Origin of the sequence: Spongiactinospora rosea, from assembly GCF_003315795.1 — a bacterium.
GTDB lineage: Bacteria > Actinomycetota > Actinomycetes > Streptosporangiales > Streptosporangiaceae > Spongiactinospora > Spongiactinospora rosea.
Window position 1 is genome coordinate 1 of the sequence record NZ_QMEY01000028.1, and the last position, 57,253, is coordinate 57,253.

At 71.4% G+C, this 57,253-nt stretch carries 54 protein-coding genes (1 of these 54 cut by a window edge); 42 read left to right on the top strand and 12 right to left on the bottom strand.

Translation table 11 applies throughout. The annotated features are described in order from the left end of the window. Window positions 1-216, top strand: a 216-nt coding sequence (locus DP939_RS46495; protein ID WP_199565154.1) for a hypothetical protein, incomplete at its 5' end; no start/stop codon positions are given. Between the two features lie 26 nt (window positions 217-242). Here DP939_RS46495 and treS read toward each other — a convergent pair. Together treS and DP939_RS38200 are read right to left on the bottom strand one after the other, a co-directional pair. Beyond that, window positions 243-1,928 (bottom strand): maltose alpha-D-glucosyltransferase, encoded by a 1,686-nt coding sequence (gene treS, locus DP939_RS38195; RefSeq protein WP_113985725.1) that lies wholly within the window; start codon window positions 1,926-1,928, stop codon window positions 243-245. Window positions 1,929-2,213: 285 nt separating this feature from the next. Beyond that, complete coding sequence (locus DP939_RS38200) at window positions 2,214-3,881, bottom strand: asparagine synthetase B family protein (protein ID WP_113985726.1); 1,668 nt, start codon at window positions 3,879-3,881, stop codon at window positions 2,214-2,216. Between the two features lie 100 nt (window positions 3,882-3,981). On the opposite strand from DP939_RS38200, the gene DP939_RS38205 reads away from it, so the two are divergent. From DP939_RS38205 to DP939_RS38240, 8 genes are all read left to right on the top strand, one after another. Next, the gene (locus DP939_RS38205) at window positions 3,982-5,859 is read left to right on the top strand and encodes a hypothetical protein (protein ID WP_225878737.1); all 1,878 of its coding nucleotides are present in this window, start codon (window positions 3,982-3,984) and stop codon (window positions 5,857-5,859) included. 23 nt (window positions 5,860-5,882) lie between these two features. Next, complete coding sequence (locus tag DP939_RS38210; RefSeq protein WP_113985727.1) at window positions 5,883-6,527, top strand: anticodon-binding protein; 645 nt, start codon at window positions 5,883-5,885, stop codon at window positions 6,525-6,527. A 33-nt stretch (window positions 6,528-6,560) separates the two neighbouring features. Then, window positions 6,561-7,334 carry a neutral zinc metallopeptidase gene (locus DP939_RS38215; protein ID WP_158578929.1) on the top strand — a complete coding sequence of 258 codons (774 nt, stop codon included), beginning with the start codon at window positions 6,561-6,563 and terminating at the stop codon, window positions 7,332-7,334. A 121-nt stretch (window positions 7,335-7,455) separates the two neighbouring features. Further along, window positions 7,456-8,853 (top strand): diaminopimelate decarboxylase, encoded by a 1,398-nt coding sequence (lysA, locus tag DP939_RS38220; RefSeq protein WP_404828623.1) that lies wholly within the window; start codon window positions 7,456-7,458, stop codon window positions 8,851-8,853. Beyond that, the gene (locus DP939_RS38225; RefSeq protein WP_263972373.1) at window positions 8,850-10,145 is read left to right on the top strand and encodes a homoserine dehydrogenase; all 1,296 of its coding nucleotides are present in this window, start codon (window positions 8,850-8,852) and stop codon (window positions 10,143-10,145) included. The genes lysA and DP939_RS38225 overlap by 4 nt, the downstream gene beginning before the upstream one ends. Before the next feature lie 421 nt (window positions 10,146-10,566). Continuing rightward, window positions 10,567-11,796, top strand: a complete 1,230-nt coding sequence (locus DP939_RS38230; RefSeq protein ID WP_113985730.1) for a glycosyltransferase — start codon at window positions 10,567-10,569, stop codon at window positions 11,794-11,796. Continuing rightward, window positions 11,793-13,454 (top strand): glycosyltransferase family 2 protein, encoded by a 1,662-nt coding sequence (locus DP939_RS38235; RefSeq protein WP_113985731.1) that lies wholly within the window; start codon window positions 11,793-11,795, stop codon window positions 13,452-13,454. Before DP939_RS38230 ends, DP939_RS38235 begins: the two co-directional genes overlap by 4 nt. Window positions 13,455-13,458: 4 nt before the next feature. Further along, a complete protein-coding gene (locus tag DP939_RS38240; protein WP_113985732.1) occupies window positions 13,459-14,436 on the top strand; it encodes a phosphotransferase family protein in 978 nt (325 codons plus the stop codon). Window positions 14,437-14,446: 10 nt separating this feature from the next. On the opposite strand, the gene DP939_RS38245 is transcribed toward DP939_RS38240, so the two are convergent. Further along, entirely contained in the window at window positions 14,447-16,024 is a 1,578-nt protein-coding gene (locus DP939_RS38245; RefSeq protein ID WP_113985733.1) for a glycosyltransferase, read from the bottom strand. A 118-nt stretch (window positions 16,025-16,142) separates the two neighbouring features. Here DP939_RS38245 and thrC point away from each other — a divergent pair, with 118 nt between their 5' ends. The 21 genes from thrC (at window position 16,143) to DP939_RS38350 (ending at window position 37,099) form a co-directional block, all read left to right on the top strand. Beyond that, window positions 16,143-17,201, top strand: coding sequence for a threonine synthase (thrC, locus tag DP939_RS38250; RefSeq protein WP_113985734.1), 1,059 nt, complete (start codon window positions 16,143-16,145; stop codon window positions 17,199-17,201). A 65-nt stretch (window positions 17,202-17,266) separates the two neighbouring features. Next, entirely contained in the window at window positions 17,267-18,193 is a 927-nt protein-coding gene (thrB, locus tag DP939_RS38255; RefSeq protein WP_113985735.1) for a homoserine kinase, read from the top strand. Window positions 18,194-18,659: 466 nt separating this feature from the next. Then, window positions 18,660-20,666 (top strand): transcription termination factor Rho, encoded by a 2,007-nt coding sequence (gene rho / locus DP939_RS38260; RefSeq protein WP_113985736.1) that lies wholly within the window; start codon window positions 18,660-18,662, stop codon window positions 20,664-20,666. Window positions 20,667-20,991: 325 nt separating this feature from the next. Continuing rightward, on the top strand, window positions 20,992-21,210 hold the full coding sequence (gene rpmE / locus DP939_RS38265; RefSeq protein WP_113985737.1) for a 50S ribosomal protein L31: 219 nt from the start codon (window positions 20,992-20,994) through the stop codon (window positions 21,208-21,210). A gap of 107 nt (window positions 21,211-21,317) precedes the next feature. Continuing rightward, window positions 21,318-22,379 carry a peptide chain release factor 1 gene (gene prfA, locus DP939_RS38270; RefSeq protein ID WP_113985738.1) on the top strand — a complete coding sequence of 354 codons (1,062 nt, stop codon included), beginning with the start codon at window positions 21,318-21,320 and terminating at the stop codon, window positions 22,377-22,379. A gap of 37 nt (window positions 22,380-22,416) precedes the next feature. After that, complete coding sequence (prmC, locus tag DP939_RS38275; protein WP_111168147.1) at window positions 22,417-23,271, top strand: peptide chain release factor N(5)-glutamine methyltransferase; 855 nt, start codon at window positions 22,417-22,419, stop codon at window positions 23,269-23,271. Window positions 23,272-23,294: 23 nt separating this feature from the next. After that, a complete protein-coding gene (locus tag DP939_RS38280; protein WP_113985739.1) occupies window positions 23,295-24,044 on the top strand; it encodes an L-threonylcarbamoyladenylate synthase in 750 nt (249 codons plus the stop codon). Between the two features lie 92 nt (window positions 24,045-24,136). Further along, entirely contained in the window at window positions 24,137-25,468 is a 1,332-nt protein-coding gene (locus tag DP939_RS38285; protein ID WP_113985740.1) for a hypothetical protein, read from the top strand. Window positions 25,469-25,507: 39 nt separating this feature from the next. Next, a complete protein-coding gene (locus DP939_RS38290; protein ID WP_113985741.1) occupies window positions 25,508-25,888 on the top strand; it encodes a hypothetical protein in 381 nt (126 codons plus the stop codon). A 187-nt stretch (window positions 25,889-26,075) separates the two neighbouring features. After that, entirely contained in the window at window positions 26,076-27,305 is a 1,230-nt protein-coding gene (locus tag DP939_RS38295; protein ID WP_199565693.1) for a serine hydroxymethyltransferase, read from the top strand. Window positions 27,306-27,362: 57 nt separating this feature from the next. Then, a complete protein-coding gene (locus DP939_RS38300) occupies window positions 27,363-28,793 on the top strand; it encodes a glycosyltransferase family 4 protein (RefSeq protein ID WP_113985743.1) in 1,431 nt (476 codons plus the stop codon). Between the two features lie 131 nt (window positions 28,794-28,924). After that, window positions 28,925-29,350, top strand: a complete 426-nt coding sequence (locus tag DP939_RS38305; RefSeq protein WP_113985744.1) for a hypothetical protein — start codon at window positions 28,925-28,927, stop codon at window positions 29,348-29,350. A gap of 274 nt (window positions 29,351-29,624) precedes the next feature. Continuing rightward, window positions 29,625-30,410 (top strand): F0F1 ATP synthase subunit A, encoded by a 786-nt coding sequence (gene atpB, locus DP939_RS38310; RefSeq protein ID WP_113985745.1) that lies wholly within the window; start codon window positions 29,625-29,627, stop codon window positions 30,408-30,410. Window positions 30,411-30,468: 58 nt separating this feature from the next. Then, on the top strand, window positions 30,469-30,696 hold the full coding sequence (gene atpE / locus DP939_RS38315; RefSeq protein WP_113985746.1) for an ATP synthase F0 subunit C: 228 nt from the start codon (window positions 30,469-30,471) through the stop codon (window positions 30,694-30,696). Between the two features lie 32 nt (window positions 30,697-30,728). Next, on the top strand, window positions 30,729-31,268 hold the full coding sequence (locus tag DP939_RS38320; RefSeq protein ID WP_113985747.1) for a F0F1 ATP synthase subunit B: 540 nt from the start codon (window positions 30,729-30,731) through the stop codon (window positions 31,266-31,268). Window positions 31,269-31,359: 91 nt separating this feature from the next. Then, entirely contained in the window at window positions 31,360-32,175 is an 816-nt protein-coding gene (locus tag DP939_RS38325) for a F0F1 ATP synthase subunit delta (RefSeq protein ID WP_318656341.1), read from the top strand. 39 nt (window positions 32,176-32,214) lie between these two features. Beyond that, window positions 32,215-33,864 carry a F0F1 ATP synthase subunit alpha gene (gene atpA / locus DP939_RS38330; RefSeq protein WP_113985749.1) on the top strand — a complete coding sequence of 550 codons (1,650 nt, stop codon included), beginning with the start codon at window positions 32,215-32,217 and terminating at the stop codon, window positions 33,862-33,864. 6 nt (window positions 33,865-33,870) lie between these two features. Continuing rightward, on the top strand, window positions 33,871-34,773 hold the full coding sequence (locus DP939_RS38335) for a F0F1 ATP synthase subunit gamma (RefSeq protein WP_113985750.1): 903 nt from the start codon (window positions 33,871-33,873) through the stop codon (window positions 34,771-34,773). Between the two features lies 1 nt (window position 34,774). Beyond that, window positions 34,775-36,202 (top strand): F0F1 ATP synthase subunit beta, encoded by a 1,428-nt coding sequence (gene atpD, locus DP939_RS38340; protein ID WP_113985751.1) that lies wholly within the window; start codon window positions 34,775-34,777, stop codon window positions 36,200-36,202. Window positions 36,203-36,264: 62 nt separating this feature from the next. Then, on the top strand, window positions 36,265-36,669 hold the full coding sequence (locus tag DP939_RS38345) for a F0F1 ATP synthase subunit epsilon (RefSeq protein ID WP_113985752.1): 405 nt from the start codon (window positions 36,265-36,267) through the stop codon (window positions 36,667-36,669). A gap of 58 nt (window positions 36,670-36,727) precedes the next feature. Then, window positions 36,728-37,099, top strand: a complete 372-nt coding sequence (locus DP939_RS38350; RefSeq protein ID WP_113985753.1) for a DUF2550 domain-containing protein — start codon at window positions 36,728-36,730, stop codon at window positions 37,097-37,099. A gap of 4 nt (window positions 37,100-37,103) precedes the next feature. On the opposite strand, the gene DP939_RS38355 is transcribed toward DP939_RS38350, so the two are convergent. Continuing rightward, window positions 37,104-37,697, bottom strand: a complete 594-nt coding sequence (locus tag DP939_RS38355) for a cob(I)yrinic acid a,c-diamide adenosyltransferase (RefSeq protein WP_113985754.1) — start codon at window positions 37,695-37,697, stop codon at window positions 37,104-37,106. 13 nt (window positions 37,698-37,710) lie between these two features. Between DP939_RS38355 and DP939_RS38360 the strand changes: the two genes are divergently transcribed. The 5 genes from DP939_RS38360 to DP939_RS38380 all read left to right on the top strand — a co-directional run bounded on the left by DP939_RS38360 (window position 37,711) and on the right by DP939_RS38380 (window position 41,808). Then, window positions 37,711-38,784: an ABC transporter ATP-binding protein gene (locus tag DP939_RS38360; RefSeq protein WP_318656342.1), complete on the top strand. Its 1,074-nt coding sequence runs from the start codon at window positions 37,711-37,713 to the stop codon at window positions 38,782-38,784. Next, window positions 38,781-39,581: an ABC transporter permease gene (locus DP939_RS38365; protein WP_113985755.1), complete on the top strand. Its 801-nt coding sequence runs from the start codon at window positions 38,781-38,783 to the stop codon at window positions 39,579-39,581. The genes DP939_RS38360 and DP939_RS38365 overlap by 4 nt, the downstream gene beginning before the upstream one ends. Window positions 39,582-39,594: 13 nt before the next feature. Then, window positions 39,595-40,770: a sensor histidine kinase gene (locus tag DP939_RS38370; protein WP_113985756.1), complete on the top strand. Its 1,176-nt coding sequence runs from the start codon at window positions 39,595-39,597 to the stop codon at window positions 40,768-40,770. Beyond that, window positions 40,767-41,360: a response regulator transcription factor gene (locus tag DP939_RS38375; RefSeq protein WP_113985757.1), complete on the top strand. Its 594-nt coding sequence runs from the start codon at window positions 40,767-40,769 to the stop codon at window positions 41,358-41,360. Before DP939_RS38370 ends, DP939_RS38375 begins: the two co-directional genes overlap by 4 nt. 124 nt (window positions 41,361-41,484) lie before the next feature. Further along, a complete protein-coding gene (locus DP939_RS38380) occupies window positions 41,485-41,808 on the top strand; it encodes an STAS domain-containing protein (protein WP_111168392.1) in 324 nt (107 codons plus the stop codon). A gap of 10 nt (window positions 41,809-41,818) precedes the next feature. Here DP939_RS38380 and DP939_RS38385 read toward each other — a convergent pair whose 3' ends face one another. The 3 genes from DP939_RS38385 to nucS form a co-directional block, all read right to left on the bottom strand. Continuing rightward, complete coding sequence (locus tag DP939_RS38385; RefSeq protein ID WP_225878738.1) at window positions 41,819-42,433, bottom strand: TetR/AcrR family transcriptional regulator; 615 nt, start codon at window positions 42,431-42,433, stop codon at window positions 41,819-41,821. A gap of 85 nt (window positions 42,434-42,518) precedes the next feature. Next, window positions 42,519-44,003, bottom strand: coding sequence for an aldehyde dehydrogenase family protein (locus DP939_RS38390; protein WP_113985758.1), 1,485 nt, complete (start codon window positions 44,001-44,003; stop codon window positions 42,519-42,521). An 83-nt stretch (window positions 44,004-44,086) separates the two neighbouring features. Next, the gene (gene nucS / locus DP939_RS38395; RefSeq protein WP_113985759.1) at window positions 44,087-44,749 is read right to left on the bottom strand and encodes an endonuclease NucS; all 663 of its coding nucleotides are present in this window, start codon (window positions 44,747-44,749) and stop codon (window positions 44,087-44,089) included. Window positions 44,750-44,768: 19 nt separating this feature from the next. Between nucS and DP939_RS38400 the strand changes: the two genes are divergently transcribed. From DP939_RS38400 to DP939_RS38410, 3 genes are all read left to right on the top strand, one after another. Further along, complete coding sequence (locus DP939_RS38400) at window positions 44,769-45,104, top strand: ATP/GTP-binding protein (RefSeq protein ID WP_199565688.1); 336 nt, start codon at window positions 44,769-44,771, stop codon at window positions 45,102-45,104. Between the two features lie 13 nt (window positions 45,105-45,117). After that, window positions 45,118-45,825 (top strand): alpha/beta hydrolase, encoded by a 708-nt coding sequence (locus DP939_RS38405; RefSeq protein WP_113985761.1) that lies wholly within the window; start codon window positions 45,118-45,120, stop codon window positions 45,823-45,825. A gap of 114 nt (window positions 45,826-45,939) precedes the next feature. Next, window positions 45,940-46,716 carry an alpha/beta fold hydrolase gene (locus DP939_RS38410; RefSeq protein WP_113985821.1) on the top strand — a complete coding sequence of 259 codons (777 nt, stop codon included), beginning with the start codon at window positions 45,940-45,942 and terminating at the stop codon, window positions 46,714-46,716. 3 nt (window positions 46,717-46,719) lie between these two features. Here DP939_RS38410 and DP939_RS38415 read toward each other — a convergent pair whose 3' ends face one another. From DP939_RS38415 to mce, 3 genes are all read right to left on the bottom strand, one after another. Then, on the bottom strand, window positions 46,720-47,892 hold the full coding sequence (locus DP939_RS38415; RefSeq protein ID WP_225878739.1) for an AI-2E family transporter: 1,173 nt from the start codon (window positions 47,890-47,892) through the stop codon (window positions 46,720-46,722). Window positions 47,893-48,010: 118 nt separating this feature from the next. Then, window positions 48,011-49,321 (bottom strand): DivIVA domain-containing protein, encoded by a 1,311-nt coding sequence (locus DP939_RS38420; RefSeq protein ID WP_113985763.1) that lies wholly within the window; start codon window positions 49,319-49,321, stop codon window positions 48,011-48,013. A gap of 224 nt (window positions 49,322-49,545) precedes the next feature. Next, entirely contained in the window at window positions 49,546-49,974 is a 429-nt protein-coding gene (mce, locus tag DP939_RS38425) for a methylmalonyl-CoA epimerase (RefSeq protein WP_113985764.1), read from the bottom strand. Between the two features lie 81 nt (window positions 49,975-50,055). Between mce and DP939_RS38430 the strand changes: the two genes are divergently transcribed. Beyond that, complete coding sequence (locus DP939_RS38430; RefSeq protein WP_113985765.1) at window positions 50,056-51,243, top strand: acetyl-CoA C-acetyltransferase; 1,188 nt, start codon at window positions 50,056-50,058, stop codon at window positions 51,241-51,243. An 8-nt stretch (window positions 51,244-51,251) separates the two neighbouring features. Beyond that, a complete protein-coding gene (gene meaB, locus DP939_RS38435) occupies window positions 51,252-52,229 on the top strand; it encodes a methylmalonyl Co-A mutase-associated GTPase MeaB (protein WP_225878740.1) in 978 nt (325 codons plus the stop codon). A gap of 21 nt (window positions 52,230-52,250) precedes the next feature. Here the strand turns inward: meaB and DP939_RS38440 are convergent, their stop codons facing one another. Together DP939_RS38440 and DP939_RS38445 are read right to left on the bottom strand one after the other, a co-directional pair. Continuing rightward, window positions 52,251-52,943, bottom strand: coding sequence for a DUF4230 domain-containing protein (locus DP939_RS38440; RefSeq protein ID WP_113985766.1), 693 nt, complete (start codon window positions 52,941-52,943; stop codon window positions 52,251-52,253). Window positions 52,944-52,973: 30 nt separating this feature from the next. Continuing rightward, window positions 52,974-54,689: a hypothetical protein gene (locus DP939_RS38445; protein ID WP_147268304.1), complete on the bottom strand. Its 1,716-nt coding sequence runs from the start codon at window positions 54,687-54,689 to the stop codon at window positions 52,974-52,976. 521 nt (window positions 54,690-55,210) lie between these two features. Between DP939_RS38445 and DP939_RS38450 the strand changes: the two genes are divergently transcribed. Together DP939_RS38450 and DP939_RS38455 are read left to right on the top strand one after the other, a co-directional pair. Further along, the gene (locus tag DP939_RS38450; RefSeq protein ID WP_225878741.1) at window positions 55,211-55,729 is read left to right on the top strand and encodes a MarR family winged helix-turn-helix transcriptional regulator; all 519 of its coding nucleotides are present in this window, start codon (window positions 55,211-55,213) and stop codon (window positions 55,727-55,729) included. A 90-nt stretch (window positions 55,730-55,819) separates the two neighbouring features. Continuing rightward, window positions 55,820-57,253, top strand: the 5' portion of a protein-coding gene (locus tag DP939_RS38455) for an acyl-CoA mutase large subunit family protein (protein ID WP_113985769.1). 240 nt of this gene lie beyond the right edge of the window; the window shows 1,434 of its 1,674 coding nt (coding positions 1-1,434); its start codon is at window positions 55,820-55,822; its stop codon lies off the right edge, out of view.

Sequence of the window (57,253 nt, forward strand, 5' to 3'; positions counted from 1 at the left end):
GTCCGCCACGCCCTGGCGGCTCGCGGCCAGGCCAAGATGGACGGCTTGTACGCCGGACGGCCCGCCGTGCCCACCGGCAAGCTCATCCTCGACGCGCTGGCCGGTATCCGGCTGATCCCGGGCACCGGCCAATCACCCCCGATCATCCCGCACCCCACCGATCTCCAACTCGATCTCCTGGACCTCCTCGACATCGATCCACGAGACCTCCGCTGAAGATCACTCACGTGCGGAAAACGGGGCTAGCGGATGGCGAACCAGTAGAAGCCGTGGCCTGGCAGCGTCAGCAGGTACGGCATCTCGCCGATGACCGGGAAGGGCACCTCGCCCCGGCACTCGACCGGTGTCGAGCCGGCGAAGCGGCGCAGGTCCAGTTCCACCGGCTGGGGGTACTTCGACAGGTTGTTGACGCACATCATCCGGTCGTCGCCGTCTTCGCGGATGAAGGTCAGCACGGACGGGTTGGAGGACCACAGCTCGCTGTAGACGCCGGTGCCGAACACCGGGTGCTGCCGCCTGATCTCCAGCATCCTCCTGGTGAAGTGCAGCAGCGAGGCCGGGTTCTTCTGCTGGGCCTCGACGTTGACCGCCTGGTACCCGTAGATCGGATCCATCACCGCGGGCAGGTAGAGCCGGCCGGGGTCGGCGGCGGAGAAGCCCGCGTTGCGGTCCGGGCTCCACTGCATCGGCGTGCGTACGGCGTCGCGGTCGTCGAGCCAGATGTTGTCGCCCATGCCGATCTCGTCGCCGTAGTACATCACCGGCGACCCCGGCAGGGACAGCAGGAGCGCGGTGAACAGCTCGATCTGGTCTCTGTCGTTGTCCAGCAGCGGCGCGAGGCGGCGGCGGATGCCGAGGTAGGCCCGCATCCGCGGGTCCTTGGCGTACTCGGCGTGCATGTAGTCGCGCTCTTCGTCCGTGACGGTTTCGAGAGTCAGCTCGTCATGGTTGCGGAGGAAGATGCCCCACTGCGCCTTTTCCGGGATCTTGGGGGTGCGCGACATGATCTCGGAGATCGGCTCGCGGCTGCCCCGCCGAACCGCCATGAAGATCCGCGGCATCAGCGGGAAATGGAAGGCCATGTGGCATTCGTCACCGCCGGTGGTGGGGTCCCCGAAGTACTCCACGACGTCCTCGGGCCAGCCGTTGGCCTCGGCGAGCAGCACCCGGTCGGGGTAGAGGCGATCGACCTCGGCGCGGACCTTCTTCAGGTAGGCGTGGGTCTCCGGAAGGCCGCTGCACAGCGTGCCCTCCCGCTCGAACAGGTACGGCACGGCGTCCAGCCGGAACCCGTCGATGCCGAGGTCCAGCCAGAAGCGCAGGACCTCCAGCATGGCCTCCTGGACCGCCGGGTTGTCGTAGTTGAGGTCGGGCTGGTGGTGGAAGAACCGGTGCCAGTAGTACTGCTTGCGCACGGGGTCGTAGGTCCAGTTGGACTCCTCCGCGCCGACGAAGATGATCGGCGCGTCGGGGAAGCCCTCCGGATGGTCGGACCACACGTAGAAGTCGCCGAACGGCCCCTCCGGGTCGTGCCGGGACGCCTGGAACCACGGGTGCCGGTCGCTGGTGTGGTTCATCACCAGGTCGGTGACGATGCGGATGCCGCGCCGGTGGGCCTCCTCCACCAGCTTCACGAAGTCCCCCAGATCCCCGAAATCAGAAAGGATCTTCATATAGTCCGCGATGTCATAGCCGCCATCGCGCAACGGGGACTCGTACAACGGCAGCAGCCACAGGCAGTCGACGCCGAGCCACTCCAGGTAGTCCAGTTCGTCGATCAGCCCGCGTAGATCGCCGGTGCCGTCGGCGTTGGAGTCCTTGTATCCGCGAACGAGGACTTCGTAGAAGACCGCTCGCTTGTACCACTGCGGATCGGCCGAGACGAAGTCCTCGGAAACCGGTTCCGGGCAGGGGGATGCATCAATCATTCTCGCTCACAATGCAGGAAAGGCGAAACCGGCTCACCGGTCGCCCGGCTGTGGTTGTGGGTGAGCGCGCGCCGCCTGGAGCCCTACGTCATCCCCATGCGCTCCCAGACCGAATCGTTGATTCGGTCTGTCCATCAGCGCGCTTTCCAGGCCACACATTAGCAGCGGCCCGCCCCTGCTGAAGCGGGATATCAAGGGCGCGGTAGGGAATCTTCGGCGACTCCGTGGCAAAGGCCCGTAATTGCGTCGTTACCGGGAGTCGGCGCGACCGAAACCACAAGGTCATCACGCCCAGGGCGGCGTCAGATCCCGTAGTTTTCCCTCGTTGTCGGTGATCCAGGAACCGAACAGCACGAGGCCGCGAACCCAGAACCGGTCGTTCCACCCGTTGAACCTCGCCAGGGCGTCCGGCCCCTGTCCGATCATGTCGTGCAGCTCCGGCGAGAGCAGGCCGGGCACGCGCGCGGCCAGGGCGGTCAGCATCCGGTGCCCGTGGGCGCGGGCGGGCGCGGCGGCCGAGCGCAGCGGCACCCGGGTGAGCGGCTGCTTGACCACGTTGGTGGACGGCAGCGCCGCCACCCTGGGGTTGGCCGCGTGCAGCAGCTCGCGGTAGAAGCGCCCCTTGTCCTTGCGGGCCACGCCGACCGACAGCGCGGCGTCGAAGAAGGCCGGGTGGATGAACGGCGCGGCGAACGACGCCTCGGGCCCCACCAGGTTGACCGGCGAGCGGGCGATGCCCCTGACCGTGCGCGTGTGCAGCACCGACAGGGGGAGTTCGGCGCGATGGCCGTGCAGCATGGACGTGGACCGCGTGAACGACTCCTGGACGGTCGCCTCGATCCACTCGGCCGCCGGGCCGGACAGGAAGGGCATCGAGGGCGCGCCCAGGGCCAGGGACCTGAGCACCGCGGCCTGGCGTTCGGCGGCCGTGCCCGCGTGCATCGCCTCGCCGCTGACCATGAAGTTCTTCAGCAGGGGGCCGCCGGCCAGGCCGTCCACGAGGGTGCGCCCTGAGCGGTGGACCTCCTTGGCGAAGGGGGCGTACCAGGCGTGGTGCGGAGTCAGGTACTCCAGCCTGCGGGCCACCTCCAGTGTGTCGGCGGGGTAGCGGGCGGGGTCCTGTTCGACCACGCGGTGCCGTACACCGAGTTCGCGGGTGATCGCGCGGGCGAAGGCGATGTCGGTGTCGGTGCCGTCGTCCGGGCTCGTCGTCCAGGACTCCACGTCCGCGCCCCTGGCCACCGCCACCGAGCACAGCAGCCGGGAGTCGTAGCCGCCGCTGACCGGCACGAGCAGCGGACGGTTCTCGAACTCCTTGTACACGTCGTGCAGGATCGACAGCAGCTCGCCCGCGCCGCGCCACGCCTCGTAGGGCTCCTCGCGCACCCAGCGGGGCAGCCGCCGGTCGACGCTCACCCGCCGCGTCGCGCGGTCGTAGACCAGCGCGCTCGCGCCGGACAGGCGCTTGACGGCCTCGTACGGCGTGCCGTCGCCCAGCGGGAAGGTGACCCGCAGGATGGACGCCCAGGCCGCCCAGTCCATCTCGCGCCGTTCGCCCGTCAGCGCGAGCAGCGGTTCGAGCAGCGAGGAGAAGTAGACCGCCCCGGGGGTGCGCAGGTAGTAGACGTCCACCAGCCCGAGCCCGCCCGCGTGCAGCGTGACCTGGTGTCCGTCGTCGATGAGCCCGGGGGTCTCGTACGTCTCGGCGATCGACATCCAGCGGTCGGCGACCAGCGGCCGGCGCTCCCCCCAGGCGAACGCGTATCCGCGCTCGTCGCGGTGGTAGGGGGCCAGCGGCGCGCTGCTGAACAGCGCCGCGCCGTCGGTCTGCAGGGCCGCGCGCGTCTTGGGCCCGGCGGCGCACAGGTCCGCCAGGACCGCCGGGTCCACGCCGCCGATCGCCCCGCACACGTACGGCCGGACGTTGAACGCAGGCCAGGCCCCCTCACGCACGGGCTCATCCCTTCCCGGTCTTGAATCGCTTTCGGTTCGCCACTGTCGCGATTAGCGGCAAGAGTATCCTTTTGCACCGCTCAGGGATTCGGAGGACGACGTGGCTGGCGAGCGACTGGACGGCACCCGGCGGGCACTGCGGGACGCCATGGCGCAGGCGGAACGGGCCGCCGAGCTGGCGCGGCTCCTGGACGCCGCGCAGGCCAAGCTCGCCGAGGCCGAACGCGCAACACAGGAGTTGCGCGAGGTCAACACACGGCTGGACGAGGTCGAACGGGAACTCGCCGACACACGGGCGAGCGAGGACAAACTGCGCCGCGAACTGGCCGAGCAGCGCTACCAGACCGAGGTCGCCCGCTGGAAGCTCTCCTCCATGCAGGTCGCCCGCTGGTCCAGGCTCGGCGACGCGATCAAGTCCGGCAAGCGCAACCCGGTGCGGCTGGCCCGCGGCCTGCGCCGCGCCGCCAAACCGGTCAAGCGCCCCGCCGCCCCCAAGCGCAGACCGGCCCCCGCCGTCCCCCAGGCGGCCGAAGAGAAGCCGGGAGCGGCCTTCCAGGCCAAGGAGTCCGTGCGCGTCATCGAGGGCGCCTCCTTCAAGCTCAAGCCCTTCCGGGTGCCCACCGGCCCGAACACCCGCCCGCACCTGACCGCGGCGGTGATCGCCGGACCGCACGCCGAGGCGCTGCTGCGCTACGAGTGGCGTCAGACGGTCGGGTTCACCCCGCGCGACTTCGCCCGGGTGCTCGCCCAGGAGGTACCGCACCTGCTGGTGGTCGAGTCGGTCACCGGCGGGCCGTGGGCGGGGGAGGTCCGCGAGCCGGGCGAGGACCTGCGGGCGCTGCTGGCCTGGTGCGAGGAGCGCGGCATCCGCACGGTCTTCTGGCACACCGGCGGCGACGTGGCCGAGTTCCGGGCGGCGGCGTCGTTGTTCGAGTACGTCTTCACGGCGCTGCCCGATACGCTGCCCGCCTGGCGTGCGGCCCACCCGCGGGCGGGCGTGCTGCGGTACGCGATCCAGCCCCGGGTGCACAACCCGCTGCCGCTGGCCGGCGGGCGCTTCGACCGCGTGCTCACCCTGGCCGAGCTGCTGCCCGACCACCTGACCTACCCCGACCTGGTCACCTCCTACCGCTGGCCCAAGGGCGTGTCGGTCCCGCCGGGCACCGAGCCCTGGCGGCTGGCCGAGATCGCCGCCTGCGGCACCCCGATCGGCAGCCTGCCCGACGACCGCCGCGCCCACGCGGCGATGCGCCAGGCGTACGCCGAGGGCACGATGACCGAGCGGGTGGACGACTTCCTGGAGGCCATCGGCCTGCCCGCCGCCCGCGCCACCCTGCACGTCTCGGTGATCGTGCCGCCGACCGGCGACCTGGAGCGCGCGCTCGCCCAGCTCGCGGGCCAGGCCGGGGTCCGTCAGGCGGTACTTCTCGCACCCGACGCCGACGTGGCCGCCAAGCGGGCGGGGGAACTGCTGCCCGGGTCCGTGGACGTGGTGGCCAGGACCGCCGACCCCCGGCTGAGCACCGGCGGCGCGCTGAACCGCGCGGTCGACCTGTGCGAGGGCGACCTGGTCGCGGTGATGGACCCGCGCGACCTGTACGGCGAGCACTATCTCGCCGACCTGAGCCGGGCCTTCCTCTACACCACGGCCGACGTGGTGGGGAAGGCGTCCTACTACGCCTATCTGGAGGACGCGGGGGCGACGCTGTTGCGGCAGCCCGGCGCGGAGCACGCCTACCTGCCGGAGATCACCGGGGGGACGCTGCTGGCCCGCCGTACGGTGCTGCGCGGGCTGGGCATCGCCGACGTGGCGGAGGGCTGGGACGAGGTGCTGATGCGTCAGTGCCGCGCCGACAACATCCGGGTGTTCTCCTCCGACAGGTTCGGATACGTCCGGGTCCGCCGCGAGGACCCTGCTCTGCTGGGGTCGGCCCGGCTGGTGGAGTACGGCCCGGCGATCCCGCACGCGATGGCCTGAGCAGGGCGACTATCGTTTCCGGGGTGAGGATCGCCCTGCTGGCGCGGCTGCTCGGCGGCACACCGAGGCCGTCGGGGAGCTGGGAGCGCGAGGCGGTCTACCTGGCCCCCGCGCCCGGCCCGGGGGCGGCCGAGCGGTTGCGCGAGGTGCCCGGGATCGCCGCCGTGCGTCCCGGCCCGGGCCGGTTGCTGGAGATCGTGGTGACGACACCCGGCGAGATCGTCACCGAGTTCCGGCCGGAGGCACTGGGGTTCACCCCCTTTCAGGCGCGATGGCCGGATTTCCCGAGGACGTGGGACAACCCCGGCTTCGTCGTCCGTTACGCGCACGCGCGGGCGGTGGCCGCCGGACGCTGGGCGCGCGACCTCGGCGTGCCCCTCGGCGACTTCCGCTCCGAGACCCTGTGCGGCGCGCTGGACCGGGCCGTGCTGCGGGTGCTGGCCGAGCTGCCCAGCAGGCGTGAGCGCGCCGAGCCGGGGTGGGCGGGCTACCTGGAACGGCTGGCCCTGGCCTACCACGACGCGCACGAGGGTGCGCCCGCCGTACCGGTGGGGGACGGGGCCGCCGAGCCCGTCCACACGGCCCGCGTACGGCTGGCCGGGGCGGTCCGTCTCGTACTGGCCGGAGGGCTGGCCGCCAATGGACGAACAGCGCCCGACAGACTGTGATAAACCCTCCCGAGACGGAAAAAGGGAGTGGTGGTGGACGGAAAACGCGGGGTGATCAGGCGGTCACTACCGGCCGCCGCGGTGTTCGCGCTCGTGCTCGGCGCCCTCGCGTTCTTCTACCCCGACCTCAGAGACGCCCTCGGCACCTCGCCCGGCTCCCCGAGATCCGGAGCGGCCACCCACGCCCTGTACTCCACCGCCCCCGTGCCCAGCCGCTGCGAGTTACCCGGCGACCGCGACGAGGACATCAAGCGGACCCTGCACGCGCTGTCCCGCTGCCTGGACCGGATGTGGACGGACACCCTGCGGACCGCCGGCCACGACTACGAGCCGCCCCGCGAAATCAACCTGGTCGAGACCCCCGGCGACGCCTCCTGCGGCCAGGGCGACGACGGCTGGGCCGGCATCTACTGCCCCGAGTCCCGGTCGATCAACGTGCTGCTCGACGCGAGCTGGGCGTTCTCCGACATGTTCACCCTGGCCCACGAGTACGCCCACCACGTACAGGAGATCAGCGGGATCGCCGACCAGCGCGGTTCGGAGATCTTCGACGAGGCGTGGTCGCGGCGGCTGGAGTTACAGGCCGACTGCATGGCCGCGGCGGCCATGCGGGACGTCGACGCCGAGGCGCTGGCGATGGTCCGCGCGGCGGCGGGCTCCGCGGGGGCGGAGGACGGGGAATGGGCCGCGCACCGCAAGACCCACGGCTCGGCGAGGAACAGCGCGGCGTGGATCGGCCGGGGCGAGCGGCTGGGCACGATCGGCGCGTGCAACACGTGGGCCGCTGCGGAGGATCAGGTGTCATAGTCGGTGGTGGACGTGATTTATCCGTAGGTTCCGCCGATTTGGAGGATAAATTGCAGAGCGTGTGTCTCGGAGAATGGACAGGCGTGCCGATGGGATCAGCCGGTCCGATAGCCTCGATCGGGTGAGTCCCTTCGTCCACCCCGCAGGCGACCGGCATGCCGGGGCCCCGCCGCACGACCGCCCCGCCCACCTGCCCGGCGACCCGGGTGAGCTGATGCGCGGCCGCCTCGACCCGGCCATCTGGCCCCGCACCGCGGGGCGCGCCGACGGCGTGGTCACCGTCGGCGGCATCGACGTCCGCGACCTCGCCGCCCAGTACGGCACGCCGCTCTACGTGCTCGACGAAGACGACGTGCGCTCCCGCTGCCGCGAGTTCGCCGCCGCGTTCGGCGACGCCGACGTCCACTACGCGGGCAAGGCGTTCCTGTGCAGGGAGGTCGCCCGCTGGATCGACCAGGAGGGCCTGGGCCTCGACGTCTGCACCGGCGGCGAGCTGGCCGTCGCGCTCAGCGTCGGCTTCCCGCCCGAGCGCATCACCCTGCACGGCAACAACAAGACCGCCGCCGAGCTGGAGCGGGCGATCGAGGCAGGGGTCGGCCACATCGTCCTCGACTCCTTCGAGGAGATCGCCCGGCTGGGCCACCTGGCCGAGCGGCACGGGGTGCGGCCCACCGTCCTCATCCGGGTCACCACCGGCGTGGAGGCGCACACCCACGAGTTCATCGCCACCGCCCACGACGACCAGAAGTTCGGCTTCTCGCTGAACAGCGGGGCGGCGGCCGAGGCGGTCCGCAGGGTGCTCGCGCTGCCGCAGCTCAGGCTGGCCGGCCTGCACTCCCACATCGGCTCGCAGATCCTCGACGCCGCGGGCTTCGAGGTGGCCGCCCAGCGGCTGGCCGGGCTGCTGGTGCAGATCAAGCAGGAGCACGACGTGGTGCTGCCCGAGCTCGACCTCGGCGGCGGCTACGGCATCGCCTACACCGAGGCCGAGGAGGCCCCCGGCGTCAAGGTCATCGCCGACGCGCTGCGCGAGATCGTCGAGCGGGTCTGCACCGCCGCCGGGCTGCCGGTGCCCCGGCTGACCGTCGAGCCCGGCCGGGCGATCATCGGCCCCGCCGGCGTGACCCTCTACAACGTCGGCACCGTCAAGGACGTCGAGGGCCTGCGCACCTACGTCAGCGTGGACGGCGGGATGAGCGACAACATCCGCACCGCGCTGTACGGCGCCGAGTACACCTGCGTGCTGGCCTCCCGCACCAGCGACGCCGCGCCGATGCTCTCCCGGGTGGTCGGCAAGCACTGCGAGAGCGGCGACATCGTGGTGCGCGACACCTACCTGCCCGCCGACCTCGCACCCGGCGACCTCGTCGCGGTGGCCGCCACCGGCGCCTACTGCCGCTCGCTCGCCAGTAACTACAACTACCAGCCGAGGCCCGCCGTCGTCGCGGTGAAGGACGGCGCGTCACGAGTGATCGTGCGCGGGGAGACGGAAGACGACCTGCTGAGGGGGCAACCGTGAAACCGCTGAAAGTGGCCCTGCTGGGCTGCGGCGTCGTCGGATCGCAGGTCGTACGGCTGATGCGGGAGCAGTCCGGCGACCTCGCCGCCCGGATCGGCGCCCCGCTGGAGCTGGCCGGGGTGGCCGTGCGCCGGCTGGGCCGCAAGCGCGACGCCGACGTCGAGCAGGGGCTGCTCACCACCGACGCCGAGGCCCTGGTCTCCCGCGACGACGTGGACATCGTGATCGAGGTGATCGGCGGCATCGAGCCCGCCAGGTCGCTCATCACGACCGCGCTGCGCGGTGGCAAGTCGGTGGTGACCGCCAACAAGGCGCTGCTCGCCGAAGACGGCTCGGCCCTGTACGCCGCGGCCAGGCAGGGCGGCGGCGACCTCTACTTCGAGGCCAGCGTGGCGGGGGCGATCCCGCTGCTGCGCCCGCTGCGCGAGTCGCTGAGCGGCGACCACGTCCACCGCGTGCTCGGCATCGTCAACGGCACCACCAACTACATCCTCGACAAGATGGACTCCACGGGCGCGTCCTTCACCGACGCGCTGGAGGAGGCCCAGGCGCTGGGCTACGCCGAGGCCGACCCCACGGCCGACGTCGAGGGCTTCGACGCCGCGGCCAAGGCCGCGATCCTGGCCGGGCTGGCGTTCCACAGCCGGGTCACCGCGGCCGACGTCCACCGCGAGGGCATCACCGAGATCACCGCCGCCGACGTGGCCAGCGCCAAGGCCATGGGCTATGTGATCAAGCTGCTGGCCATCTGCGCCCGCGCCGACGACGGCCGCACGGTCGGGGTGCGCGTGCACCCGGCGATGATCCCGAGGTCGCACCCGCTCGCCGGGGTCCGCGACGCCTACAACGCGGTCTTCGTCGAGGCGCGGTCGGCCGGGGAGCTGATGTTCTACGGCAAGGGCGCGGGCGGCGCCCCGACCGCCTCGGCCGTGCTCGGCGACCTGGTCGCGGTCGCCCGCAACCGGCTGACCGGGGCGCGTGGCCCCGAGGAGTCCACCTACGCCGACCTCGCCGTCCACCCGATGGGCGACACCGTGACCCGCTACCACGTCGCCCTCGACGTCGCCGACAAGCCGGGCGTCCTCGCGCGGGTGGCCGAGATCTTCGCCAAGCACGACGTTTCCATCCAGACGGTCCGCCAGGAGGGGCACGGCGACGACGCGCAGCTCGTCCTGGTCTCCCACCGGGCGGCCGACGCGGCGCTGTCGGCCACCGTGAGCAGCCTGCGCGAGCTGGACATCGTGCGCGCGGTGGCGAGCGTGATGCGGGTGGAGGGCGACGAGTCGTCCTGAGCCCCCGTCCGGGCGGGTGTGGCGCCATCTGGCCAGAAGCCCCGTGGGCGGCGGCGAAAGGGCACTACCCTACGGGATACGCGCACGTTGGTGTCGGGTGGCTCGTGCGCGGCACACCGATCGCGCACACAGGGAGAGACCCGTGGCCAAGCCCGCTCCGGACTGCGGATGCTGCAACGGGACCGGCCAGCTCACCTACGAGAGGCCGAAACGGCAGCCGGACGGCTCCGTCATCTGGGTGAATTCACTGGAGAACTGCCACGTGTGCCGGGGCAGCGGAAAGTGTAAATGACGGGCGCGCGGCCCGCCCGGGCGCACTCCCGATGCTGACCCGTTGTCAGGGGCCCGTGCCGGGGAGCGCCCGCAATCGGTACGCTCGTTGGCGACCGCCCCGCGAATTACGGATGTGAACGAGTCCTGTATGAGTGTCGCGCCGGAATCTTCCGCCGATCCCACCACGCCGCGAGCGCCAGAGGAACGGGCCGGTCCGCGAGGATTCGTCCGCACCCCCAGTGAGGGCGACGGAGTGCTGCGCTGGGCCGGTGAGCGCTGGGTGGCCGGTGACCGTCCGCTGGGCCCGGTCGCGACCGCGCAGGACGCCGAGGCGCTGCGCCCGCTGCGCGGCCTGCGGGTCGAGTGGCCGGGGGAGTCGCCGGTCCCGCTCGCGCCCGTCCCCGACCTCGCGGCGGCCGGGGTGCCGCTGTTCGCGGCCGGGACGCCCGCCTGGGCCCGGGAAGCGGACCCGGGGCTCGCCGCCCTGCTCGCCGAATGGGACGGCCCGCGGTCCGCGGAGGGCCCTTCCGGCATCCGCTCGGTGACCGACCTGCGCCGCGAGGAGCACAGCATCCGGCTGCGGCGGCACGGGCTGCGCGCCCGTCGTACACCCGGCGCGTCCCCCGCCGAGCCGCCGACGGTCAGCGTCGTGATGTCGTGCATGCGCCCGCACCACCTGCCCGGCGCGCTCGCCCAGATCGCCCGCCAGCGGCACGTCCGCGCCGAGGTCGTGCTGGGCCTGCACGGCGTGCCCGGCGGCCGGGACCACCCCGACGTACGCCGGGCCGCCGAAGGCTTCGCGCTCCCGCTCACCGTCCTGGAGGCGGGCGAGGACCGGCCGTTCGGCGAGCTGCTGCACCAGGCGGCGGGCCGCGCCTCCGGGCAGTACATCACCAAGTGGGACGACGACGACTGGTACGGCCCCGAGCACCTGGCCGACCTGCTGCTCGCCAAGGAGCACTCGGGGGCCGACCTGGTCGGCGTGGCCCCGGAGTTCTTCTACCTGGAGCCGCTGCGCGCCACGACCCGCAGGACCGACTACACCAGCGAAGTGTGGAGCGATTACATCGCGGGCGCGACCATCCTGATGGAGCGCGCGAAATATCAAGAATCCGGGGGTTTCGCCCCGCTGACCGCCGGTGTGGACGCCGACCTTCTGAAACGAATCCACGCCGCGGGCGGCCGGATATATCGCACCCATGGCCTTGGATTCATGATTCGCCGCTCACTGGCGGCCGACCACACATGGCAGCTTCCGCTGACCCATTTCCTGCGGGTCGCGGCAAACCAGTGGCGCGGATTCCGGCCCAGTATGATCATGGAGCCCGGCTCCGGCACCGGGCAGGGAGCGCTTGTGAGCGAAGTGAGCCGTACGTGACCGTGAGGATCAGGGGCAACGACTACACCGTGCTGCGCCCGCCCGCGATCGGGTCCTGGACCCCCGCGCTGACCGTCAGCGTCGTGGTGCCGGCCTACAACGGGCAGGACAAGCTCGACCTCGTGCTCGCGGGCCTGGCCGCCCAGACCTACCCGCAGGAGCTGCTGGAGGTCGTGGTGGTCGACAACGGCAGCGCGCCCGCCCTGCGGCTCGGCGACGTCCGTCCCGAGCTGACCCGCCTGGTCGCCTGCGAGACCCCCGGCAGGGCCGCCGCCCGCAACGCGGGCCTGGCCGCCGCGACCGGCGACGTCGTGCACTGGCTCGACTCCGACATCGTGCTCGCCCCCGACGAGGTGGAGGCGCACCTGCGCTGGCACCACCTCGCCCCCTACCTCGTGATCACCAGTCACCTGCGCTTCACCACCGCGCCGCTGCCCTCGCCGCGCGCGGTGGCGGACGGCGCCGCGGGCCTGGCGGCGCTGTTCGAGCCGGCCGAGCCGCACAAGTGGCTGGTGGACCTCGTGGAGCGCACCGGCGGCCTGGTGGGCGACCCGCGGCGGGCGTTCAGCCTGCACATCGGCGGCGCGACATCGGTCGGGGCGGCGCTGCTCAAGGCCGCGGGCCCGATGGACACCGAGCTGATCCTCGGCCAGGACACCGAGCTGGGCTACCGGCTCGCCCAGGCGGGCGCGGTGTTCGTGCCCGACCCGGAGGCGCGCGGCTACCACCTCGGCCCCTCCATGCGGATGCGCGACCAGGACGCGATCGACCGGGTCAGCCACGCCTACATCGCCGACCGCATCCCCTCCTACCGCTGGCTGCGCTCCCACCCGGCCAGGCAGTGGAAGGTCCCGTACGTGCGGGCCACCGTCGAGCCCGGCGGCTACGACGACGTGCGCGCGACGGTCGACGCCCTGCTCGCGGGCACGGTCCCCGACCTCGTGGTGGACCTTCCCGGACCATGGTCACGCCTCGCCCCCGAACGCCGGGCCCCGCTCACCGACCCCGACCTCGACCTGGTGCTGATCAAGGGCCACTACCTCCACGAGCCCCGGGTGCGCCTGACCGGCGAGGAGCCCGAGCCGGACACCCCCGAGCCGTACCGCCTCCGGCTGCCCGCCGGGTGGGTGCCCGGCGAAGAGAGCCTGGCGCGGCTGCTCGACGTGGCCGCCGAGCAGGGGTACGGCCTGGTCAACGTGCTGCTGGAGGAGACCGCCGACGGCGTCGTGGCGGCCCGGCTGGAGCGCTCCGCGGCGTTCGCCAGGGCCGCGATCGTGGCCGAGCCCGGCGAGGACGTCGACGACGCGGTGGACGACACCTTCGGCGTGCTGTGGGTGGACGCCGAGACCTACGGGTTCACCCCCGCCGAGGGGGCCGCGACGCCCACCGGCAGACGCACCGCCTACCGGGCCCGCGTGGCGGCGGAGGACGAGGTCGCCAGGCTCAAGAAGGAGGCCGAACGGCTGCGCGGCCAGATCGCCAGGTGGCGTGAGGAGGCGGGCCGCTGGCGCAAGGGCGCGGTCGAGTACCGCAGGGAGATCGGCACGCTGCGCCGTGAGCTGGCCGCGGCCAAGAAGGCCCAGCCGGTGCCGCGCACGGGGTTCGCCGGAGCGCTCAGGCGGGCGCTGTCCCGGCGTCGCCGCGGCAAGGCGGAGTGAGCCGATGCCGGAGACGGGCGCGCGCGAGGTGCAGAGCAGCCCGCGTTCCAGCGTGTGGCGGCTGGAGTACGGCGGGGCCGCCGTCGTGGTCAAGCAGTCCACCGGCGGCGACGACGCCCAGGCCAGGTACGGGCGGGAGATCACCGCACTGACCCTCGCCGCCAGGGGCACGGGCGTGCCTCCGGTGGCCAGGGTGATCGCCTCCGATGCCGGCTGCCGGGTCATGGTGCTCGAACACCTCGCCGAGGTGCCCGGCACGGCCGACTGGGCGGTCCGTTACGCCGACGCGCTCGCGCGCCTGCACGCCGCCACCGGCCCCGCCGACGCGGGCGCGCTCCCCACGTGGCAGGGTCCCACGGAGGCCGACGCCGAGGCGTTCGCGGGCTTCGCCGCCGCGCTGGGCGTACCGGTGTCCGCGCGGGCCCGCGACGAGATCTCGGCGCTCGTCGAGCGGCTGGGCGCGGGCGGCCACGCGCTGCTGCACGGCGACCCGTGCCCCGACAACGTCATCGTGACCCGCCATGGCCTGCGCTTCGTGGACCTGGAGCAGGCGTCGCTGGGCAACGGCCTGATGGAGCTGGCCTATCTGCGAGCGGGCTTTCCGACCTGCTGGTGTTCGCTGGGCATCGCCCCGGCGATGGTCGCCGAGGCCGAACGGCGGTACCGCGCGATCTGGCGGGTGCTCACCGGCACCGACGTCCCGGGGCGGCTCGCCGACGCCTGCGCGGGCTGGCTGCTGCGCGGCGACGCGCTGGTCGAACGGGCCCGCAGGCACACCGCCGACCACCTCGCCGCAGTGCTGCGCGACGACTGGAGCTGGGGCGTGGCCACCGCGCGCGAACGCCTCGCGCACCGCCTCGGCGTGGTCGCCGCCGCGGACGAGCCCGATCTCGCCGCCCTGGGCGCCTTGGCCCGAGCGGTACGCGAGCGCATGCTCACCCGCTGGCCCGGTCTCGGCCCGCTGCCCGCCACCCCACCCTGAGCCCGGGGTTTCAGCCGCCGGGACGACCACGGCCGGTCAGGCGGCCGAGCAGTGACCCGCTTCGCGGGCGGGAGGGCTGCACAGGCGGGGCAGGTGCCGGTTCGCGAGGTTGCGCCGCGGGCGCGGCGGGCTTCTTCTTGGGCGCGGGCCAGAAATCGGCGTGCTCGCCCTTCAGCACCCCGTGCGTGGCCTCGATCAGCTCGTCCTTGTGATCTGCGGCGAGCCGGCCCGCCGTGGCCAGCTCACCCAGCGGCACGCCCGGGTTGGCCAGCAACAGCGCCCGGCTCAGCGCCTCGGTCCGCTCCAGCCGGGCCGTACCGCCCGCGGGCAGGTCCACCAGCACCAGCCCCGGCCGGTGCTCCTGCATCGTCTCGATCATCAGGCGCAGCGTGTCGCGGCCGAGCGGCGCGTCCACCGGCCCGGTGTACCTGAAGGGGATCGGCGCGGGGGAGGGCTGCACGGCGTCGGCCAGGCGCACCCGGTCATCGCCCGCGAAGTGCTCGCTCATCAGGCGCAGGTCCAGGTCGGGATCGCGGAGCACGGCCCGTCTGCCGCAGGTCGGCCGTGACCAGGGCGCGACCAGCGTCACCACCACGTCGCCGACGACGCCGGTCAGCGCCGCGCCCACGGCGGCCCGCACGGTCTCCTCCGGCGCGTCACCGACCTCCAGCACCACCTCGACGTACGGCACGCGCCACCGCCGCCCGGCGTCCTTGCGCAGGTCACGGCGGAGCGGCACGCGCTGGGCCAGGTACGGCGCGACCACCCGGACCGCCAGGTCGCGCTCCAGCCTCTGGGCGGGCAGCCCCAGGTGGACCGCCTGGGCCAGCGGGTCGGGGACGAACACGGCCCCGGCCTGGGCGAGCCGGTAGGCGAACTCGGTGTCCTCGCCGCGCGGCACGCCCGCGTCGATGCCGCCCGCCGCGCGGAACAGCTCGCGGTGCAGGCACAGCGTGGGGCCGGTGCAGCAGTGGTAGGGGTTGCGGCTGGTACGCAGGCCGTCCAGCCGCTCGATCGTCGCCTCGGTCGAACTCGGCACCGCCGCCGCCAGGTCGAACAGCGTGCCCAGCCCGCCGCCCGCCACGCCGTCGCGGACCCGGGCCGGGGAAAGCCCCTCAGGCTCGGCCAGGAACCGCTTGTAGCCGATCGTGACCGCGTAGTCGGTCAGGTGGTGCCAGCGGGCCAGCGCCTCGATGTGCTCGCGGCAGACCACCATGTCGGCGTCCAGGCGCTGGATCAGTGTGCCCTCGGCGACCGCCGCCCCGGTGTTGACCGCGTGCCCGATGCCCCAGCCCGACGGGTCGGCGGTGACGATCCGCGTGCCGGGCGGCGCGATCTCCGGCAGGCGCAGCGGCGGGTCGCTGCCGTCGTCCACCACGATGACCTCCAGCAGGTGCGCCGGGTAGGTCTGCGCGGACAGCGCGGCCAGGGTGTGGTCCAGGCGGCTCTGGCCCCCGTGAGCGGGTATGACGACGCTCACCGGCAGCGACGGCGTGAAGGCCCCCAGGCCGGGCGGGGTGAGCGGGGAGTGGTCGTTGCGCCGGATCCGCGGACGGTCGCCCGGCACACCGTGATGTTCACCCGTCATGTCAGCAGACCCTATCGCGATCGCGTCCGGACCCTGCGGGAGCGGGATCGCGTCCGCAGGTCAGGCCGGTTGCCCGTAAACTCGGTGCTCGACACCGCAAGTCTGCCTAGGAGCGATCATGACCAGGGTGTGGCGTGGACTCATCGAGGAGTACCGTGACCGGCTTCCGGTGACCACGGCGACGCCGGTGGTCACCCTGCTGGAGGGAGGCACGCCGCTGGTCCCCGCGCGCAGGGTCTCCGCGCTGACCGGCTGCGACGTCCACCTGAAGGTGGAGGGGCTCAACCCGACGGGGAGCTTCAAAGACCGCGGCATGACCATGGCGATCAGCAAGGCGGTCGAGGCCGGGGCCAAGGCCGTGATCTGCGCCTCCACCGGCAACACCTCCGCGTCCGCCGCCGCCTACGCCGTTCGCGCAGGGCTTACCTGCGCCGTCCTGGTGCCGCGCGGCAAGATCGCGATGGGCAAGCTGGCCCAGGCGCTGGTCCACGGGGCCAAGCTGCTCCAGGTCGACGGGTCCTTCGACGACTGCCTGGAGATGACCAGGAAGCTCTCGGAGAGCTACCCGATCGCGCTGGTCAACTCGGTCAACCCGTACCGGCTGCAGGGCCAGAAGACCGCGGCCTTCGAGATCGTGGACGCGCTCGGCGACGCGCCCGACGTGCACTGCCTGCCGGTGGGCAACGCGGGCAACATCACCGCCTACTGGATGGGCTACAAGGAATACTCCGCCGACGGGCCCGCCACCAAGCGGCCCCGGATGCTGGGGTTCCAGGCGAGCGGGGCCGCCCCGATCGTCAAGGGCGCGCCGGTGACCCACCCGCACACGATCGCCACCGCGATCCGCATCGGCAACCCCGCCTCCTGGCGGCTCGCCGAGGCGGCCCGCGACGAGTCCGGCGGCGCGATCCAGGCGGTCACCGACCGGCAGATCGCCGCGGCCTACAAGCTGCTCGCCCAGGAAGAGGGCGTGTTCGTGGAGCTGGCCTCGGCGGCGAGCGTCGCCGGGCTGCTCCAGGCGCGTGAGCAGGGGCTGGTGCAAGATGGTCAGCGGGTGGTGTGTACGGTCACCGGTAACGGCCTGAAGGACCCCGACTGGGCGATCTCCGGAGCCCCGGCGCCGGTGACGATCTCGATCGACGCGCACGCCGCCGCGATGGCGCTCGAACTCGCCTGAAGCCGGGGGCGGCGCTGCGCCATCCGGCCCGATTCCCCTGACAACGCTTCTTTCGAAGGTGGCCCATGCCCGACAGCACGACGGTCGTCGTTCGCGTGCCCGCGACGTCGGCCAACCTCGGCCCCGGCTTCGACTCGCTGGGCCTCGCGCTCGGCCTGTACGACGAGGTCACGGCGGCCTTGTCGGCGGACGGCACGCGGGTCGAGGTCACCGGCGAGGGGGAGGGGGAGCTCGATCTCGGCGAGGGCCATCTCGTCGTGCGGGCCATGCGCGCGGCGTTCGACCGGATGGGGGCGGCGCAGCCGCCGGGCGTACATCTGCGCTGTCACAACCGCATTCCGCACGCCCGGGGGCTCGGTTCGTCGTCGGCGGCCATCTGCGCGGGCCTGCTGGCCGCGCGAGCGCTCGCGGGCGACACTTCCGGGGTTTCCGAATTTTCGGATGAGGAGGTGTTCGCGCTCGCCACCGAGCTGGAGGGCCATCCCGACAACGTGGCGCCCTGCCTGGCCGGCGGGCTGACCATCGCCTGGAGCGACCAGGTGGGGATCGCGCGTATGGTGAGGCTGACGCCGCACGCCGCGATCCGGCCCGTGGCGCTCATTCCCGCCCACCGGCTGTCCACCGAGGTGGCGCGGGGCCTCCTGCCGAAGGACGTACCGCACGCCGACGCCTCCGCCAACGCGGGGCGCGCCGCGCTGCTGGTGGCCGCGATGACCGTACGACCGGAGACCCCGGTACTGCTCGCCGCGACCGAAGACCGGCTGCATCAGCGATATCGCGCGCCCGCAATGCCACAGACCGCGAGTCTGGTAAAACGGCTGCGCGCAATCGGGGTTCCCGCGGTCGTGTCCGGGGCAGGGCCGACGATTCTGGCGTTTCCGACACCGGAGGCGCAGGATTCGATCGCGTCCGAACTGGGTAATGACTGGCACATCCAGCCACTGGACGTCGATACCGACGGTGCCAGAGTCCAGTTTCCCGAGACACGCTGATGCCTCTTCGACCTTCAGGGAATAGCCGTGTGCGCTGGTGATGTTAGGCTTATAGCCGCACCAGATGCCCCCATGATGGGTGCGTGCTTGTCAGCCTCACATCGCTGCGTCATGCTCCACCTCGTCAGAAGTGGGCAGCATACCCTCCCTGAATGCGCCGTCGCCGGTTGCTCCACATCCGGTGAACGCCGCGAAGGGCGGCGCGCGCGGGGATATGCGGGCTCCAACCATCTCGATGACATCTGGTTGGCGGTAACAATCCGGGGGGTGGCCTCCAGGCCCCCATCGTCGGCGAGTCCCGGCGGTGACGGCGTGGGCGCACCTGTCCCCGACACTGGCAACCGTCCTTCGGGGCGGCCAAGGAACGCAACGTGCACCCCGACCCGGCCAGTCCCGCCGGATCGATCGCACCTCCGGGACGGTCGGCAGATCATCGCCGACGCCCGACCCCTGGGAAGGACCCTTAGTGAGCGACACCACCGAACTCCTCACCGACACCGGCTCACCTGAGCAGTCGGCGGCCGGCGACACCCCCACTCGCGCCGCGGCACGGCCGCGCCGTCGCTCCGGCACCGGCCTGTCCGCCATGGTGCTCCCCGAGCTGCAGAAGCTCGCGTCGAGCCTCGGCATCAGCGGGACCGGGCGGATGCGCAAGAGCCAGCTCATCGCGGCCATCCAGGAGAAGCAGGGCGTTTCGGCGGACGGCACGGCCCAGACCTCCGGCGGCGCGTCCGCCGACGCCAAGCCCGCCGTCTCCGCGCCGGCCCCCGTCGCCGCGGACCCCGAGCCCCAGCCCGAGCGGCCCGCCCGCACCCGCCGGGTGCGCACCCGCACCGGCGCGGCCGACACCGCCACCGACCAGCCGACGCTGCCCGAGGCCGCGGCCCAGGCCGCCGAGCCCGCGGTCGCGTCCGCGCCGCCGGTGACCGAGCAGTCCGCCGAGCAGGTTCAGCAGGACGGCAAGCCCGAGCGTGGCGAGGGACGCCGCGAGCGGGGCGAGCGCCGTGGCCGCCGCGAGCGCGGCGACGGCAGGGAGCAGCGAACCACCGACGGCGGCCAGGGCCGCGACCAGGCGCGCGGCGACCAGCGCGACCGTGGCGACCAGCGCGACGGCGGCCGTGACCAGCGCGGCGACCAGCGTGGTGACCAGGGCGGCCGGGACCAGCGTGACCGTGGCGACCAGCGCGATCGTGGCGACCAGCGTGACCGTGGCGACCAGCGCGACGGCGGCCAGGACGACGACGGCAGCCGCCGCGGCCGGCGCGGCCGGTTCAGGGAGCGCAACCGCCGCGGGCGCGACCGTTTCGACGGCAACGAGCCGGTGATCGGCGAGGACGACGTGCTGATCCCGATCGCCGGGATCCTCGACATCCTCGACAACTACGCCTTCGTCCGCACGACCGGCTACCTGCCCGGCGCCAACGATGTCTACGTGTCGCTGGCCCAGATCCGCAGGAACGGCCTGCGCAAGGGCGACGTGATCACCGGCGCGGTGCGCCAGCCGCGCGAGGGCGAGCGGCGCGAGAAGTTCAACGCGCTGGTCCGCCTCGACACGGTCAACGGCATGGACCCCGACCAGGCCCGCAACCGCCAGGACTTCAACAAGCTCACCCCGCTCTACCCGCAGGAGCGCCTGCGTCTGGAGACCGAGCCCAACGTCCTGACCACGCGGATCATCGACCTGGTCTCGCCGATCGGCAAGGGCCAGCGCGGGCTCATCGTCTCCCCGCCCAAGGCGGGCAAGACGATGGTGCTCCAGGCCATCGCCAACGCCATCACCAGGAACAACCCCGAGTGCCACCTCATGGTCGTCCTCGTGGACGAGCGTCCTGAAGAGGTCACCGACATGCAGCGGTCGGTCAAGGGCGAGGTCATCCACTCGACCTTCGACCGTCCCGCCGAAGACCACACCACCGTCGCCGAGCTGGCCATCGAGCGGGCCAAGCGGCTGGTGGAGCTGGGCCACGACGTCGTGGTGCTGCTCGACTCGATCACCCGCCTGGGCCGCGCCTACAACCTCGCGGCGCCCGCCAGCGGCCGGATCCTGTCCGGTGGTGTCGACTCCACGGCGCTCTACCCGCCCAAGCGGTTCTTCGGCGCCGCCCGCAACATCGAGAACGGCGGCTCGCTGACCATCCTGGCCACCGCCCTGGTCGAGACCGGCTCCAAGATGGACGAGGTCATCTTCGAGGAGTTCAAGGGCACCGGCAACATGGAGGTCAAGCTCAACCGGTCCCTGGCCGACAAGCGGATCTTCCCCGCGGTGGACGTCGACGCGTCCAGCACCCGCAAGGAGGAGATCCTGATGGCCAAGGAGGAGCTGCAGATCGTCTGGAAGCTGCGGCGGGTGCTGCACGCGCTGGACATGCAGCAGGCCCTTGAGCTCCTGCTGGAGAAGATGAAGGAGACCAAGTCCAACGCGGAGTTCCTGCTCCAGGTCCAGAAGACGACCGTGAGCAACGACCGCGACTGACGAGCCCTGTGCTCACGTACGGCGGGCCCATGCGGCCCGCCGTACCATTTGGCCGAAGGCGGGCGGGAAGCCGCGCGCAGGGCGCCTGACGGGCCGCTCAGGGGCATGCCCGCCGTCGCCGTGAGGCGGGCCCGGCCGCCCCGATGACCCCGGGAATTTCGGATGGCCCGGGACGGTTGCAGGATCTGGCACACTGGAACCCGAACCGCAGCGGTACCGGTTCCCGCCCGCGCGCATTTCCCGGTGTGCGGCGCGCGCACCCCGTCCGGGGTGAGGCGAAGGCAAAACGGCGACCCGGCGACCGCCACATGCGAGAGGAAGCGACATGAAGCGCGACATTCACCCTGACTACCACGTCACCCAGGTGAGCTGCACCTGCGGCAACTCCTTCACCACCCGCAGCACCGCCAAGAACGGTGTGATCCACACCGACGTGTGTTCCGAGTGCCACCCGTTCTACACGGGCAAGCAGAAGATCCTCGACACCGGCGGCCGGGTGGCGCGCTTCGAGAAGCGCTTCGGCAAGAAGATCGCGGGCAAGTAGCCAACGACCAGCGCCGGCTCGGAATCACCCCCACTTCCGGCGGGGGTGTGCCCGGGTCGGCGTTCTTGCTGGTGGGGGCTTACGCAGGAGGGTGAAGGGATCACGCGGTGAAGCTGGACGAACTGCTCAAGGAGTACGCCGAGCTGGAGACCACGCTCGCCGATCCCGCCGTGCACGCCGACCAGAACAAGGCGCGCACGATCGGCAGGCGTTACGCGCAGTTGAGCCCCATCGTGGCCACCTACCGTGAGCTTGAGTCGGTTCGTGATGACCTCGCCACCGCCAGGGAGCTGGCCGGGGAGGACCCGGCGTTCGCGGCGGAGGCCGAGGAGCTGGCCGCGCGGGTGCCCGCGCTGGAGGACCGCCTCAAGCACCTGCTCATCCCGCGCGACCCCAACGACACCAAGGACATCCTGATGGAGATCAAGGCGGGCGAGGGCGGCGAGGAGTCCGCCCTGTTCGCGGGCGACCTCCTGCGGATGTACCTCCGGTACGCCGAGCGGGCCGGCTGGAAGACCGAGATCATCGACTCCCAGCCCTCCGACCTCGGCGGCTACAAGGACGTCACCGTCGCCATCAAGTCCAAGGGCGACGAGGGCGTGTGGTCGCGGCTGAAGTTCGAGGGCGGCGTGCACCGCGTCCAGCGGGTCCCCGCCACCGAGTCGCAGGGGCGCATCCACACCAGCGCCGCCGGGGTGCTCGTCTACCCCGAGGTCGAGGAGGTCGACGTCCAGATCGACCCCAACGACCTGCGCATCGACGTCTTCCGCAGCGGCGGGCCGGGCGGGCAGAGCGTCAACACCACCGACTCCGCGGTGCGCATCACCCACCTGCCGACCGGCGTCGTGGTCTCCTGCCAGAACGAGAAGAGCCAGCTCCAGAACAAGGAGACCGCGATGCGCGTGCTCCGCGCGCGGTTGCAGGCCATCGCCGAGGAGGAGGCCGCCGCGGAGGCCGCCGCCGAGCGTAAGTCGCAGGTCCGCACCGTCGACCGGTCCGAGCGGATCCGCACCTACAACTTCCCGGAGAACCGCATCTCCGACCACCGGGTCGGCTTCAAGGCGTATAACCTCGATCACGTCCTGGACGGTGAGCTGTCCGCGGTGATCCAGGCGTTGCTCGACGCCGAGACCGCGGAAAAGCTCGCCGCCCACTCCTCAACGTCCTGATCCCGCCGAACCCCGAGCTGTCCCAAGACCTCATGTCATGAGCCTCCTCCTGGACGAGATCGCCCTCGCCACCGCCCGGCTGGCCGAAGCCGGAGTGCCCTCGCCGCGCACCGACGCCGAGGAGATCGCGGCCTTCGTCCATGGCGTGCGCCGCGGTGAGCTGCACACGGTCAAGGACTCGGAGTTCGACGCGCTCTTCTGGGAGGGCATCGCGCGCCGCGAGGCCCGCGAGCCGCTGCAGCACATCACCGGCCGGGCCTACTTCCGCTACCTGTCGCTGGAGGTCGGGCCCGGCGTCTTCGTGCCGCGCCCGGAGACCGAGGTCGTCGTCGGCTGGGCCATCGACCGGCTGCGCGAGATGGACGTCGCCTCCCCGACCGTGGTGGACCTCGGCACCGGCTCGGGCGTGATCGCCCTGTCCATCGCCCAGGAGGTCGCGCTGGCCAGGGTGCACGCGGTGGAGATCGACCCTGAGGCGTACGGCTGGGCCAAGCGCAACATCTCCGAGCTGGGGCAGGGGCGGGTCACCCTGCATCCGGAAGACCTCGCGGAAGCCCTGGGGGAGCTGGACGGTCGGGTCGATCTGGTCATCTCCAACCCGCCCTACATCCCGCCCGGCGCGATTCCCCGCCATCCCGAGGTCCGCGACTACGATCCGGCGCTGGCGCTGTACGGCTCGGGCGCCGACGGCCTCGACCAGGTCCGCGCGGTGGAGCGCACGGCCAGGCGGCTGCTGCGGCCCGGCGGGTTCGTCGTGGTCGAACACGCCGACGTGCAGGGCTCGGCGGTGTATCTCATCTTCCGTGAGGAGAACGGCTGGCGCGACGTACGCGTCCAGCAGGACCTCACCCGCAGGGACCGCTTCGTGACCGCCCGCTTCGGCCAGGAGTGAGCGGCAGTGAAAGGATGCTGACTGTGAGCCGACGTTACGACTGCGCCGACGCCGAGCAACGGGCCGCCGGCCTGGCCGACGCGGCGTCCACCCTGCGCATGAGCCAGCTCGTGGTGCTGCCCACCGACACGGTGTACGGCATCGGCTGTGACGCCTTCGTCCAGTCCGCGGTCAACGCGCTGCTGGCGGCCAAGGGCCGGGGCCGGGACATGCCGGTCCCCGTGCTGGTGGGCACCGTCCGCGCGGCCACCGCCCTGGTGGAGAACCTGGGGCCGTACGGACAGGACCTCATCGACGCGTTCTGGCCGGGGCCGCTGACGCTGATCTGCCGCGCCAACCGGTCCCTCGCCTGGGACCTCGGCGACACCAAGGGCACGGTGGCGCTGCGCATGCCGTTGCACGCGGTGGCGCTGGAGCTCCTCAAGGACATCGGCCCGATGGCGGTCAGCAGCGCCAACCGCTCCGGACAGGAGCCGGCGACCACGATCGAGGAGGCCGAGAAGCAGCTCGGCGAGGCCGTCGAGGTGTACCTGGACGACGGGGAGCGGGCGGACCGGGTGCCGTCCACGATCGTCGACCTCACCAGCGCGGTGCCGCGGCTGCTGCGGCGCGGGGTGATCAGCGAGGAGAAGCTGCGGGCGGTCGCGGGGTACATCGCGACCGACGGCCCTTCGCAGGCGCCGGCGGCGGACCCCGAGCCCGAGACCAAGCCCGAGTCAAAGCCTGAGAACAAGCCCGAGAGCGCCGCGAAGGCGGACCCCGAGCGGGATTGATCGGTTATACCTCGTCCCTATCCCTAGGACGGACGGCCTGTGCCCGGGTACGGTAAGTGGGCGGCCGATACCCTTCCCCCCGGGAGACGCGCATGGGCAAGTTCGAGGGCATGGATCCCAAGCTCGTCCGTCAGTTACTGACCGAGGTGGAGCGCGCTGCCGAGCGCATGCGTTCCACTGAGGGCCAGGTCACCCGCCTGGTGAGTGCGGCGGGCGTGCCTGCCCAGGCGCCCCATCGCCCGGTCCAGATCGCCGACGCCTGCGAGCGGATGGTGAGCGACGTCAACTCGCGGCTCACGGTCTTGGAGAAGAAGGAGGAACAGCCGGAGGGCCCGCCCCCCGGTAGTGGCGGCGAGCTGACCCAGGACGCCCCGCCCCCGGTGCGCGAGGACCCCGAGCCCAAGCGGGAGCAGCCGCAGGGCGACAAGTCCGACGAGCCCCGGCAGGACCACCCCAAGCAGGACGATCCCAAGCAGGATCACCCGAGGGACGAGCAGCCCAAGGGCGATGACCCCAAGGGCGAAAAGCCCGACGATCCCAAACAGGACGACCCGAAACAGGACGATCCCAAGCAGGATCAGCCCAGGGACGAGCGTCCGCAGGAAGATCAGCCGAAGGAAGAGCAGCCCAAGGACGAGCGTCCCAAAGACGATCAGCCGAAGGGCGAGCGGCCCGACGGGCAGCCGGAGGGCGACAGGCCGGACCAGCCGCAGCCCGACGGCGAGGACCCCAAGGACCAGCACCCGAAGGACGAGCAGCCCAAGGAGCGCGGTCCCGAGTCGCCTGAGTCCCCGCAGTCGCCAGAGTCGCCGCAGGCCCCTGAGGGCGACGACGACCGCATCGACCACCCGGACCGGATCGACCACCCCGACGACTCCGCGCCGGACGGCCCACGGGTCATCGAGCTGCCCAACGGCACCCTGATGATGCAGGTCCCGCTCGACCCGCCCACCATGGACGAGCTGCGCGACATGATCCAGAACTTCGAGAACGCCGAGCCGCACAAGATGCCGATCGCCGACGACCTGCGGCTCAGCCCGCACGGCCCGACGCCGGACGGGCCGCCCGGCCAGGTGGACCCGACCCTGCCCGACGCCGAACACCAGCCCAAGGACGAGAAGATCCCGCAGATCGAGCGCGTCCCGGACGGCGGCGAGAACCCCGACCTCGAACCCAGCGGTTCGAGCGCGGACAAGGCCGGCGGCAGCACCGTGTCCGGAGTCGCCTATGGCGATTCCACCGCGCCCGGGTCCGGCTTCTCGGACTCCGGCGGCGCCCGCGAGGGTGACGAGATCCAGACGCCCACCGTCCCCCTGTCCGGGGGAGAGGAGCAGTGGGCGGGCATCGACGAGGTGCCCGAGGACGTCGGGCCCGAAGGCGCGCCCGGAGACGTCCAGCCAGGTGAGTCCGTACGCCCCGCCTAGCCGATCGCCGATCCGACCGCGGATGGGAGGAGATGTTCGATGTTCGCCGACCCACCGGCGCCGCAGCCGTTGCAGCCTGGAGAGAGCCCGCCCGCGTCCACCGGCGACCCGCTCGGGCTCGACGGCCAGACCCGCGCCTGGCAGTTCAACCCCGAATACCAGAAGCTGGTCACGCTCTGGAACCAGGTCATGCCGATGATGGAATCGCTGACCGGCATGCTCAAGGAGGCGCGGCGGCTGGCCGAGAGCCCCGACGTATGGGACGCCCCCGTCGGCCGGCGCTACGTCGAGGACATCGGCGAATGGGACAAACGGCTGGCGCTCTACCGGCAGTCCATGCTCAGCGCGATCAGTGACCAGGCGGCCGACACCCCGCGCTGGGTGCCGGTCGAGGCGGGGGCGCCGCACGCCTTCTCCTGATCCGTGGCCGTGTTCCGGCCGCATGACATGGGAAAACCGGCCTGGCCGGGCTTACAGTGGGATGAGGTGAACCATGGGCCGGCCCGCGTCGCCGCGCCCACTGGACGCAACCGGCACGGGTCGAGGCGGATTGAGGCGAGCAGAGGTGACGGGCCAGGAGACGCCTTACTACGGTCCCGATTTCGCCATGCTGCTGCGCGAGGATCCGGAGATCGCCGCGGTGGTCCTGGACGAGCTGGACCGTGAGCGGACCGGCCTGCAACTGATCGCCAGCGAGAACTTCACCTCGCCCGCCGTTCTCGCCGCGCTCGGCTCGACGCTCACCAACAAGTACGCCGAGGGCTATCCCGGCCGCCGCTACTACGGCGGCTGTGAGGTGGTCGACCGGGCCGAGGCGCTGGCCGTGGAGCGCGCCAAACGCCTGTTCGGGGCCGATCACGCCAACGTGCAGCCGCACTCGGGGGCATCGGCCAACCTGGCGGCGTACGCGGCCCTGCTGCAACCCGGCGACACGATGCTGGCGATGGCCCTGCCGCACGGCGGTCACCTCACCCATGGCTCGAAGGTGAACTTCTCAGGAAGATGGTTCGACGTCGCGGCGTACGGCGTGCGCCGGGACACCGAACTGATCGACTACGACGAAGTGCGGGACCTCGCGCTCCGGCACCGCCCTAAGATGATCATATGTGGCGCCACGGCCTATCCCCGGCTGATCGATTTCGCCGCGTTCCGCGGGATCGCCGACGAGGTGGGGGCCTGGTTGCTCGCTGATGTGGCGCACACGATCGGGCTGATGGCGGGCGGCGCGATCCCCTCCGCGGTGCCCTACGCCGACGTGGTGACGTTCACCACGCACAAGGCGCTGCGCGGCCCGCGCGGCGGCGGGCTGCTGTGCACCGCCGAACTGGCCGCCAAGATCGACCGCGCGGTCTTTCCGTTCACCCAGGGCGGCCCGCTGATGCACGTGATCGCGGCCAAGGCGGTCGCGTTCGGCGAGGCGCTGCGCCCGGAGTTCGCCGAGTACGGCAAACGGGTCGTGGACAACGCCCGCGCGCTCGCCGACGGCCTCGCGTCCGCCGGGATGCGCCCGGTCTCCGGCGGCACGGACACCCACCTTGCGCTCGTCGACCTGCGCCCGCTCGGCGTCACCGGGCGCGAGGCCGAGCGCAGGTGCGCGGACGCCGGGATCACCCTCAACCGCAACGCGATCCCCTACGACCCCGAGCCGCCCACGGTGACCTCGGGCCTGCGGGTCGGCACGCCGTGCGTGACGACGCAGGGCCTCGGGCCCGGCGACCTGGCCGAGGTCGCCACGATGGTGGCGGCGGCGGTCCGCGACCCCGGCGGCGCGCCGGAGGTGAGGCGGCGGGTGGCGGAGCTGGTAGGCGTCCATCAGGTTTATCCCAGCGAATCATGAGCTGTTCTGTGTCGATTTCCGGCCCCAGCGGGCCGGAGCATCCAGGAAACTAGGTCCGTGCGCGAGTACTTCCTCATTGCACTGGTGGCGGCGGCGGTCACGTACCTCCTCGTGCCGCTCGTCCGCCTGTTCGCGATCCGCATCGGCGCCATGCCGGAGGTTCGCGAACGCGACGTGCACACTACCCCCACCCCCCGCCTGGGCGGCCTGGCGATGTACGGCGGGCTGGTCGCCGGCCTGCTGTTCGCCACCCGGCAGCCCTGGGTCGCCCAATCCCTCGCCGACCCCAAACTGGCCGGCGGCCAGACCGTGCTGGCCCTGATCGCGGCCGGCGGCCTGATCACCGTCACCGGGTTCCTCGACGACTGGTGGGGCATGGACCCCTTCATCAAGCTGGGCGGCCAGATCGCCGCGGCCGGCCTGCTCGTCGCGTTCGGCCTGTACCTGCAGTGGATCCCCATCCCCGGCACCGCCGCGCTGTCGCTGGACAGCACGTTGCGGACGGTGATCACGATCCTGGTCGTGGTGGTCGCGATCAATGCCGTCAACTTCGTCGATGGCCTGGACGGCCTGGCGGCGGGCATCGTCGGCATCGCGGCCATGGCCATGTGGGCGTACTCCATCGTGCTGTCCACCACGATGGGCGACACCCGGATCAACGCCACGGCGGCGATCACCTCGGTGCTCATCGGCATCTGCGCCGGGTTCCTGCCGCACAACTTCCACCCCGCGAAGATCTTCATGGGCGACACCGGCGCGATGCTGCTCGGCCTGGTGCTGGCCAGTTCGGTGGTCACGGTGACCCCGATCGACTCCAGTGCGCTCAGCGCCACGATCAACCGGTTCCCGCTGGTCCTGCCGCTGCTACTGCCGGTCGCGGTGATGGTGTTGCCGCTGCTCGACCTGTGGACCGCGGTGGTCCGCCGCACCTCCTACGGCATGTCGCCGTTCGCCCCTGACCGGGGGCATCTGCACCACCGGCTGCTGGACATCGGCCACTCCCACCGGCGGACCGTCCTGATCATGTACGCCTGGACGTTCCTGTTCGGGTTCTCCGTGGTCGGCGCGTCGATCATCAGTGTGCCGGTGATCGTGTTCGTCGGGATCGTCATCCTGGCCATGATCGCCCTGTTCCTGATGGCGTTGCCGCGGTTGCGGGAGCGCTGGCAGGGCGGTGGCGGAGGAGGCGGTGGCGGCGGAGCGCACGCCGCGGGACGGCGGCGCAGGCCGGAGGACGACTCGCCCAGCGGTCCCGTCACCGGCCCGATCGGCGGCCCCATCGCAGGTCCCGTCACCGGTCCGTTCGGCGCACCGCCCGCGCATCCGCCGATGGGCGAGACGCACCCGCCCGCCGGCCCGTACCCGCCCGGGCCCGGCGGCGGCTCCGCCGTCGAGCGTCCGCCGACGGCCGAAATGGGCCAGGACACCGCCGTGATCCCGCTGGGAGACGTGCCGCTACCTGGGCTCTCGCCTCGTGCCACCCCTTGATCATCGCATTCGAAACGGCAGGTAAAAACGGCTCTGCCGGAGCTTGTGATAGCTTTCACTAGCAGAGGTCCTCACCGGCTCGGCCGTGTGAGGCAGCAAATGCTCGCTTGACAACCGTTTCTGGAGCACCGATGCAGGCCAACGACGTGCGCGTACTCAAAAACGCCGCGATACCCGCCCTTGCGGTGGGCTTGGTCGTGGCCCTCGTCTCGACGTTCACCGTCGGTGCCGCGGGAGCGCTCGCCGCGTTGATCGGCGTCGTGGTGGTGGCCGCGTTCTTCGTGATCAGCCTGGTCGCCGTCGCGTACGCCTCGCGCGTGTCGCCGCAGATGATGATGATCGCCGCCATGGGCACCTACCTGGTCAAGATCGTCGCACTGGCCCTCGCGCTGAGCTCCCTCTCCGACGTCACCGCCTGGCATCCCATGACGTTCACCTGGACCGTCATCCTGTGCACGATCGCCTGGACCGTGGGCGAGGCCAGGGCGTTCATGAAGCTGCGCATGCTGTACGTCGAGCCGGACGTCAAGGTCCCCGGACACGTCGGGGAGAAATGATGCGCCGCAGCCGGACCGCCGTTCACCCACCGGCGGTCTCATCCCGTAAACTCACCGCAGCAGGCAGTTCGTGGCCCGATATGACTAGTCACGCTGCCGCCTGCTATCGTCGCGTGCGCGATCGCCGATCCGCCTGGGCGCCCATAGGCGCCCGCGGATCCTGGTCTCCGTCCGACCGCACCACCCACCTGACTGAGCTTCTTCCCGATCCCTCGCCATCCGGTGACCGGGCGCTGGAAGACACCCTGATCCACTACGAGGAAGGGAACGCCGAGTGAGCGCCGCGCCCCTCGCAGCCGAAGAGTTCCAGGCCCCGGGACTCAACCTCTTCGAATGGCCGGCACTGGTGTCGGGCGCCGAGTGGTTCAACAAGCCCGCGCTGCTCGCGTTCCTGGCGGCCCTGCTGGTGATCGTGCTCAGCTTCGCCGCCTTCTCGCGCCCCAAGCTGGTGCCGCGCGGGATGCAGGCTCTCGGCGAGTACGCCTACGAGTTCGTCCGCGAGCAGTGCGCGCGGCCGTTCCTCGGCAAGGACAGCGAGCGGTGGATGCCGCTGCTGTTCAGCATGTTCCTGTTCGTGCTGGTGATGAACCTCTTCGGGTCGGTCATCTTCCTCCAGTTCCCGGCGATGTCGCTGATCGGCTACCCGGCCATCCTCGCGCTGGGCGTCTGGGTGCTGGTCCTCTTCCTGGGCATGAAGCACCAGGGGCCCTGGGGCTTCTTCAAGAACATCATGTTCCCGCCCGGGCTGCCCGGCTGGATGTACGTGCTGGTCGCGCCGATCGAGTTCACCTCCACCGTGATCCTGCGGCACATCACCCACGCGGTCCGGCTCTTCGCCACCATGATGGCGGGTCACCTGATCATCGCGCTGTTCTCCGAGGTGGGCTGGCACTTCCTGTTCGTGCAGCTCAGCCCGCTCGGCGCGCCGCTGGGCCTGCTGGGTGTCGTCATGACCATCGCGCTGACCGCGTTCGAGCTGTTCATCCAGGCCCTTCAGGCCTACGTGTTCGCGATGCTGACCGCGATGTTCATCAATGACGCGCTGCACCCGGCGCACTGAGAACTCAAGAGATTCCGGTGGGCACTCCACCGGCCGATAGAAAAGGAAACGGAAAAGCATGAGCTTGCTCGCTGAAGTCTCCGGCAACCTCGGCTCCATCGGCTACGGCCTCGCCGCCATCGGCCCGGGCATCGGCGTGGGCATCATCTTCGGTCAGGGCGTACAGGCGATCGCCCGTCAGCCCGAGGCCTACAACCTGATCCGCCAGAACATGCTGCTCGGCTTCGTGTTCACCGAGGCGCTCGCCCTCATCGGTGTGGCCCTCGCCTTCGCGTTCCGGCAGTGACGAGTGACTGACCCCCGAGAGGAGGCCCAGCCATGAATGTTCTCGCCGAAGCGGGCGATAACAACCCGCTGCTTCCGCATCCGGCCGAAATGGCCATCGGCGGCTTCGCGTTCCTGTTCGTGCTGTTCTTCGTGGGACGCATGCTCGTCCCGCGGATTCAGAAGACCCTCGCGGACCGCGCGGAGGCGATCGAGGGCGGCCTGAAGAAGGCGGCCGACGCGCAGAAGGAAGCCCAGCAGGCGCTCGACGAATACCGCGAGCAGCTCGTCGAGGCCCGCCACGAGGCCGCGCGGCTGCGCGAGGAGGCGCGCGAGCAGGGCGCCCAGATCAAGGCCGAGCTCCGTGAGGAGGCGCAGGCCGAGGCCCGCCGCCTCATCGAGGCGGCGCACGCCCAGATCGAGGCCGACCGCCAGCAGGCGTTCGCCCAGCTCCGGGCGGAGATCGGCCGGCTGTCCACCGACCTGGCCGGCCGCATCGTCGGCGAGTCCCTTGAGGACGAGGCCCGCCAGCGCCGTGTCATCGACCGGTTCCTTGAGGAGCTGGAGAGCGACGCCAGGCAGGCGGTGCGTTGACGATGACGGCGGAGCGAACCCGACGCAGCGAGCGGAGTGGCCCGCGAGGAACGAGCGGTCCGCGAAGCGAGCGAGGAGCGGTGAGCGACCAATGACAATGATGGGTCTGAGCAGGGCGTCGCTGTCCTCGGTCGAGGAGCGGTTCAACGTCGTGGCGGCCGGTGCGGATCTCACCGCGCTGTCGGAGGACCTGTTCGCGGTCGCCGGGCTCCTGGACCGGGAGCACGGCCTGCGCCGTGCCCTGTCCGACCCGTCGCGTCCGGCGGAGCAGAAGGCACAGACGGCCAGGGTCCTGCTGGAAGGCAAGATCAGTGAGGCCGCGCTGGAGACCACGGCCGCCGCCGTGTCCGCCAGGTGGACCCGCGCCGGAGACGTCGCCGACGCTCTGGAGCGGGTCGCGGTGATCGCCGCCGCCGCGGCCGCCGAGGCCGCGGGGCAGATCGACGATGTGGAAGACGAGCTGTTCCGGTTCGGCCGCATCGTGGCGAGCAACGGCGACCTGCGCCGCTTCCTGGGCGACGCGGCCGTGACCGCCGAGCGCAAGGCGGAGTTCCTGCGCTCGCTGCTCGGCGGCAAGGTCGCGCCGGTGACATCGCTGCTGGTCGTACAGGCTGTCGCACACCCACGAGGACGTAGCCTGGAGACCGGGCTCGCCGAGTTCGGCACCCTGGTGGCCGCGCAGCGGCAGCGCCTGGTGGCCGTGGTGCGCAGTGCGGTCGCGCTCAGCGACGGCCAGAAGCAGCGGCTGGCCGCACTGTTGCGCGACTCCTACGGCCGAGACGTTCACCTGAACGTCGAGGTCGACCCCCGAGTGATCGGCGGGTTCTCGGTTCGTGTCGGCGACGAGATCATCGACACCACCATCGCGGCGCGAATCGAAGAAGTCCGCCGCCGCTTGGCCGGCTGACCGACGTCGGTTGTTTAGTCAATAGGGAGACAGAGAGAGATGGCGGAGCTGACGATCCGGCCGGACGAGATCCGGGACGCGCTTGAGCGCTTCGTCCAGGCGTACGAGCCGGAAGGCGCCGCGCGTGAGGAGATCGGGACCGTCGTCGACTGCGGCGACGGCATCGCCCATGTCTCCGGCCTTCCCTCGACGATGGCGAACGAGCTGCTTGAGTTCGAGGACGGCACGCGTGGCCTGGCACTGAACCTGGACGTCCGGGAGATCGGTGTCGTTATCCTGGGCGACTTCAGCAAGATCGAGGAGGGCCAGACGGTCCGCCGCACGGGCGAGGTCCTGTCGGCGCCGGTCGGCGACGCCTTCCTCGGCCGCGTGGTGGACCCACTGGGCAACCCGCTCGACGGCAAGGGCCCGATCGAGGCCGAGGGCCGCCGCGCCCTTGAGCTGCAGGCGCCCTCGGTGGTGCAGCGCCAGTCGGTGCGCCAGCCACTGCAGACCGGAATCAAGGCCATCGACGCCATGACGCCGATCGGGCGCGGTCAGCGCCAGCTCATCATCGGCGACCGTGGCACCGGCAAGACCGCGATCGCCGTGGACACCATCCTCAACCAGCGGGACAACTGGGCCTCCGGCGACCCGCAGCGGCAGGTCCGCTGCGTCTACGTCGCGGTCGGCCAGAAGGGTTCCACGATCGCGCAGGTCCGGGCGCGGCTGGAGGAGGCGGGCGCGCTGGAGTACACCACCATCGTCGCCGCGCCGGCCTCCGACCCCGCGGGCTACAAGTACATGGCCCCCTACACCGGCAGCGCGATCGGCCAGCACTGGATGTACCAGGGCAAGCACGTCCTGATCGTCTTCGACGACCTGACCAAGCAGGCCGACGCCTACCGCGCGGTCTCGCTGCTGCTGCGCCGCCCGCCGGGCCGTGAGGCGTTCCCCGGCGATGTCTTCTACCTGCACTCGCGGCTCCTGGAGCGGTGCGCCAAGCTCTCCGACGACCTGGGCGGCGGCTCGATGACCGGTCTGCCGATCATCGAGACGAAGGGCAACGACGTCTCGGCGTTCATCCCGACCAACGTCATCTCCATCACCGACGGTCAGTGCTTCCTGGAGACCGACCTGTTCAACGCAGGTGTGCGACCGGCCATCAACGTCGGTATCTCGGTTTCCCGAGTCGGCGGCTCGGCGCAGGTCAAGGCCATGCGCAAGGTCGCGGGCACGCTGAAGCTGTCACTGTCCCAGTTCCGCGACCTGGAGGCCTTCGCCTCCTTCGCCTCCGACCTCGACGCGGCCTCCCGCGCCCAGCTCGAACGCGGCGCGCGGCTGGTGGAGCTGCTCAAACAGCCCCAGTACAGCCCGTTCCCGGTCGAGCGCCAGGTCGTCTCGGTGTGGGCCGGTACGACCGGCGAGCTGGACGAGGTGCCGGTCGAGGACATCCGCCGCTTCGAGACCGAGTTCCTGGACTACCTGGCCCGCGACCACAAGGGCATCTACACCGGCATCCGGGAGACCAACGAGCTGTCCGACGACGCGGTGACCGCGCTCAAGGGTGCGATCACCGACTTCAAGAAGGGGTTCGAGACCTCCTCCGGAGAGCTGCTGGTCAAGGACGAGCCGGTCGACGCGCTGGAGGCCGGCGACGTCGGCCAGGAGAAGATCACCAAGGTCGTCCGCACCCCCGAGAAGAAGTAGCAGATCATGGGAGCACAGCTTCGGCTGCTGCGGCGCAGGATCAGGTCGGTCAAGTCGACCGCCAAGATCACTCGCGCGCAGGAGCTCATCGCGTCCTCGCGGATCGCCAAGGCCCAGCAGCGGATGGCCGAGGCACTGCCGTACGAGCGGGAGATCACCCGCGCGGTGACCGGTGTGGTGAGCAACACCTCCAGCATCGACCACCCGCTGACCGTCGAGAAGGAGCGTCCGGCCAGCGCCGGCGTGCTGATCGTCACCAGTGACAGCGGGTTCTGCGGCGGCTTCAACGCCAACGTGCTGCGTGAGGCCGAGGCCCTGCGCGGGCTGCTGGAGGAGCGCGGCGTCCGGGCCGTGCCCTTCGTGGTCGGCAGCAAGGGCGTCGGCTGGCACCGGTTCCGCGCCCGGGAGATGGCCGGTGAGTGGGAGGGCTTCTCCCGCAGGCCGGCCTACTCCGACGCCAAGGAGATCGCGGGCATGCTGATCGAGTCGTTCAAGGCGGAGGAGGGGATCGACGAGATCCACATCGTCTCCACCGAGTTCGTCTCGATGCTGACCCAGAACGTCGTGGTCAAGCGGGTTCTTCCGCTGGAGGTCGTGGAGGCCGAGCAGACCGAGGAGACGGCCCTGCTGCCGTACTTCGAGTTCGAGCCGGGCGCCGGCGCGGTGCTCGACTCGCTGCTGCCACGGTACGTGGAGTCGCGCATCTTCACCGCGCTGTTGCAGTCCGCCGCCTCCGAGGAGGCGGCCCGGCGGCGCGCGATGAAGGCGGCGACCGACAACGCCAACGAGTTGATCGGGGTCTTCACCCGGCAGATGAACCAGGCGCGTCAGGCCGAGATCACCCAGGAAATCAGCGAGATCGTCGGTGGCGCCAACGCGCTGGCCGACGCCGCAGCGGGGAAAGAGTGAAATGACTGCACAGACTGTTGAGACCGGCGTGGGCCGGGTCGCGCGGGTCACGGGTCCCGTCGTCGACGTGGAGTTCCCCGCCGAGGCGATGCCCGACATCTACAACGCGCTGAACGTCGAGGTCGCCCTGGGCGGCGAGACCAAGACGCTGACCCTGGAGGTCGCCCAGCACCTGGGCGACAACCTGGTCAGGGCGATCTCCATGCAGCCCACCGACGGCGTGGTGCGCGGCGCCCCCGTCACCGACTCCGGCGCGCCGATCTCGGTGCCGGTCGGCGACGCGGTCAAGGGCCACGTATGGAACGCCCTCGGCGAGGCGCTGGACGTGCCGACCTCCTCGGTGAAGATCGAGGAGCGCTGGGGCATCCACCGTCCCTCGCCGCCGTTCGACCAGCTTGAGTCGCGTACCGAGGTGCTGGTCACCGGCATCAAGGTCATCGACCTGCTCACCCCGTACGTCCAGGGCGGCAAGATCGGCCTGTTCGGCGGCGCGGGCGTGGGCAAGACCGTGCTGATCCAGGAGATGATCCGCCGGGTCGCCCGTAACTTCGGTGGCACCTCGTGCTTCGCCGGTGTGGGCGAGCGCACCCGTGAGGGCAACGACCTGTGGGTGGAAATGGCCGAGGCGGACGTCCTGAAGGACACCGCCCTGGTCTTCGGCCAGATGGACGAGCCGCCGGGCACCCGGCTGCGCGTCGCGCTGTCCGCGCTCACCATGGCCGAGTACTTCCGCGATGTCCAGAAGCAGGACGTGCTGCTGTTCATCGACAACATCTTCCGGTTCACCCAGGCCGGTTCGGAGGTCTCCACCCTGCTCGGCCGTATGCCGTCCGCGGTGGGCTACCAGCCGACGCTGGCCGACGAGATGGGCGTGCTGCAGGAGCGCATCACCTCCACCCGCGGCCACTCGATCACCTCCATGCAGGCGATCTACGTGCCCGCCGACGACATCACCGACCCGGCGCCGCACAACGCGTTCGCGCACCTCGACGCCCAGACGGTGCTGTCCCGGCCGATCTCGGAGAAGGGCATCTACCCGGCGGTGGACCCGCTGGACTCCTCCTCCCGGATCCTCGACCCGCAGATCGTGGGCGAGGAGCACTACGCGGTGGCCCAGGAGACCAAGCGGATCCTGCAGAAGTACAAGGAGCTCCAGGACATCATCGCGATCCTGGGCATCGACGAGCTGTCCGAAGAGGACAAGGTCACCGTCCAGCGGGCGCGGCGCATCGAGCGCTTCCTGTCCCACCCGATGTACGCCGCCGAGGCGTTCACCGGGCAGCCGGGCGAGACCGTTCCGCTCGACGAGACCATCGCCTCGTTCAAGGGCCTTTGCGCCGGCGAGTACGACCACCTGCCCGAGCAGGCCTTCTTCATGGTCGGCGGCATCGAGCAGGCGGTGGCCAAGGCCAAGGAACTCGCCCGCTAATCGTCGCTCGCGGTGCCGGTGCGGCCCTGCCCGTACCGGCACCCGGCAGAAAGGACCATGAAGTGGCGAAGCTGCGAGTGGGAGTGGTGTCGCCGGAGCGGGAGATCTGGTCCGGTGAGGCCGATATGGTCATCGCCAAGACCGTCGAGGGCGAGATCGGTATCATGCCGAATCATGCTCCCGTGCTCGGCATTCTCGTCGAGGGCGGCGTCCTGCGGGTGAAGCGCGCGGGCGGCGAGGGCGAGCTGATCGCCGCCGTCCACGGCGGGTTCTTCTCGGTGGCCGACAACGAGGTGTCGGTCCTCGCGGAGATGGCCGAGCTGGGCTCCGAGGTGGACGTCAGGTCGGCGCGCGACGCCCTGGAGCGGGCGCTCGCGTCGGTCGACGCCGACGCCGAGAACATGGAGGCGGCGCTGGAAGCCAAGCGGGCCAGGGCACGGCTCCGCGCGGCGGGCGAGGACGTGTGATCGCGCCTGCGGCGATGATCTAGACTCGGTACAACTGGGACAAGGCGGGGGCGGGGCGATGTCGGCGACGCTGGTGGTGTGTGGGGGCATCGTGGCGCTCGTCGCCCTTGTCGTGCTCCGGGGGGTGGTGCTCTCCCGCTCCCGGGGCCATGTGCTCTGTCGGCTGCGCGACGGCGTCAGCGGGTGGAAGAACGGGGTGGCCCGCTACGCCGACGGGGAGTTGCACTGGATCCCCTTCCTGAGTCTGCGGTTCCGGCCGCGCCACGCGATCGCGAGGCGCGGCCTTCGTGTTTCCGCCCGCAGGCGGGAGGGCGAGCTGTGGGCGGTCGACTGCGGCACGGTCTCCCTGGCGATGAGCGAGGACGCGCTCACCGGCTTCCTGGCCTGGCTGGAGTCGGCCCCGCCGGGCGCCCACCTCGATCTCACCTGACGGCTCACTCCTCGCGGGTGTTGCCCGGCCGCCACAGGATCTCCTGGCCCTCCGCGGCGACCCGGCAGAAGATGAACAGCAGGTCGCTCAGCCGGTTGAGGTATTTGGCGGTCAGCGGGCTGACGTCGTCGTGCGCCTCGATCGCCGCCCAGGCCGAGCGTTCGGCCCGCCGCACGATCGTGCGGGCCAGGTGCAGGTGCGCGGCGGCGGGCGTGCCGCCGGGCAGGATGAAGCTGCGCAGCGGCTCCAGGCGTTCGTTGAACTCATCGCACCGGCGTTCCAGCCAGGTGATGTAGGACTCCTCCACGCGCAGTGGCGGGAACTCCGGGTTCTCCGTCACCGGGGTGGCGAGGTCGGCGCCGAGGTCGAACAGCTCGTTCTGGACCCGGCCGAGGACCCGGGCGATGGCGGGGTCCGGCCCCGCGGCGATGGCCAGGCCGATGGCCGCGTTGGCCTCCTCCACGTCGGCGTAGGCGGCGAGCCGGGTGTCGGTCTTGCGGGTGCGGCTCATGTCGACGAGGTTGGTCGTGCCGTCGTCGCCGGTCCGGGTGTAGATCCGGGAGAGTACGACCGGCTTGTCCTTGTCAGTGCGGGTCATGGCTTCACAGTAGATGACACTTGTCATCCCGGTCGTGCGCGAGATCCACATTGAGCCGGTGATATCGGCGACTACCTGCGGATACGCCCTGGCGGCCAAGCTGGGCGGCATGAGAGACGAACCGGCACGGGCCGCCACCGCGATCGAGGTGGACGACTTCCGGCAGGCGTACGGCGACTTCGAGGCGGTGCGCGGGGTCTCGTTCACCGTACGGCGGGGCGAGCTGTTCGCGCTGCTCGGCACGAACGGCGCGGGCAAGACCACCACGATGGAGTCGCTGCTCGGCTTCGCCCGGCCGCGGGCGGGCAGCGTCCGGGTGCTCGGCCTGAACCCCGCCAAGGACGGCCGCGCGCTGCGCCCCCGGATCGGCGTGATGCTTCAGGAGGGCGGCTTCCTCGGTGACCTGACGGTCGGCGAGACCGTGCGGCTGTGGCGCGGGATGGCGGCCGACGCGGGGCGCTCGTCGATGGCGGGGGCGCTGGAGACGGTGGGGCTGGCGTCCAAGGAGCGCACCAGGGTCCGGCAGCTCTCCGGGGGACAGCGGCGCAGGCTGGACCTGGCGCTGGCGGTACTGGCCGAGCCGGAGGTGCTGTTCCTGGACGAGCCGAGCACCGGGATGGACCCCGAGGCGCGCCGCGGCACCTGGCAGATCATCCACGATCTGCGGGCGGCGGGGACCACGGTGCTGCTGACCACGCACTACCTGGAGGAGGCCGAGAAGCTGGCGGACCGCCTGGCGATCATGCACCAGGGCCGGATCACCACGTCAGGGACGGTGGACGAGGTGGTGACCCAGGCGGGCGACCAGATCCACTTCCGGCTCGCCCTGCCGCCCGCCGGGCTGCGGGAACGGCTGCGCGGGGGCCTGCCGTTCCTGGACGGCACCGCCGCCACGACGGTCCACTCGGACGAGGGCACACGGGTGACCTACGCGCTGCCCGCCTCCCCTGCGGCCGGTCGCGCGCACGCGGCGCTGCGCCCGCTGCTGGAGTGGGCCGAAAAGCACGAACTGACCTTGGAACGGCTGGAGGTACGCCGGGGGACGCTTGAGGACGTCTTCCTGCGCGTCGTGGAGGAGGGGCGATGAGAACGGATGTCCTGCACGCCGTACGACTGGCACGGGTGGACCTGAAGCTGCTCGGGCGCAACCAGACGGCCATGGTCAACGTCCTGTTGCTGCCGCTGCTGATGGGCTGGCTGTTCAGCAACGTCGCGGCCGGGCGGCAGATCGAGGGGGTGCCCGGCCAGTTGTACGTGATCACCGGGCTGCCCGGCCTGATGCTCGGGTTCGCGGTGTTCGTGAACATGGTCAACACCTTCACCGCGCGGCGCGAGGAGCTGGTGCTCAAGCGGCTGCGCGCGTCCCAGCCGTCCCCGGCGGCGATCCTCGGCGGGGCGATGCTCGGGACGCTGGCCGTCTTCGCGCTCCAGGTGGGGCTCGTGGTGGTGTGGAGCATGCGCTGGCAGGGCGGCGGGGCGCCCGCCAACCTGCCGCTGATGCTGCTCGGCGCACTGCTCGGTATCGCGATCATGGGGCTGCTCGCGGCGGCCTTCGCCGGGATCACGCCGAACGCCGAGACGGCCCAGGTGGCGGTGCTGCCGCTGTTGCTGGTCGTCATGCTCGGCGCGCCGATCATCGGCCCGACCACGGCGATGCCCGCCCCGCTCGGCCTGCTCGCCGAGGTGGTCCCGGTGACGCCGGTGGTGGAGATCATGCGGACGGCCTACCTCGGGCGGGACTTCGTCGGCAGCGGCGGCGAGCCGCTGGGCATGGCCGCGCAGTGGGTGGCCGCGCTGCCCGCGATCGGGATCGCGCTGGCCTGGGTGGGCGTGTCGGCGCTGCTGGCCCGGTGGCTGTTCCGGTGGGACCCGCGACGCGGATAACGTTTGGTGCGAGATGCCGGATAATTCGGGTGCGCGGGAGCGGACCGCGTACGAGCGGGTCCGCCGGGTGACCAGATGGTCGCTCATGGTCGGTGTGTTCATCGCCGGCATGGGCGCGCTGAACGGTCTCGGCGCCTCCTCGATGGCCGGGACGCTGTCGCCGGTCAAGGTGGTCTCCGGGCTGCTCTTTCTCGTCGTGTTCGCGGTGCTGTACCTGCGGATCACCCGGATCGCGATGACCCGCCGGACGGCCTGGCGGGAGCTCACGGCGGCGGCGGGCGTCAGCGTCGCCGCGATGCTGATCCAGGACGCGACGCCGTGGGGCTGGGGGCTCATGGCGGCGGCCTGGGCCGGTGTGGCGGCGCTCAACGTCACCACCCTCCAGGCGATCCTCATCACGCTCGGCACGACGGCCGTGGCCGTCCCGCTGAGCGCGAGCGGCAAGTACATGGTGGCGGCGTCCTTCCAGCTCATCCTGGTCTGTGTGGCCATCACCTGGGGGAACAGGTTCCAGGCGTGGTTTTGGTACGTGCTCACGGCCGCGATCGCGGGCAAGGAGGCGCAGACCAGGCTGGCGGTCACCGAGGAACGGCTGCGGTTCTCCCGCGACCTGCACGACCTGATCGGGCACAGCCTCTCGGCCATCGCGGTGAAGAGCGAGGTCGCCCTCAAGCTGGCCCACGCCGACCTGGACCGCGCCGTCGCCGAGATGGGCGAGGTCCGCCACCTGGCCAAGGAGTCGCTGCACGAGATCCGTACGGCGGTGCGCGGCTACCGCACGGTGGACCTCCCGGCCGAGCTGAGCAGCGTGCGCGCCGTGCTGGAGGCGGCGGGCATCCGCTGCGAGGTCCACGCCGCCGCCGACACCGAGCTGCCCGGCCAGGCCAGTACGCTGCTCGCCTGGGTCGTCAGGGAGGGCACCACCAACGTGCTGCGGCACAGTTCGGCCACCTTCTGCCGGATCGATGTCGAACCGGACGGCGGCCGGGTGCGGCTGCGGATGACCAACGACGGCGTACGGCCGGCCACCGAGCGGCAGCCGGGCGAGGATGGGCCGGCCGGCGACGGCAGCGGCCTGGCCGGGCTCGCCGACCGGGTGGCCGCGTACGGCGGCACGCTCTGCGCGGGACCCGGCAGGCCGGGGGAGTACGCGCTCACGGCCACGGTCCCGGTGAGGGGAATGAAATGATCAAGGTGCTGCTCGCGGACGACGAGCATCTGATCCGCAGGGCCATCGCCACCCTGCTCGGCCTGGAACCGGACATCGAGGTGGTCGCCGAGGTGGCGGCGGGCGACCTGGTACGCCCGGCGGTCGAGGAGCACCGGCCCGACGTCGTGGTGCTCGACATCGAGATGCCGGGGATGGACGGGCTGACGGTCGCGGAGGAGCTGCCGGGGCAGGCCATCCTGATCCTCACCAGTTTCGGGCGGCCCGGATATCTACGGCGGGCGCTCGCCGCGGGGGTGCGCGGGTTCATCCCGAAGGACGCCTCGGCGGAGGAATTGGCGGCGGCGATCCGCAAGGTCCACACCGGCGGGCGGTACCTGGACCCGGAGATGGCCGCCTCCGCCATGATGGCGGGGGACAGCCCGCTCACCGGGCGGGAGCGCGACGCGCTCGCGCTGGCCGCGCGCGGCGCCTCGGTGGGCGACATCGCGGTGGCGCTCAGCCTCACCGAGGGCACCGTACGCAACTACCTTTCCAGCGCCATGACCAAGCTGGGCGCGACCAACCGGATCACCGCGATCCGGGCGGCACAGGAAATGGGCTGGCTTTGAGACGCGTTCTTGACCGTTGCTTTACCGCTGCCATTTACACCGCCTGCACGAAACGGCGGTTATTAGGCATGGATCGAGCAATGCCGGGCAGGGAAGTTCGTACGCACCAGGAGAGGGAGGTGGCATGCGCGTCCGGGAACGGTCCGGCGGACAGGTGGTACGCGTCGGGCAGCGGCTCGATGTCGGCACCGTGGCGGGGGTTCGTCCCCGGTTGCATCGAGCGGTGGACTCCGGGGATGGTGACCTGGTCGTCGATCTCAGCGGCCTGGAGATGATCGACGCCACCGGTCTCGGGGTGCTGGTCGGCACCCATCGGCGCGCGCTTTCCGCGGGTCGTCACCTGGTGTTGCGCGGCGTGCCGCCCAGGATCATGCGAGTGCTGGCGGTCACCCGGCTGAACCGGGTGCTACGTGTGGAGGAGTTACCGCCGTCGGCGGCGGTGGCCTGAGCGAGGGGGGTCACGCCCCGGCCGGGCTGAACGAGCGCCGGAAGATGTGCACCGCGGTGGTGATCAGGTCGCCGGTGGCGGGCCGCACATCCGCGAGCACCCATTCGATGAGTAACTCCTGTAAGGCCCCGATCAGCCCGAGGATCAGCAGATGAGTGTTCGGTGGAGTCCGTTGCGGGTACGCCGCCACGGTCTCCTCCATGATCCGGGTGAATCCGGCCACCGCCCGCTGCCGTGCGGTGATCAGGCAGTCTCCGGCGCGGCGCACCTCCACGTGCATGATGTGCGCCCTGCGCAGGTCTTTTGTCGCGAAAGCCACGTATTCGGCTATGCCATGTTCGATCCGATCGTCGAGTGTGTTCGGCGCGGCGGCCACGGCCTTGGCCACCGCCTGGAGCGTGTCGTCCACACAGCGGTCATAGACCGCCTCCATCAGCGCCTCCCGGCCGGAGAAGCACTCATAGAAGGCCCGGTTGGACACCCTGGCCATGGTGCAGAGCCGCTCGATCGTCGTCGCGGGAAACCCTGGGTTGGCGAACAGCGTGTACGCCGCCATCATGAGCCGTTCCCGTCTGTCGGCCAGGCGTTGCTCCGCCGACAGTCCCCGGTACGCCCTACCCGTCACTATTCACCTCGCGTCCAGCGTGATCGCGGACCCCCAGAGCCCACCATTATGGACGCAAGATCCTTTTTCGGGAAGAGTCAGGACATTAGTGCTTTCGCCGCCCATGGAGGATGGTCACCAACCTGACTAAACGGTCAAGTTCCGCCTGACCGCGGCTGAACGTTGTCAGGTTCATTCCGGGAAGTGGGAAGCGCTGCCGCGAGATCGCCTTCGGCCGCGCGAACTCTCGCAGCCCATCGGCACCATGAATCCGGCCGAATCCGGAATCGCCGACGCCTCCGAAGGGCAGGGCGGGCACCCCGGCGAACGAGATGATCGAATTGATCGCCGTCATCCCCCCGCGCATCCGCCGCGCGAGGTCCATCGCGCGCCGCCTGTCGCGGGAGAAGACCGTGCCGCCCAGGCCGTAGGCGGAGGCGTTGGCCCGCACCAGTGCCTCCTCGGCGTCGGCCACCCGGCTCACGGTTACGGTCGGCCCGAATGTCTCCTCGCGCATCGCGGGACTGTCGGCCGGCACGTCCACCACCACGACCGGGTCCACGTACGGCGGGCGCACCGAACCGGGCCCGCCGACCACCGCCGTGCCCGAGGCGACCGCCTCGCCGATGTGCCGGTCGATCACGTCGAGCTGGCCCGGCATGGTGATCGGGCCGTAGTGCTCCCCGGCGCGCACCCGCCCGGCGATCTCGGTCAGCTCCCGCATGAACGGCTCGTACACCGCGTCCACCACATAGACCCGCTCGACGCCCACGCACGTCTGCCCGGCGTTGGACATCGCCCCCCACACCGCGGCGTCGGCAGCGGCCCGCAGGTCGGCGTCGGCCGCCACGATCAGGGCGTCCTTGCCGCCGCACTCGGCGACCAGCGGGGTGAGGTTCTTCGCGCAGGCCGTCATCACCCGCTTGGCGGTCGGGGTCGAGCCGGTGAACGCGATCTTGCCGATGCCCGGGTCGCCCGCCAGCGCCGCGCCGGTCTCGCCGAACCCGGTCACCACCTGAAGGACCGGGTGCTCGGGCACCGACTCGGCGAACAGCTCGACGAGCAGCGCCCCGACGCCCGGGGTGTACTCGCTGGGCTTGAACACCACCGCGTTGCCCGCCGCCAGCGCGTAGACGATCGAACCGGCCGGAGTGAACACCGGGTAGTTCCACGGCCCGATAACGCCCACCACGCCCAGCGGCTGGTACTCCAGCGTGGCCGAGAGGTTGGCCCCCAGCAGGCCGGGGAACACCCGGCGCGGGCCGAGCACCTTGGGGGCGTGCCTGGCCGCCCAGTCGGTGTGCGCGATGACCAGCACGACCTCCAGCGTGGCATCGCCGAGCGGCTTGCCCGTCTCGGCGCTCACCAGCGCGGCGATCCGCCGGATGTTCTGGGTGAGCACGGCCTTGAAGTCGAGCAGGCGGGTCTTGCGCGCGGCGTGCCCGAGGCCCGCCCACCACCGCCCGGCGGCGGTGGCCCGTTCCACGGCGGCGCGCACGTCGGCCGCCGAATGGACCGGATGGGTGCCGACGACCTCACCGGTGGCGGGGTCGAGCGAGTCGAAGCTGCGGCTGCCGGCGGTCACGGTCATGTCGTCACGATAACCCCGCGAGGACCGCGCCGACACGTCGGCACGGGACAACCGGACGGACCCGGAACGGGAGCCCCAGGCCCCTAGAACAGCGTCGGGTTCTCCGGGGCGATGCCGCGCAGCGAGTCGTAGTCGAGCACGACGCAGCCGATGCCGCGGTCGGTGGCCAGCACCCGCGCCTGCGGCTTGATCTCCTGGGCCGCGAAGACCCCGCGCACCGGCGCGATCAGCGGGTCGCGGTTGAGCAGCTCCAGATAGCGGGTCAGCTGCTCGACCCCGTCGATCTCGCCCCTGCGCTTGATCTCCACGGCGACCGTGGCGCCCGTGTGGTCGCGGCACAGGATGTCCACCGGGCCGATCGCCGTCGGGTACTCCCTGCGGATCAGCGACCAGCCCTCGCCGAGCGTGCCGATGTGCTCGGCCAGCAGCTCCTGGAGGTGGGCCTCCACACCGTCCTTACGCAACCCGGGATCGACGCCCAGCTCGTGGCTGGAGTCGTGCATGATCTCCTCGATGGTGAGGATCAGCTTCTCGCCCGTCTTGCCGTGGGTGACCGTCCAGGTCTTGTCGTCCTCACGGAGCTTGCACGGCGGATTCATCCAGTTGAGCGGTTTGTAGGCACGGTCGTCGGCGTGCACGGACACCGAACCGTCGGCCTTGAAGAGCAAGAGCCGCGGTGCCATGGGCAGATGGGCGGTGAGCCGCCCGACGTAATCCACGCTGCACCGCGCGATGACCAGCCGCATGACCGATTACCCTACCGTTGTGAGCCCCCGACGTGCCCGCAGAAAGGACCCCTTCGACCGGGGGCGGCGTGGCGACTCCGCCTCCCGCCCGCCGCCGGGGCCGATAACGGGCTTTCCCGCGGGCATGGACCGCGTCGAGGAGTGGCCCGACGGCGAGTGGAAGGTCCGCGCGCTGCGCGGCGGCGCGGCCGATCGCGCCTACCGCTGTCCCGGCTGTGACCATGAGGTCCGCGCCGGAATGCCGCACATCGTGAGCTGGCCCAACTGGCCGGGAGGCGAGGAGGAGCGGCGGCACTGGCACACCCCGTGCTGGCGCAAGCGCCTCGATCGCGGGCACGGCCGAAATCGCTACTGAAGGAGTCGCAGGGATGGAGATCCGGGCGTCCACGGTGCTGCCCGCCCGCAGGGAGCCGATCGAGCTGCACACCGCGGACGGGCTGACGCTCGTGGGCGAGGTGGCCCTGCCCGCCGAGCGGCCACCGGCGGCCACTCTGATCTGCCTGCACCCGCTGCCCACCCACGGCGGCATGATGGACAGCCACGTCTTCCGCAAGGCCGCCTACCGGCTGCCCGCGCTGGCCGACCTGGCCGTGCTGCGCTTCAACACCCGCGGCACCACCTCCGACCGCGGCACCTCCCAGGGCGCGTTCGCCGACGGCGAGGGCGAGCGGTACGACGTGGCCGCCGCGCTGGAGTACGCGGAGTTCCACGACCTGCCCCGGCCGTGGCTGGTCGGCTGGTCGTTCGGCACCGAGCTGGCGCTGCGCTGGGGGCGCGACCCGCTGATCGAGGGGGCGATCCTGCTCTCGCCGCCACTGCGCCGGGCCGGTGACGCCGACCTCACGGCGTGGGGGGAGTTCGGCCGTCCGCTGGTGGCGCTGGTGCCCGAGTTCGACGACTACCTGCGCCCGGACGAGGCCGCCGAGCGGTTCGCCCTCGTGCCGCAGGCCGAGGTGATCGGCGTGGAGGGCGCCAAGCACCTGTGGGTGGGCGAGCCCTCGGTGCGGATCGTGCTCAACGAGATCGTCCGCAGGGTGGCGCCCGGGGCGTACCCGCTGCCGGAGCGGCTGTCCTGAAACGTGATTCGTCAGACGCGGCGGGGGTATTCGGTCGGCACGATGACCCTCTGAGTATGACCGGTAACCCCGGTAGGGGTGGCAGCGGCCGAACGTCGGGTTAGGTTGTTCTCCGTGCACCTGTACTCGCGATCAACCGGCAGCGGAGTGCCGGTCGTCCTCCTCCACGCGTTCCCGCTCTCCTCGGCCATGTGGCTGGCCCAGCGGGAAGGTCTCGCCGCCGCCTGCCGGGTGATCACACCCGATCTCCGTGGCTTCGGCGGCTCGGTGCTCAATGACGAGCCCCCCTCCATCGATGCGATGGCCGATGATGTCGCCGCGCTGCTCGACGCCGAGGGCGTCGAACGGGCCGTGGTCGGCGGTCTGTCGATGGGCGGCTACGTGACGATGGCCTTCTGCCGCCGTCACCCCGACCGCCTGCTCGGCGTCATCCTGGCCGATACCAGGGCCACCGCCGACCATGAGCAGGCGCGCGCGAACCGCGAGCGGATCGCCACCGCCGTCTCCGCCAACGGCAGCGCGATCCTGCTCGACGAGGTCCTTCCCGGCCTCGTGGGGCCCACCACCAGGCAGCGCCGCGGCATGGTCTTCGGCCGGGTGCGCGGGCTGGTGCAGGCCGCCCCGCCGGGCGCGGTGGCCTGGGCCGAGCGGGCGATGGCCGGCCGCGCCGACTCCTTCGACACGCTGCGCGACCTGAAGGTCCCCGCCCTGGTGATCGTGGGGGAGGAGGACCAGATGACGACGCCGGCCGACGCCGAGGCGATCGCCGAGGCCGTGCCCGACGCGCGGTTCACGGTGATCGAGGCGGCCGGGCACCTGTCGGCGGTGGAGCAGCCCGAGGCGTTCAACCGGGCGGTCGCCGCCTTCGTGGGCGAGATCTCGTGGCCCTGAGCGTCACACGCGCGACTGGCGGGGCAGCACGACCTCCCTGATGACCAGGGCGATCGCCGCGGCCACCGGAATCGCGATGAGCGCCCCGACGATGCCGAGGAGCGTGCCGCCGAACAGCGCCGCGATCACGGTCACCGCCGGGGCGACGTCCACCGAGCGCTTCATCACGCGTGGGTATATCACGTAGTTCTCGATCTGCTGGTAGATCAGGAAGAACACCGCGCAGGCGACGCCCAGCGGCAGCGACTGCAACAGCGCCACGCCGCTCACGAACACCGCCCCGATGGTCGCCCCGACCAGCGGGATCAGGTCGGTCACCGCGACCACCAGCGCGAGCGCGAGGGCGTATCGCACCCCGGCGACGCCCAGGAACGCGTACGACAGCACGCCCGCGATCACCGAGATCACCACGTTGCCCGCCACATAGCCGCCGATGCCGACCAGGATCTCGTCGCTCATCGCGCGGGTGCGGTCCCGGCGGGTGGCGGGCACCAGGCGCAGCAGGTAGTCCTTGATCGAGCCCAGCGACCCGAGGAAGTACAGCGTCAGCACCAGCAGCGTGACGCCGGAGAAGAACGCGCCGAACACCACCGCGCCCGCGCCGACGATGCCCCCGGCGACCAGGCGAGGCAGGTCGGGGCTGGTGACGTACGCCTTGAGCTGCGCCAGCAGCCCGTAGTCGGCGTCGAGCCGCCTGATCGTGGGGTTGGCGAGCAGTTCGTTGATGTACCCGGGCACCGCCGCCACGAAGTCGCTGACCTGCTCGGCGACCGGCGGCACGATCGCCAGCCCGAACAGCGCGAAGAAGGCGATCACGCCCAGGAACACGATCGAGATCGCCGGCCGGCGGCCCAGCCCGCGCCGGACCAGCCACTCCACGGCCGGGTTCAGGCCGACCGCCAGGAACATGGCGACCAGCACCAGCACGATCACGCTGCGCGTGTTGACGACCGCCTGGGCCAGGCCGATCGCCACCAGCACGCCCAGCCCGGCGGTCAGGCCGAACAGGAAGGGGCTCTTGGCGAGGGCCTTGCCCGGAATGCCGTAGGACCGCTCTTCGGGGGCTCCGGACGCCTGCACGGGCGTCTCTGCGGTTTTCTCTGGCCCCTTCTGCGGGACCGGCTCGGGGTGCGGCGGGGTGGGCGTGTGTCCGGCGGGGGCCGGGCCGGTGGTCACAGATCCTCCAGAAGGCGGGCAAAAGGCAAGGGAGAGCCTAGCGACCAAGGTCGCCAGGCTCTCCCCGATAGCCGTCGTGCCGCCCCGTGAATTCAGTCCCCGTGCGCCGGGGCGGTGCCTACTCCTGCCACCACTCCGACTCGTCGCCCGAGTCCTTGCTCGCCGCCGGAGCGGGTGCGGGGGACTGCGCGGGAACGGCCGGCTTGTCGGCGGCGGCGCTGGAGGGCGCCAGGGCCGGCTTGGCCGGGGCCGCGGCGATGGCGGGCTCGGGGGCCGGCTCCATGCCGGGCAGCGCCGCCCCGCCGAGCAGCTGGCGGAGCTGCGCGAGGTGGCTGGTGATGCTGTCGCGCTGCCTGGTCAGCTCGTCGACCTGCTGCTGGGCCGCCGACAGGGACCGCTTGGCCTCGGTCTTGGCCTCGTGCACGATCGTCTCGGCGCTGGACTTGGCGTCGCTGACGACCTGCTCGGCGTTCTTCTTGGCGTTGGCCAGGAGCTGCTTGGCGTGGGTGTCGGCGTCGCGCCGGGTCTGGTCGGCCTGCTGGGTGGCCTTGGCGGCCCGCTGCTCGGCGGTGGCCGCCCGCTGCTCGGCCTCGGCGACCAGCTTCTGGGTGGCGGCCTGCGCGGTGGCGTGCCGCTCGGCCTCCTGGCGCTCGGCCTCCTCCCGGCGGGCGGCGAGCTGGATCTCGAACTCCGCCTCGTCCTGGGCCCGCTTGGCCTCCGACTCCTCCAGCACCCGCTGCGCCTGCGCGCGCATCTCGTCGGCCTGGCGCTTGGCGGTGGTGAGCACCTCGTCGCGCTCGCGCTTGGTGGAGGCGCGCAGCTGGGCGACCTCGCGCTCGGTGGTGGTGCGCAGCTTGGCGATCTCGCGCTCGGCGTCGGCGCGCTTCTCGGCCACCTCGTGGTCGGCGGTGGCGCGCAGCTTGGAGACCTCGCGCTCGGTGGTCGAGGTCAGTTCGTCGGCCTCGCGGCGGGCGGTCGAGCGGATCTCCTCGGCCTCGCGCTCGGCGGTGGTACGGGTCTCGTCGGCCTCTCGGGTGGCGACCGCCCGCTTGTCGGCGGCCTCGTTCTCGGCGGCGGCGCGCAGCTCCGCGGCCTCCACCTTGGCCGCCGCCTTGATCTCGTTGGCCTCGGACCTGGCCGCCTGCACCAGCTCCGTGGCCTGCTCCTCCGCCAGGCGGAGCAGTTGCTCGATCCGGGCCCCCAACCCGGAGTAGGTCGGGCGTTCCTGCTCCTGGAGCTGCCGCTTGGAGTCGGACAGCTCGCGCTGGAGGGCGCCGGCCTGCTCCCGCGCCTGGCGCAACTCGGTGTCGAGCGTCTTGAGATGGTCGTGGACCTGGTGCCGGTCATAGCCCCGGAGCACCACGTCGAACTCCCGCGCGGGGGCGTCTTCGAAGAAATTGTTGAGCTGGGCGTCGATGTCGGACTGCATGGAGGCTCGATCCTGGGTTGTCGAGACGGCTACACGGGCCGGACGGGATGAGTCGGGGCTTTCCGAGGCGGGAGCCCGTGCCGACGCGACCGCGCTGGCGCGTCGGCGGAGGAATCCACGTCCGGTGATACGCCAGCGTACTCTGCCACTGCCGTGTTGGCCGCCCCCTCAGGCGTTATGCGCGACTTGTTACGAATGAGCGTTTCTTGCGTTAGGAGAGCGCGTCAAGTCCGCGGCGGCGGCGCCTGAACCAGCTCGGTGAGCATCCCGCCCACGTCCTTGGGATGCAGGAAGGCGATCGAGGACCCCATCGATCCGTGCCTCGGCCGCTCGTCGAGCAGCCGGATCCCCTTTCCGCCGAGCTCTCCCATCGCCTCGGCGACGTCGGGCACGCCGAAGGCGACGTGATGGACGCCCTCGCCGCGCTTGGCGAGGAACTTGCCCACCGGGCTGTCCGGGCTCAGCGGTTCGAGGAGCTGGATATAAGACGAACCGTTCGGACCGTCGGCGACGTGCAGCATCGCCTCGCGGACCCCTTGTTCCTCATTGACCTCGCGGCTCACCACCGTCATGCCGAAGGTGGACTCGAAAAAGGCGATTTTGGCTTCGAGGTCGTGACAGGCGATCCCGACGTGATCGATGCGCAGGAACATAGGCCACCTCCATGGCGAGCGTCCGGGCCGTCGTGGGTATGGTGACAGAACCGCTCGCTGATCGTGCCCAGGAGGTCTGAGATGTCGGGTTCAGTCATCGTCGCCGGAGCGCGTACGCCCATTGGCCGCCTCCTCGGAGCCCTGTCCGGAATGACCGCCGTCGATCTCGGCGGCATCGTGATCAAGGCCGCGCTCGACCGCGCCGGCGTCGCCCCCGAGGCGGTGCAGTACACGATCATGGGGCAGGTGCTCCAGGCGGGCTCCGGGCAGATCCCCTCCCGCCAGGCCGCCGTCAAGGCGGGCATCCCCATGACCGTGCCGTCGTTGACCGTCAACAAGGTATGCCTTTCCGGTCTGGACGCCATCGCTCTGGCCGACCAGCTCATCAGGGCGGGCGAGTTCGAGGTCGTGGTGGCCGGCGGCATGGAGTCCATGACCAACGCCCCGCACCTGCTGCCCGGTCTGCGCAAGGGCGTCAAGTACGGCGGCTCCGAGGTGGTCGACTCGATGGCCCTCGACGGCCTCACCGACGCCTACGAGCACATCCCCATGGGCGAGTCCACCGACCTGCACAACCGCCGCCTGTCGCTCACCCGCGAGGACCAGGACGCCTTCTCCGTCCGCTCCCACCAGCTGGCCGCCGCGGCGATCAAGAACGGCGTCTTCGACGAGGAGATCGTCCCGGTGCCGGTCCCGCAGCGGCGCGGCGAGCCGGTGCTGGTCACCACCGACGAGGGCGTACGCGCCGACACCACCATCGAGGCGCTGGCCAGGCTCAAGCCCGCGTTCACTCCGGACGGCACGATCACCGCCGGGTCCGCCTCACAGATCTCCGACGGGGCCTGTGCGGTCGTGGTGATGTCCCGCGAGCGCGCCGAGCGCGAGGGCCTGTCCTGGCTCGCCGAGATCGGCGCGCACGGCAACGTCGCGGGCCCGGACAACTCGCTGCAGTCGCAGCCCGCCAACGCCATCAAGCACGCGCTGGGCAAGGCCGGGCTGAGCGCCGCCGACCTCGACCTGCTGGAGATCAACGAGGCGTTCGCCGCCGTCGTGCTGCAGTCGGTCAAGGACCTCGGCGTCCCGATGGACCGCGTCAACGTCAACGGCGGCGGCATCGCGCTCGGCCACCCGATCGGCGCCTCCGGCGCGCGGATCGCGCTGACCCTCGCGTACGAGCTGCGCCGCCGCGGCGGCGGCCTCGGCGCGGCCGGGCTGTGCGGCGGCGGAGGCCAGGGCGACGCGCTGCTGCTGCGCGTGCCCCGGTCGTGACGGCCCGCGTGACGATCTCCGAGACGGGGCCGCGTCCGCGCGCCGCCGCGGACGTCCCCGCCCTCGTACGGCAGGCCCGCTCCGGCGGGCCGCGCGCCGTAGCCCGGCTGATCTCCCTCATCGAGAACGCCGCCCCCGAGGTCCGGCAGATCACCGCCGAGCTGTGCGCGGCGCGCAGGTCCGAGCCCGCGCACGTCATCGGCCTGACCGGCTCGCCGGGGGTCGGCAAGTCCACCACGACGGCGATGCTCGTCGCGGCCTACCGCAAGCTGGGCAGGCGGGTCGGGGTGCTCGCGGTGGACCCCTCCAGCCCCTTCACCGGCGGCGCGCTGCTCGGCGACCGGGTGCGGATGCAGGACCACGCCACCGACCCCGAGGTGTTCATCCGCTCGATGGCCAGCCGGGGCCACCTCGGCGGCCTGGCCTGGGCCACCCCGCAGGCGCTGCGCGTGCTGGACGCGGCGGGCTGCGACGTGATCCTGATCGAGACCGTCGGGGTCGGCCAGGCCGAGGTGGACATCGCCTCGCTGGCCGACAGCACGATCGTGCTGCTCGCCCCGGGGATGGGCGACGGCATCCAGGCGGCCAAGGCGGGCATCCTGGAGGTCGCCGACGTCTTCGTGGTGAACAAGGCCGACCGGGAGGGCGCCCAGGCGACGGTACGCGAGCTGCGCAACATGATCGCCATGGTGCGGCGGCCGTGGAAGACGCCCATCGTGAGCACGATCGCGGCGCGCGGCGAGGGCGGCGAGGACGTGGTGGACGCGCTGGCCAAGCACCTCGACCACATGGCCGCCTCGGGCGAGCTGGAACGCCGTCGCCTGGCCAGGGCGGGCGACGAGATCGAGGCGATCGCGCTGACCGCGCTGCGGGCCGGGTTCACCGGGCTGCGCGGCGGCGACCGCCTGGAGTCGCTGGCGGCCGAGGTGGTCGCGGGGGACACCGACCCCTACAGCGCCGCCGATCGGCTGCTGGCGGCGCTGTGAGCGCGTCCCGCCGCTGAAGGGTCAGGGCTGGTCGGCGTACTTGACGGTGACGTGCTGGAAGCCGAGCGACTTGAGCATGCCCGCCAGCATGAGCCTGGTGTTCTGTTCGGCGCGGCGGGCGAGGTCGCTCGCGCGGGCGGCCTCGCCGATCTTCTGTTCGGCCAGCACGTAGAGCTCCCGCTGGTCGCCGGGCGAGGAGGACAGCAGCTCCTGGACCCGGTCCAGGATGCCGCGTTGCTGGTGGTAGACGTAGGAACGGCTGTTGTCCAGGTTGGGTTTGGCCAGGGCGGCGCGCGGCAGGCGCACGGTCACCGAGGCGCGGTCGGGGGAGACGGTCAGCGCGCCGCTGGACAACGCGGCGAAGTCGACGTAGGCGTCGACCGATCCGGCTCCCACGAACAGCGTGCGGCTGCCCTTGATCGCGTCGGGCAGGAACGCGGCGTCCTTCTGCAGGTCCACGACCACCTGGAAGTTGCCTGCCGCGGCCTGGAACCTGCTGAGGTCCTGGATCGAGGTGAGGATCGCCGGGCCGCTGCGGTCGATCCCGCGCTCACCGAAGGGATCGAGCCAGATCCAGGCCAGCCGGGCGCCCACCACGAGCAGGGCGATGACCAGGAACACGGCGACGAGGAACCGCCAGGGGCGGCGGGCGGGACGCGGCGGCGCGTCCGGCGACTGCGGCGGCGCGCCGGGGGGAGGTGCGGGGCGAGTCACATGCTTGTCCTTCCCCCGGGAGCGGGCTTATCACCGGATGTCCGCCTCGCCGGGTCGTGCCCCGATCGCCGGCGGACGCCATTCAGAAGGGTTTCCCCTGGCCGGACCGTCATTCCCGACATGGTAAGGATCTTGCAGGTCCTGGCGCAGATCGTGGTGATCGACGAGGTTCGCGGCCTCCGCCCGTTCCGCGTCCGCCAGGGGCACCGCGAGCCGTTCGCCGTGCCGGGCGCGGGCGGCCTCGTTCCGGGCGTCCTCATCAACGTGATCACCGAGGTCATCGTGATCATCGTGATCACCGTGCCGGGCGTCGCGCTCGTCGCGGTCGCGCTCCTCCTTCGGCCCGGCGACGGGCGGCTGGACGGGCGTCCCCGCCGGCCGTGGCGGCCCGGCGGGCTCCGGCGACGGGCGCTCCAGGTAGGCGCGCGGCGACTGCGCGGGGGCCGGGTAGGCGGGCTTGGGCCGGACGCCGCCGTCGTGCCCGCCGTCGGCCCGCAACCGCTGCGGGCCCCCGCCGAAGTGCTCGGCGCGCAGCGCGCACGCGGTGAAGTCGGTGTAGAACATTCGCAGCCACTCCCGGCGCTGGGCCTCGGTGAGCCCGGAGAACCACGCCGCGGCGTACTGGTGCTCGGGCAGCGGCCCGCCCGGCAGCGGCTCGCCGCGCAGCCAGGACATCACGATCTCGCGGTAGCCGCCCGGCCGCCGGTCGGCGCAGTCGCCGGCCAGGCTGTCCAGGAACTCCTCCGCCGCCTCGTCGGCGAACCCCGACTCCAGGTCATCGACGTGGACCGGGACCACGCCGGGCGTGGGGTCGCCCTCGGCGCGGCGCGGGCGCTGCTCGACCCTGGTGAACTCGGCGGGCGTGCCGCTCAGCCGGGACGCGATCTTGGTGAAGGTCGCGCCCAGGTCGGTGAGCCCGTTGCGCATCCCGGGATGGACGCAGATCGTGATCGGCCACTCCTGGCAGCTGTAGGCGACCGGCGGTGACGCGCCGCCCCCCTGCGGGCCCCCGGCCAGCCTGACCAGCCCCGCCCCGGCCGCCAGAACGGCGACCAGCGCCGCGCCGAGCAGCGCGCCCTGCCGGGTGACCATGGCCGCCCAGCCGAGCATCAGCGCGGTGCTCGCGCCGATCAGCCACAGCGTCTGGTCGGCGAACGCGGCACCGCTGAGGCCCTGGAACACGTCGTACGGCTCGCGCGTGGCGGGCGCCAGGCGTTCGGCCCACGTCGATCCCTCCACCAGCCAGGTGAACAGCCCGTAGCAGCCGAGCGCGGCCAGGGCGGGCGTGATCGTCCAGGGCAGGGCCCAGCCGGTGACCCAGCCGATCGCGACGTACAGGCCGAGCCCGGCCATGCCCATGGCGAGTGCGCTCGGCGGCAGCCGCCCGGCCTGCTCGGTGAGCACGCTCCTGACCGCGAACAGCAGAGCGGTGACCGCGAAGGACACCGCCACCACGGCCATGATCGCGAGCGGGGCCTTCATCGCCCGCCACGGCGTCAGCGGGCGTCTGGCGGTCGCCCGGCGCTTGCGCATGGCGACCCAGCCGGCGAAGGCGGCGGCGACCGGGCCGGTCAGCCGCAGCGACCCGATGATGGCCACCACGATGTTCTCCCAGGCGTCCACGCCGGGGACCAGGACGCTCCAGGCGGCGAACAGGCCGAGCACCAGCAGCAGGGCCACGGTGATCGCGGCGCTCTGCGTCAGCTCCGCACGCGAGAACCCCCGCCTGCGCCGCCGCTTACGCACGCGACCGTCGGTCCCCACGGCCACCGCCCGCCGCCCGCGCCCCCGCGCCTCCCGGCGTGTCCGATTCGAGGCGTGCCCTGGCGCCGCCGTGTGGTCCGTGTGCTCTGTGCCGTCGGTGCGGTCTGTGCGTCCGTCCGGTGTCGTGGGCGGCTGGTCCGTCGCCGCTGTCGCCTTCGCCCCCTTCGGCGTCGTCGGTGCGGGCGGCGCGCCGCCCGCCCGCGCCGCGCCTGCGTTCACGCCGCGAAGGCGACGTCGAGCTGCCATGCATCAAGCACCCCCCGTGCACTGTGCGAGCCGGCCCCCCGGCCCCGATGCCCCCCGCGCCACCGCGCGAGCCGCCGGTGGCGCGCCGGCCGGCGTCCCCTCGCCGAGCCGGGCCGTTTTGGCTTCCGTCTCACCATCCGATGCGAGAACCATAACGGAGCGTGACGTTTGGTGGACAGCTCCTTTGGGTATTCCGTGGATTCGATTACTCATCGTAAGCGGGCGAAATGGGACGAGGCCGCGCTACGGTATGCGCTGTGCCTACCGGTCAGCCTCTCAACCTGCCGTTCGACCCGATCGAGCGCGCGGCGGCCACCTGGCGTGTCCGGTTCGGGCCGTCCTCGGCGATGGCAGCCGTCACATCGATCATGAGAGCGCACCAGATCCTGCTGTCGCAACTGGACGCGCTGCTCAAACCGTATGACTTGACCTTCGCCCGGTACGAAGCACTCGTACTGCTGACCTTCAGCAAAACCGGGTCGCTGCCGCTGTCCAAGCTCGGCGAGCGCCTGATGGTCCACCCCACGAGCGTCACTAACACCGTCACCCGGCTCGAAACGGCCGGCCTGGTCCGCCGGCTGCGCAACCCCAGGGACGGCCGGGGCGTGCTCGCCGAGATCACGCCGTCCGGGCGTGAGGTCGTGCGCGAGGCCACCGCCGACCTGATGGCGGCCGACTTCGGCCTGTCCATGTACGACGAGGCGGAGCTGCAGGAGATGTTCGCCGCCCTGCGCACACTCCGGGTCGCCACCGGAGACTTCCCCGCCCTGGGCTAAAATAGTAGGACGTCCTAGTATTTACCCCGTCGATCGCCGGGCGACCGCTGGGCGAGGCGCACTGCTGTACCGGAACATGGAGGCAGCGACATGGACGCAGAGCAGACAGCCGAAGGCCGCAGGCGCTGGCAGGAGCGTTTCGACCAGGCGCGCAAGCGTGACGCGGAGTTCCGCACCCTCTCCGGCCTGGAGGTCGATCCCGTCTATGGGCCGCCCGAGGGCACCGCCGACCCGCGCATGGAGCGGATCGGCTGGCCGGGCGAGTACCCCTACACCCGTGGCCTGCACCCCACCGGGTACCGGGGCAAGCCGTGGACGATCCGGCAGTTCGCCGGGTTCGGCAACGCGCGGCAGACCAACGAGCGGTACAAGATGATCCTCGGCGCGGGCGGCGGCGGGCTGTCGGTCGCCTTCGACATGCCGACCCTGATGGGCCGCGACTCCGACGACGCGCGCTCGCTCGGCGAGGTCGGCCACTGCGGCGTCGCCGTCGACTCCGCGATGGACATGGACGTCCTGTTCGACGGCATCCCGCTGGGCGACGTGACCACGTCCATGACGATCAGCGGCCCCGCCGTGCCGATCTTCTGCATGTACCTGGTCGCGGCCGAGCGCCAGGGCGTGCCGATCGGGCGGCTCAACGGCACGCTTCAGACCGACATCTTCAAGGAGTACATCGCCCAGAAGGAGTGGCTGTTCGCGCCCGAGCCGCACCTGCGGCTCATCGGCGACCTGATGGAGTTCTGTGTCGCGGAGATCCCGGCGTACAAGCCGCTGTCGGTGTCCGGGTACCACATCCGCGAGGCGGGCGCGACCGCCGCCCAGGAGCTGGCCTTCACGCTGGCCGACGGCTTCGGGTACGTGGAGCTGGGGCTGTCGCGCGGGCTCGACGTGGACGTCTTCGGCCCCGGCCTGTCGTTCTTCTTCGACGCGCACATCGACTTCTTCGAGGAGATCGCGAAGTTCCGGGCCGCGCGGCGGATCTGGGCGCGCTGGATGCGCGACACCTACGGCGCGCGTACCGAGAAGGCCCAGTGGCTGCGCTTCCACACCCAGACCGCCGGGGTGTCGCTGACCGCGCAGCAGCCCGACAACAACATCGTCCGCACCGCCGTCGAGGCCCTGGCCGCGGTGCTCGGCGGCACCAACTCGCTGCACACCAACGCCCTGGACGAGGTGCTCGCGCTGCCCTCGGAGAAGGCCGCGGAGATCGCACTGCGCACCCAGCAGGTGATCATGGAGGAGACCGAGGTCGCCAACGTGGCCGACCCCCTCGGCGGGTCCTGGTACGTCGAGGCGCTGACCGACCGGATGGAGGCCGAGGCGGAGGCGATCTTCAAGCGGATCCGCGAGATGGGCACCGACGGCACGATGACCTCCGGCATCCTGCGCGGCATCGAGGACGGCTGGTTCATGTCCGAGATCGCCGAGTCCGCCTTCGACTACCAGCGCAAGCTGGAGAAGGGCGAGAAGAAGATCGTCGGCGTCAACTGCCACACCGCCTCGGTGGAGGAGCCGCTGCCG

Bases quoted from the DNA above. Each gene is read 5' to 3' on its own strand.
- treS (WP_113985725.1), bottom strand. From the start codon at position 1,928: ATGATTGATGCATCCCCCTGCCCGGAACCGGTTTCCGAGGACTTCGTC.
- DP939_RS38230 (WP_113985730.1), top strand. From the start codon at position 10,567: ATGAGTGTCGCGCCGGAATCTTCCGCCGATCCCACCACGCCGCGAGCG.
- DP939_RS38240 (WP_113985732.1), top strand. From the start codon at position 13,459: ATGCCGGAGACGGGCGCGCGCGAGGTGCAGAGCAGCCCGCGTTCCAGC.
- DP939_RS38245 (WP_113985733.1), bottom strand. From the start codon at position 16,024: ATGACGGGTGAACATCACGGTGTGCCGGGCGACCGTCCGCGGATCCGG.
- thrC (WP_113985734.1), top strand. From the start codon at position 16,143: ATGACCAGGGTGTGGCGTGGACTCATCGAGGAGTACCGTGACCGGCTT.
- thrB (WP_113985735.1), top strand. From the start codon at position 17,267: ATGCCCGACAGCACGACGGTCGTCGTTCGCGTGCCCGCGACGTCGGCC.
- rpmE (WP_113985737.1), top strand. From the start codon at position 20,992: ATGAAGCGCGACATTCACCCTGACTACCACGTCACCCAGGTGAGCTGC.
- prmC (WP_111168147.1), top strand. From the start codon at position 22,417: ATGAGCCTCCTCCTGGACGAGATCGCCCTCGCCACCGCCCGGCTGGCC.
- DP939_RS38285 (WP_113985740.1), top strand. From the start codon at position 24,137: ATGGGCAAGTTCGAGGGCATGGATCCCAAGCTCGTCCGTCAGTTACTG.
- DP939_RS38290 (WP_113985741.1), top strand. From the start codon at position 25,508: ATGTTCGCCGACCCACCGGCGCCGCAGCCGTTGCAGCCTGGAGAGAGC.
- DP939_RS38295 (WP_199565693.1), top strand. From the start codon at position 26,076: ATGCTGCTGCGCGAGGATCCGGAGATCGCCGCGGTGGTCCTGGACGAG.
- DP939_RS38305 (WP_113985744.1), top strand. From the start codon at position 28,925: ATGCAGGCCAACGACGTGCGCGTACTCAAAAACGCCGCGATACCCGCC.
- atpE (WP_113985746.1), top strand. From the start codon at position 30,469: ATGAGCTTGCTCGCTGAAGTCTCCGGCAACCTCGGCTCCATCGGCTAC.
- DP939_RS38320 (WP_113985747.1), top strand. From the start codon at position 30,729: ATGAATGTTCTCGCCGAAGCGGGCGATAACAACCCGCTGCTTCCGCAT.
- DP939_RS38325 (WP_318656341.1), top strand. From the start codon at position 31,360: ATGACAATGATGGGTCTGAGCAGGGCGTCGCTGTCCTCGGTCGAGGAG.
- atpA (WP_113985749.1), top strand. From the start codon at position 32,215: ATGGCGGAGCTGACGATCCGGCCGGACGAGATCCGGGACGCGCTTGAG.
- DP939_RS38335 (WP_113985750.1), top strand. From the start codon at position 33,871: ATGGGAGCACAGCTTCGGCTGCTGCGGCGCAGGATCAGGTCGGTCAAG.
- atpD (WP_113985751.1), top strand. From the start codon at position 34,775: ATGACTGCACAGACTGTTGAGACCGGCGTGGGCCGGGTCGCGCGGGTC.
- DP939_RS38350 (WP_113985753.1), top strand. From the start codon at position 36,728: ATGTCGGCGACGCTGGTGGTGTGTGGGGGCATCGTGGCGCTCGTCGCC.
- DP939_RS38355 (WP_113985754.1), bottom strand. From the start codon at position 37,697: ATGACCCGCACTGACAAGGACAAGCCGGTCGTACTCTCCCGGATCTAC.
- DP939_RS38360 (WP_318656342.1), top strand. From the start codon at position 37,711: ATGACACTTGTCATCCCGGTCGTGCGCGAGATCCACATTGAGCCGGTG.
- DP939_RS38365 (WP_113985755.1), top strand. From the start codon at position 38,781: ATGAGAACGGATGTCCTGCACGCCGTACGACTGGCACGGGTGGACCTG.
- DP939_RS38370 (WP_113985756.1), top strand. From the start codon at position 39,595: ATGCCGGATAATTCGGGTGCGCGGGAGCGGACCGCGTACGAGCGGGTC.
- DP939_RS38375 (WP_113985757.1), top strand. From the start codon at position 40,767: ATGATCAAGGTGCTGCTCGCGGACGACGAGCATCTGATCCGCAGGGCC.
- DP939_RS38380 (WP_111168392.1), top strand. From the start codon at position 41,485: ATGCGCGTCCGGGAACGGTCCGGCGGACAGGTGGTACGCGTCGGGCAG.
- DP939_RS38390 (WP_113985758.1), bottom strand. From the start codon at position 44,003: ATGACCGTGACCGCCGGCAGCCGCAGCTTCGACTCGCTCGACCCCGCC.
- nucS (WP_113985759.1), bottom strand. From the start codon at position 44,749: ATGCGGCTGGTCATCGCGCGGTGCAGCGTGGATTACGTCGGGCGGCTC.
- DP939_RS38405 (WP_113985761.1), top strand. From the start codon at position 45,118: ATGGAGATCCGGGCGTCCACGGTGCTGCCCGCCCGCAGGGAGCCGATC.
- DP939_RS38420 (WP_113985763.1), bottom strand. From the start codon at position 49,321: ATGCAGTCCGACATCGACGCCCAGCTCAACAATTTCTTCGAAGACGCC.
- mce (WP_113985764.1), bottom strand. From the start codon at position 49,974: ATGTTCCTGCGCATCGATCACGTCGGGATCGCCTGTCACGACCTCGAA.
- DP939_RS38430 (WP_113985765.1), top strand. From the start codon at position 50,056: ATGTCGGGTTCAGTCATCGTCGCCGGAGCGCGTACGCCCATTGGCCGC.